This is a genomic window from Myxococcales bacterium (assembly GCA_016712525.1).
In the GTDB taxonomy this organism is placed as follows: domain Bacteria; phylum Myxococcota_A; class Polyangia; order Polyangiales; family Polyangiaceae; genus JAAFHV01.
On the sequence record JADJQX010000008.1, the window covers coordinates 1,371,320 to 1,425,000 of the forward strand.

General features: G+C 69.4%; 50 protein-coding genes and 1 pseudogene (1 of these 51 cut by a window edge). 19 read left to right on the plus strand and 32 right to left on the minus strand.

Features of this window, described 5'->3' with window-relative positions; all coding sequences use genetic code 11:
- From IPK71_35330 to IPK71_35355, 6 genes are all read right to left on the minus strand, one after another.
- Window positions 1-44, minus strand: the start of a protein-coding gene (locus IPK71_35330) for a 3-hydroxyacyl-CoA dehydrogenase family protein (protein ID MBK8219034.1). It extends 832 nt beyond the left edge of the window; 44 of the gene's 876 nt are visible here — the first part of the coding sequence; the start codon lies at window positions 42-44; its stop codon lies off the left edge, out of view.
- 46 nt (window positions 45-90) lie between these two features.
- Entirely contained in the window at window positions 91-471 is a 381-nt protein-coding gene (locus tag IPK71_35335; GenBank protein ID MBK8219035.1) for a hypothetical protein, read from the minus strand.
- A gap of 64 nt (window positions 472-535) precedes the next feature.
- Window positions 536-1,321: a hypothetical protein gene (locus tag IPK71_35340; GenBank protein MBK8219036.1), complete on the minus strand. Its 786-nt coding sequence runs from the start codon at window positions 1,319-1,321 to the stop codon at window positions 536-538.
- A gap of 10 nt (window positions 1,322-1,331) precedes the next feature.
- Window positions 1,332-1,943, minus strand: coding sequence for a Holliday junction branch migration protein RuvA (gene ruvA, locus IPK71_35345; protein MBK8219037.1), 612 nt, complete (start codon window positions 1,941-1,943; stop codon window positions 1,332-1,334).
- Window positions 1,944-2,178: 235 nt separating this feature from the next.
- Complete coding sequence (locus tag IPK71_35350; GenBank protein ID MBK8219038.1) at window positions 2,179-3,597, minus strand: DUF2330 domain-containing protein; 1,419 nt, start codon at window positions 3,595-3,597, stop codon at window positions 2,179-2,181.
- 167 nt (window positions 3,598-3,764) lie between these two features.
- Window positions 3,765-5,144 carry a DUF2330 domain-containing protein gene (locus IPK71_35355; protein ID MBK8219039.1) on the minus strand — a complete coding sequence of 460 codons (1,380 nt, stop codon included), beginning with the start codon at window positions 5,142-5,144 and terminating at the stop codon, window positions 3,765-3,767.
- A 185-nt stretch (window positions 5,145-5,329) separates the two neighbouring features.
- On the opposite strand from IPK71_35355, the gene IPK71_35360 reads away from it, so the two are divergent.
- The 3 genes from IPK71_35360 to IPK71_35370 all read left to right on the plus strand — a co-directional run bounded on the left by IPK71_35360 (window position 5,330) and on the right by IPK71_35370 (window position 9,412).
- The gene (locus IPK71_35360; protein ID MBK8219040.1) at window positions 5,330-5,812 is read left to right on the plus strand and encodes a GNAT family N-acetyltransferase; all 483 of its coding nucleotides are present in this window, start codon (window positions 5,330-5,332) and stop codon (window positions 5,810-5,812) included.
- Window positions 5,813-5,922: 110 nt separating this feature from the next.
- The gene (locus IPK71_35365; protein MBK8219041.1) at window positions 5,923-7,539 is read left to right on the plus strand and encodes a carbohydrate porin; all 1,617 of its coding nucleotides are present in this window, start codon (window positions 5,923-5,925) and stop codon (window positions 7,537-7,539) included.
- A gap of 55 nt (window positions 7,540-7,594) precedes the next feature.
- Window positions 7,595-9,412, plus strand: coding sequence for an alpha-amylase (locus IPK71_35370; GenBank protein MBK8219042.1), 1,818 nt, complete (start codon window positions 7,595-7,597; stop codon window positions 9,410-9,412).
- A 54-nt stretch (window positions 9,413-9,466) separates the two neighbouring features.
- Here the strand turns inward: IPK71_35370 and IPK71_35375 are convergent, their stop codons facing one another.
- The 3 genes from IPK71_35375 to IPK71_35385 all read right to left on the minus strand — a co-directional run bounded on the left by IPK71_35375 (window position 9,467) and on the right by IPK71_35385 (window position 13,854).
- Window positions 9,467-10,930 carry a hypothetical protein gene (locus IPK71_35375; GenBank protein ID MBK8219043.1) on the minus strand — a complete coding sequence of 488 codons (1,464 nt, stop codon included), beginning with the start codon at window positions 10,928-10,930 and terminating at the stop codon, window positions 9,467-9,469.
- 425 nt (window positions 10,931-11,355) lie between these two features.
- Window positions 11,356-12,432 carry a PD40 domain-containing protein gene (locus IPK71_35380; GenBank protein MBK8219044.1) on the minus strand — a complete coding sequence of 359 codons (1,077 nt, stop codon included), beginning with the start codon at window positions 12,430-12,432 and terminating at the stop codon, window positions 11,356-11,358.
- 132 nt (window positions 12,433-12,564) lie between these two features.
- Window positions 12,565-13,854 (minus strand): protein kinase, encoded by a 1,290-nt coding sequence (locus tag IPK71_35385; protein MBK8219045.1) that lies wholly within the window; start codon window positions 13,852-13,854, stop codon window positions 12,565-12,567.
- A 112-nt stretch (window positions 13,855-13,966) separates the two neighbouring features.
- On the opposite strand from IPK71_35385, the gene IPK71_35390 reads away from it, so the two are divergent.
- Window positions 13,967-14,830, plus strand: coding sequence for a hypothetical protein (locus tag IPK71_35390; protein MBK8219046.1), 864 nt, complete (start codon window positions 13,967-13,969; stop codon window positions 14,828-14,830).
- A complete protein-coding gene (locus IPK71_35395; protein ID MBK8219047.1) occupies window positions 14,827-15,765 on the plus strand; it encodes a PEGA domain-containing protein in 939 nt (312 codons plus the stop codon). Before IPK71_35390 ends, IPK71_35395 begins: the two co-directional genes overlap by 4 nt.
- A 73-nt stretch (window positions 15,766-15,838) precedes the next feature.
- Here IPK71_35395 and IPK71_35400 read toward each other — a convergent pair whose 3' ends face one another.
- Entirely contained in the window at window positions 15,839-16,048 is a 210-nt protein-coding gene (locus IPK71_35400; protein ID MBK8219048.1) for a hypothetical protein, read from the minus strand.
- Window positions 16,049-16,378: 330 nt separating this feature from the next.
- Between IPK71_35400 and IPK71_35405 the strand changes: the two genes are divergently transcribed.
- Window positions 16,379-16,786 (plus strand): hypothetical protein, encoded by a 408-nt coding sequence (locus tag IPK71_35405; GenBank protein ID MBK8219049.1) that lies wholly within the window; start codon window positions 16,379-16,381, stop codon window positions 16,784-16,786.
- 19 nt (window positions 16,787-16,805) lie between these two features.
- On the opposite strand, the gene IPK71_35410 is transcribed toward IPK71_35405, so the two are convergent.
- The 5 genes from IPK71_35410 to IPK71_35430 all read right to left on the minus strand — a co-directional run bounded on the left by IPK71_35410 (window position 16,806) and on the right by IPK71_35430 (window position 21,713).
- Entirely contained in the window at window positions 16,806-17,561 is a 756-nt protein-coding gene (locus IPK71_35410) for a 4-hydroxy-tetrahydrodipicolinate reductase (protein ID MBK8219050.1), read from the minus strand.
- Window positions 17,562-17,614: 53 nt separating this feature from the next.
- Window positions 17,615-18,532 (minus strand): 4-hydroxy-tetrahydrodipicolinate synthase, encoded by a 918-nt coding sequence (locus tag IPK71_35415; GenBank protein MBK8219051.1) that lies wholly within the window; start codon window positions 18,530-18,532, stop codon window positions 17,615-17,617.
- A 109-nt stretch (window positions 18,533-18,641) separates the two neighbouring features.
- Window positions 18,642-20,243 carry a DUF1957 domain-containing protein gene (locus tag IPK71_35420; GenBank protein MBK8219052.1) on the minus strand — a complete coding sequence of 534 codons (1,602 nt, stop codon included), beginning with the start codon at window positions 20,241-20,243 and terminating at the stop codon, window positions 18,642-18,644.
- A gap of 41 nt (window positions 20,244-20,284) precedes the next feature.
- On the minus strand, window positions 20,285-20,941 hold the full coding sequence (locus IPK71_35425) for a hypothetical protein (GenBank protein ID MBK8219053.1): 657 nt from the start codon (window positions 20,939-20,941) through the stop codon (window positions 20,285-20,287).
- A gap of 133 nt (window positions 20,942-21,074) precedes the next feature.
- Window positions 21,075-21,713 carry a hypothetical protein gene (locus IPK71_35430; GenBank protein MBK8219054.1) on the minus strand — a complete coding sequence of 213 codons (639 nt, stop codon included), beginning with the start codon at window positions 21,711-21,713 and terminating at the stop codon, window positions 21,075-21,077.
- Between the two features lie 284 nt (window positions 21,714-21,997).
- On the opposite strand from IPK71_35430, the gene rplU reads away from it, so the two are divergent.
- The 3 genes from rplU (at window position 21,998) to IPK71_35445 (ending at window position 23,615) form a co-directional block, all read left to right on the plus strand.
- The gene (gene rplU / locus IPK71_35435; GenBank protein ID MBK8219055.1) at window positions 21,998-22,306 is read left to right on the plus strand and encodes a 50S ribosomal protein L21; all 309 of its coding nucleotides are present in this window, start codon (window positions 21,998-22,000) and stop codon (window positions 22,304-22,306) included.
- Between the two features lie 12 nt (window positions 22,307-22,318).
- Window positions 22,319-22,579, plus strand: a complete 261-nt coding sequence (rpmA, locus tag IPK71_35440) for a 50S ribosomal protein L27 (protein ID MBK8219056.1) — start codon at window positions 22,319-22,321, stop codon at window positions 22,577-22,579.
- Between the two features lie 100 nt (window positions 22,580-22,679).
- Entirely contained in the window at window positions 22,680-23,615 is a 936-nt protein-coding gene (locus IPK71_35445) for an HAD hydrolase family protein (protein ID MBK8219057.1), read from the plus strand.
- Window positions 23,616-23,716: 101 nt separating this feature from the next.
- On the opposite strand, the gene IPK71_35450 is transcribed toward IPK71_35445, so the two are convergent.
- Window positions 23,717-24,295, minus strand: coding sequence for a universal stress protein (locus IPK71_35450; GenBank protein MBK8219058.1), 579 nt, complete (start codon window positions 24,293-24,295; stop codon window positions 23,717-23,719).
- A gap of 229 nt (window positions 24,296-24,524) precedes the next feature.
- On the opposite strand from IPK71_35450, the gene IPK71_35455 reads away from it, so the two are divergent.
- The 4 genes from IPK71_35455 to IPK71_35470 all read left to right on the plus strand — a co-directional run bounded on the left by IPK71_35455 (window position 24,525) and on the right by IPK71_35470 (window position 29,403).
- The gene (locus IPK71_35455; GenBank protein MBK8219059.1) at window positions 24,525-25,451 is read left to right on the plus strand and encodes a universal stress protein; all 927 of its coding nucleotides are present in this window, start codon (window positions 24,525-24,527) and stop codon (window positions 25,449-25,451) included.
- 130 nt (window positions 25,452-25,581) lie between these two features.
- Window positions 25,582-25,848, plus strand: a complete 267-nt coding sequence (locus IPK71_35460; GenBank protein ID MBK8219060.1) for a ferrous iron transport protein A — start codon at window positions 25,582-25,584, stop codon at window positions 25,846-25,848.
- Window positions 25,845-27,761, plus strand: coding sequence for a ferrous iron transporter B (locus IPK71_35465; GenBank protein ID MBK8219061.1), 1,917 nt, complete (start codon window positions 25,845-25,847; stop codon window positions 27,759-27,761). Before IPK71_35460 ends, IPK71_35465 begins: the two co-directional genes overlap by 4 nt.
- 115 nt (window positions 27,762-27,876) lie before the next feature.
- Complete coding sequence (locus IPK71_35470) at window positions 27,877-29,403, plus strand: HAMP domain-containing histidine kinase (protein MBK8219062.1); 1,527 nt, start codon at window positions 27,877-27,879, stop codon at window positions 29,401-29,403.
- Here IPK71_35470 and IPK71_35475 read toward each other — a convergent pair.
- The 8 genes from IPK71_35475 to IPK71_35510 form a co-directional block, all read right to left on the minus strand.
- Window positions 29,384-30,166 carry a polysaccharide deacetylase family protein gene (locus tag IPK71_35475; GenBank protein ID MBK8219063.1) on the minus strand — a complete coding sequence of 261 codons (783 nt, stop codon included), beginning with the start codon at window positions 30,164-30,166 and terminating at the stop codon, window positions 29,384-29,386. The two genes, IPK71_35470 and IPK71_35475, sit on opposite strands and share 20 nt — an antisense overlap.
- Window positions 30,167-30,206: 40 nt before the next feature.
- Window positions 30,207-30,731 (minus strand): hypothetical protein, encoded by a 525-nt coding sequence (locus IPK71_35480; protein ID MBK8219064.1) that lies wholly within the window; start codon window positions 30,729-30,731, stop codon window positions 30,207-30,209.
- Between the two features lie 126 nt (window positions 30,732-30,857).
- Window positions 30,858-33,032 carry an ATP-dependent RecD-like DNA helicase gene (locus IPK71_35485; protein ID MBK8219065.1) on the minus strand — a complete coding sequence of 725 codons (2,175 nt, stop codon included), beginning with the start codon at window positions 33,030-33,032 and terminating at the stop codon, window positions 30,858-30,860.
- A 52-nt stretch (window positions 33,033-33,084) separates the two neighbouring features.
- A complete protein-coding gene (locus tag IPK71_35490) occupies window positions 33,085-33,381 on the minus strand; it encodes a type II toxin-antitoxin system RelE/ParE family toxin (protein ID MBK8219066.1) in 297 nt (98 codons plus the stop codon).
- The gene (locus tag IPK71_35495) at window positions 33,381-33,710 is read right to left on the minus strand and encodes a type II toxin-antitoxin system Phd/YefM family antitoxin (GenBank protein MBK8219067.1); all 330 of its coding nucleotides are present in this window, start codon (window positions 33,708-33,710) and stop codon (window positions 33,381-33,383) included. The genes IPK71_35490 and IPK71_35495 overlap by 1 nt, the downstream gene beginning before the upstream one ends.
- 1,312 nt (window positions 33,711-35,022) lie before the next feature.
- Window positions 35,023-36,588 carry a hypothetical protein gene (locus IPK71_35500; protein MBK8219068.1) on the minus strand — a complete coding sequence of 522 codons (1,566 nt, stop codon included), beginning with the start codon at window positions 36,586-36,588 and terminating at the stop codon, window positions 35,023-35,025.
- A gap of 53 nt (window positions 36,589-36,641) precedes the next feature.
- Complete coding sequence (locus tag IPK71_35505; protein ID MBK8219069.1) at window positions 36,642-37,721, minus strand: hypothetical protein; 1,080 nt, start codon at window positions 37,719-37,721, stop codon at window positions 36,642-36,644.
- Window positions 37,648-38,193, minus strand: coding sequence for a hypothetical protein (locus IPK71_35510; GenBank protein MBK8219070.1), 546 nt, complete (start codon window positions 38,191-38,193; stop codon window positions 37,648-37,650). Before IPK71_35510 ends, IPK71_35505 begins: the two co-directional genes overlap by 74 nt.
- 364 nt (window positions 38,194-38,557) lie before the next feature.
- Between IPK71_35510 and IPK71_35515 the strand changes: the two genes are divergently transcribed.
- The gene (locus tag IPK71_35515; protein ID MBK8219071.1) at window positions 38,558-39,409 is read left to right on the plus strand and encodes a hypothetical protein; all 852 of its coding nucleotides are present in this window, start codon (window positions 38,558-38,560) and stop codon (window positions 39,407-39,409) included.
- 229 nt (window positions 39,410-39,638) lie between these two features.
- On the opposite strand, the pseudogene IPK71_35520 reads toward IPK71_35515, so the two are convergent.
- Window positions 39,639-40,215 (minus strand): annotated as a pseudogene (locus IPK71_35520) (Uma2 family endonuclease).
- A 117-nt stretch (window positions 40,216-40,332) separates the two neighbouring features.
- Between IPK71_35520 and IPK71_35525 the strand changes: the two are divergent.
- The 4 genes from IPK71_35525 to IPK71_35540 all read left to right on the plus strand — a co-directional run bounded on the left by IPK71_35525 (window position 40,333) and on the right by IPK71_35540 (window position 42,818).
- Window positions 40,333-41,082 (plus strand): prepilin peptidase, encoded by a 750-nt coding sequence (locus tag IPK71_35525; protein ID MBK8219072.1) that lies wholly within the window; start codon window positions 40,333-40,335, stop codon window positions 41,080-41,082.
- Window positions 41,063-41,296 (plus strand): hypothetical protein, encoded by a 234-nt coding sequence (locus IPK71_35530; protein ID MBK8219073.1) that lies wholly within the window; start codon window positions 41,063-41,065, stop codon window positions 41,294-41,296. The genes IPK71_35525 and IPK71_35530 overlap by 20 nt, the downstream gene beginning before the upstream one ends.
- A 2-nt stretch (window positions 41,297-41,298) precedes the next feature.
- Window positions 41,299-42,015 carry a DNA alkylation repair protein gene (locus IPK71_35535; GenBank protein MBK8219074.1) on the plus strand — a complete coding sequence of 239 codons (717 nt, stop codon included), beginning with the start codon at window positions 41,299-41,301 and terminating at the stop codon, window positions 42,013-42,015.
- A gap of 185 nt (window positions 42,016-42,200) precedes the next feature.
- On the plus strand, window positions 42,201-42,818 hold the full coding sequence (locus IPK71_35540; GenBank protein ID MBK8219075.1) for a tyrosine-protein phosphatase: 618 nt from the start codon (window positions 42,201-42,203) through the stop codon (window positions 42,816-42,818).
- 178 nt (window positions 42,819-42,996) lie between these two features.
- Here the strand turns inward: IPK71_35540 and trpS are convergent, their stop codons facing one another.
- The 7 genes from trpS to IPK71_35575 form a co-directional block, all read right to left on the minus strand.
- A complete protein-coding gene (gene trpS / locus IPK71_35545; protein ID MBK8219076.1) occupies window positions 42,997-44,079 on the minus strand; it encodes a tryptophan--tRNA ligase in 1,083 nt (360 codons plus the stop codon).
- 53 nt (window positions 44,080-44,132) lie between these two features.
- On the minus strand, window positions 44,133-45,326 hold the full coding sequence (locus IPK71_35550; protein MBK8219077.1) for a hypothetical protein: 1,194 nt from the start codon (window positions 45,324-45,326) through the stop codon (window positions 44,133-44,135).
- A gap of 158 nt (window positions 45,327-45,484) precedes the next feature.
- A complete protein-coding gene (locus tag IPK71_35555) occupies window positions 45,485-46,774 on the minus strand; it encodes a citrate synthase (GenBank protein MBK8219078.1) in 1,290 nt (429 codons plus the stop codon).
- Window positions 46,775-47,110: 336 nt separating this feature from the next.
- On the minus strand, window positions 47,111-47,926 hold the full coding sequence (locus IPK71_35560) for a uracil phosphoribosyltransferase (GenBank protein MBK8219079.1): 816 nt from the start codon (window positions 47,924-47,926) through the stop codon (window positions 47,111-47,113).
- A 39-nt stretch (window positions 47,927-47,965) separates the two neighbouring features.
- A complete protein-coding gene (locus IPK71_35565; GenBank protein ID MBK8219080.1) occupies window positions 47,966-49,129 on the minus strand; it encodes a hypothetical protein in 1,164 nt (387 codons plus the stop codon).
- 175 nt (window positions 49,130-49,304) lie between these two features.
- Window positions 49,305-50,879 (minus strand): DHA2 family efflux MFS transporter permease subunit, encoded by a 1,575-nt coding sequence (locus IPK71_35570; GenBank protein ID MBK8219081.1) that lies wholly within the window; start codon window positions 50,877-50,879, stop codon window positions 49,305-49,307.
- Window positions 50,880-50,886: 7 nt separating this feature from the next.
- The gene (locus IPK71_35575) at window positions 50,887-52,128 is read right to left on the minus strand and encodes an HlyD family secretion protein (protein ID MBK8219082.1); all 1,242 of its coding nucleotides are present in this window, start codon (window positions 52,126-52,128) and stop codon (window positions 50,887-50,889) included.
- A gap of 97 nt (window positions 52,129-52,225) precedes the next feature.
- Between IPK71_35575 and IPK71_35580 the strand changes: the two genes are divergently transcribed.
- Window positions 52,226-52,891, plus strand: a complete 666-nt coding sequence (locus IPK71_35580; GenBank protein MBK8219083.1) for a TetR/AcrR family transcriptional regulator — start codon at window positions 52,226-52,228, stop codon at window positions 52,889-52,891.
- Window positions 52,892-53,681 lie beyond the last annotated feature (790 nt).

A 53,681-nucleotide genomic window follows, 5' to 3' on the forward strand; every position in this document is an offset into this window, starting at 1 on the left:
CCCATGGTTCCGGTCCCGAGCACGGCGACGGTCTTCGTGGTCATGTCTTCTTCTCCACCCTGTTCGAGACTTCGGCCGGACGCGCGCGCGTCAGTCGGCGAAAATGAGCCCGCGGCTCCCGTCGATCGAGAGCACGTGGTGCTTCTTCAGCGTGACCCCGCCGCGCACGGAGAGGGTCTCGTCGGCGTAGCTGACGACGAGCGAGCTGCACCCCGCGATGCACGGCTTTCCTAGGCTGCGCGCCACGATGGCCGCGTCGGACGTGAGCCCACCACGCGTGGTCACGATGCCCGCCGCCACACGAAGGGCCGGCATGTCCTCGGAGTCGGTCTCGATGCGGACGAAGATGACGCTCTCCCCCTCGGCCGCGAGGCGCACGACCTCGTCGGGAGAGAAGACCATCTTGCCCGTCGCCTGTCCGGGGCTCGCTCCCTGACCACGCGCGAGCGGGGCCTTGTCGGTGTCGCTCATGGCCCGCGATAAGACCGGAAATCGGGCGCGAGGAAAAGCCCCGTCGCGCCCACGACGCCCAAGCTCACGAGGCCTCGGCCTCGCCCTCGTCGGAGTCACCCTCGTCTTCGGACGCGGTCACCTTGACGCCGGAAAACTCGTTTCCGCACGCGCACTTACGAGGCACCTTCTCTTTGTGGTAGACGCGCTCGCAGGCCGGGCAGACGACCGCGTCGGGCTCGTAGGCGATGAGCTTCTTGCTGACCGCGCACCTCCGCCCCACCACCGTGAGCGGCTCGAGGAGGATCTTGGTGCCCTCGTCGGAGGGCTCGCCGATCCGCCCGAGGGTGGTCTCGTCGACGTCGAGCTTCTTCGGGACGCGGTCCTTGGCCTCTTTCACGATCCAGGCGACGGCGGCCGGGTGGGCCCGCGCCGGAATGCGGAACGAGAAGTCGGCGTCGGCCTCGTCTTTGCCGGTGACCACGAGAGACTCGGAGCCCCCCTCGAACGTGATGGCCTTCACCTTCCACCAGGGCATCCGGCGGATGTCGCCCTTCTCGTAGGAGATCCCGGGATCGCCCACGCGAATGGCGGCCTCGCTCGACGTGCCGAACCAGATGGCCGCGGCGGTCAGCACGGCGCCGCCCGCCAAGACGAAGAGCGGGATGTTGTAGGTCGTGCCCTGGGCGGCCGCCCCCTCCACCGGCGTGAAATGCCCGTAGAGATAGCCCCACACCCCCGCGCCGATGCCCATGCCGCCGAGGGCGCCGGGGACGCGGACGAGCCAGGGGTTCGAGGCGCTCTGGGGCAGGAAGCGGCGCTCGGAGCGCTGGCGCTTGGTGGAGCTCTTGCGGGACGACTTTTTTGCCATGGTAGGTTCGTTACTTGGCGAGGAGCGCGAGCGCCTCGCGGAGAAGCGTGGGGAGGTCGGCCTCGGTGAGGCGCGAGCCGAGGAGGGCCACCGTGCGGTCGGCCTCGACCTGCTTGTACCCCATTTTCACGAGCGCGCCGGAGAGGAGGTCTCCCTGCGCCGACGAGGGGCGCGCAGGCGACGACGTGGTCGCGGCCGCGGGGCCCGCGCCAGGCCCTTGGGGGAGCTTGTCCTTGAGCTCCAAGAGCAGGCGCTCGGCCGTCTTCTTGCCGACCCCCGACACGGCCGTGAGCGTCGCGAGCTCCTTCCGCGCGATCGCCCGCGCGAGGTCGTGCGCCGGGAGGGCGCTCAAGATACCGACGGCCGTCTTCGGGCCCACGCTGCTCACGCCGATGAGCGTGCGGAACGCGAACCTGTCGACCTCGGTCGCGAACCCGAAGAGCTGGAGGGCGTCCTCGCGCACGTGGGTGTGCACGAACAACGTCGCGCGGCCGTCGCTCTCGGTCTTGGCCCGGCCGCGGGTGCCCAGAGGTGCGACAACCTCGTACCCGACGCCGCCCACGTCGACGAGCAGCGCGCCGTCGTCGTCTTCGGAGAGGAACCCGGTGAGGCGGCCGATCACGGGGCGAACGTTAGTCGGGATGGGCGCGCAGGGGCAACCTTCGTCGGGGCCCCACGGCCCATGCGCGTTGGGGCCCGACCTCCTGGTTCTGGGTCTCGGCCCAAAACGACCGAGGTCTCTCGGTGCGAGAACCGTGACCGTCGACGTCCACGCCGCGATGCCTTCGAAAACGGAACGAGGCACGAGCGCCGCGAAGGACACCCGTGCCTCGTCGGTCGGCACGACGAGACGTCGCTCAGCCGGCCGCGACCTTTCGGCGCCGGAGACGGGCGAGCACCACACCGAAGACGGCGAAGGCACCTCCGAGCAACGTGCCGCCAGCGGCGTTCGCGTTCGACGTGGAGCAGCTCGCTCCCCCACCGAAGCTGCCCGTGCCGTCGCTCTGCGCGGCGGCTTCGCTTCGCGGGGCCTGACCCACCTGCTCGCACCCCTGCCACACCGGGCAGAGCGGCTCGTTGAGCTCGCGGGTCACCTGGCGCGTGGTGCCGAGGAGGCTCTGATCCGCGGGCGCCGTGAGCACGAGGTCCTCGTTCAGCGCCGCGTGCGTGAGGTCGGCGCGCATGCGGGTCACGCGGAGCTCCGCCCCCGGGACGATGCGCCCGAGCAAGATGCCCATGTCCTCGTCGCGCACCTGGTCGGGGGTCTTCGCGGGGTTGCCTTCGCTCGCGTCGATCCCCGCGTAGTCGTTTCCGGCGGGCGCCACCGGGCCGCCGCGGCCACCGAAGCCGCCCACGAAGCCGGTACGGACCGCGTAGTCGATCTGCTGGGTCTGGAGCCCGATGCTCGACTCGAGCTCCCAGCCGCGCCCGTTCGAGGCGGCCGTGCGCTCGGCGCGGATCGTCTTGAAGTTCGACGCGTTCGCCGTCCAGTCCCAGGCGAGGTCTTCTTGTTTGATGGTGAACGTCGGGAAGTTCTGCGGCTCGTAGCGGCCCTGCGCCATGACCCACAGCGAGATGCCGACGACCGGCCCCGTGCCCGCCGCGACCATGCGGAGCGGGAGCGTCACCGAGCTGCCACGCGTCGTCACGCGGACCGGGCGCATCGACTGCACGTTCGCGCCGGGCACGAGCTTCATGGCGAGGAAGTTGAAGTTCTCGCGGACGTACTGCGCGACGACCGGCTTCACGTCCTCGGGGATCGAGAATTTGTTGGCGGTGAGCCACTGGTTCAGCGCCTCGGGGTTCGTGGCCTGGAGCTGCACGGTCTCGTACGGCCCGACGACCTCGCGCTTGGTCACGGTGACCCCGTCGGCGAAGCCGCCGTCGGCGCTGGCCGAGCCCGGAGCGGCCTGAGGGGAGTTGCGCGCGCAGTCGTTCGGAGGGGCCGGGCAGTTTCGCGGCGGCGCGACGACACCCACCTGCGTGAGCGAGTCGAGCACCGAGAACACCACGTCGGCCGAGAGCCCGACCTGCGCCTCGCCCGAGATGGGGAGCACCCACGCGAACGACTCGGGCGCGCCCTGGTAGCGGATCTGATCGTAGAGGGTCGACTGACCCTGACCGACCGAGAGGATCATCCGGTGATCGGTGACCACGGTGTTGTTCTCGGGCGGGACGAAGCAGCCACCGCACGCTTGCGCGGGGCGCGACACGGCCACGAGGGCAGCCGCGGAGAGGAAGGAAGAAAGCAGAATGGCGACCGTGCGGGACTTCATGGCATCAAGCAGAGCACAGGTCGTTCCATCGAAAAACACCCGAGTTTTATCGGGTGACACGCGTTTTGGCACACATGACGACCCGAGACGGCACATGTTGGCATCACAAAATCACGCGGGCCCCGTGCAGGTCGCACGAGGCCCGGTAGGTAGCGAGTGCCGAAGGCTCAGGCGCGGGTCGAGCGACGGCGACGCACGGTGCGACCAATGGCGAGCGCGAGGAACCCGACGCCCGCCGCCGCGAAGCCGTGGGTCGGCATGGCGCCGCCCGTGGAGCAGTGCTCGGAGGAGCGCGCGATGGCCTCGCTCCGGGGCAACGACCCCGTCTCTTTGCAGCCGACGTACACGGGGCAAAGAGGCTCGTTCAGCTCGCGGGTGACCTGGCGCACGTTCGACAGCTCGGTCTGATCCGCGGGCGCTTGGAGCAAGAGGTCCTCGCTGAGCGCGGCCTGCGCGATGTCGGTGCGCATGCGGGTCACGAAGAAGTCCGAGGGCTTCTGCTTGCCGAAGAGCACCGAGAGGTCTTCTTCACGCACCTGCTCCGCGGTCTTGCCGGGCTCGCCGTTCGCGGCCGGGACGGGCGTGTAGTCTCCCGAGGACTGCCCGTTCGCGAAGATGGGCATGCTGAGCGCCTGGGTGATCGTGCGCACCGGCATCCGGAACGCGCTCTCGACCTCCCACGTGCGGTTCTGGCCGGCGGCCTGGCGCGCGGCGCGCACGTCTTTGAAGTTCGACTCGTTCTTGGTCCAGTCCCAGACGAGCTCGTCGGCCTTGATGCTGAACGTCGGGAAGTTCGTGGGCTCGTAGCGGCCTTGCCCCACGACCCAGAGCGTGATGCCCACGATCGGCCCCGTGCCCGCGGCCACCATGCGGAGCGGCAAGACGACCTGCGGGCCCTTCGTGGTCACGCGGACCGGGCGCATCGCCTGCACGTTCGCGCCGGGGCGGAGCTTCAACGCGAGGAAGTTGAACTTCTCGCGGACGTACTGCGCGATGACCGGCTTCACGTTCTCGGGGATCGAGAATTTGTTGTCCGTGAGCCACTTGTTGAGGGCCTCGGCGTCGTTCGACTGGAGCTGCACGGTGGCGTACGGCCCGACGTTCTCCTGTTTGGTGACGGTGACCCCGCCCGCCGCGCCGCTGTCGGCGGAGCTCGCGCGAGGCGCCTCGGCCGCGAGATCCTCGCCCGAGTTGCAGTTGGGCGCCGCGGGGCAGTTCCGCGGCGGCGCCACGACGTTGACCGAGGTGAACCCGCCCATGACGCCGAAGAGCGTGTCGGCCGAGAGCCCGACCGTGGCCTCGCCGGAGATGGGGAGCACCCACGCGAACTCCTGCGGGAGGCCCTGGTAGCGGATCTGATCGTAGAGCGTGCTCTCGCCATTTCCGACCGAGAGGATCATGCGGTGGTCGGTGACGACGGTGTTGTCCTCGGGCGGCACGAAACAGCCACCGCAGGCCGAGGCGGTGCGCTCGAGGGCGACCGTCGTGCCGAGCGACGCGACGAGGCCGAGCGCGATGGCGAGTGAGCGAATGTTCTTTTGGTTCATGCGGAAGGTCTCCCTGTCGTGGCAAAAGCATGCCTCGTGCCACCAAAAACAGGACACATTTCGGCGCAAAACCAGAGTACGACAAACACGTACCCTGGGCCGAGACTCACTCTGGCACACGGAGAGCGCCGGGCTCACCGGCGTGCGGGGTTGAAACGGCGTGCGGCGCGCGGCAAATGGGTCCCATGGTCCACGTCCGCCCGCCCACGCTCGACGAGATCCCGGCCGTGGCGGCCCTCGCGGGAGCGCTCGTCCGCCAGCACGAGGGGTACGACCCGCGGCGGTTCCTCCACCTCGACGATCCCGCGGCCGGATACGCTCGGTATCTGCCGAAGGCGCTCCTCGACCCGAAGACCGTGCTGCTCGCGGCGCTCGCGGACGGCGAGGTCGTGGGCTACGCGTACGGCGAGCTCGTGGGCCGCGACTACTTCGCGCTGCTCGACGCGTGCGGGAAGCTCCACGACATCTACGTCGACGCGCGCGCCCGCGGAAAGGGCGTCGGAGAAGCGCTCGTGCGGGCCATGCAGGACGAGCTCCGGCGGCGAGGCGCACCCCGCATGGTCCTCCTCACGGCGACGCAAAACGAGGGCGCGCAGAGGCTCTTCGCGAAGCTCGGGTTCCGCACGACGATGCTCGAGATGACCGCCGAGCTCGAACCTTCGCCCTGAGCTGCGCGCACGAGGCGCGACGCGTCACGCAGAAGTGAGTGACGGAAAGGGCGCAATGCGTCACGCAGAAGTGAGTGACTTCTAGCCCGCCCGTGCTAAGCCGGTCCGCCGTGGCGCGTACCTCCCTCCGCACGCTCGTCTTCGTCGCGCCTTTCATGGCGACGACGCTCGTCCAACTCTCGTCGTTCGCTCAGCCCGCGTCGCCTCCGGCCGACACGAAGCCGAAGCCGAGCGACGACTCCCGCGTGCTGCCGGTGGATCACCCCCCGGCCGCTCCGCCGCCCGCCGATCGCGCCGCCCCCGCGGACGACTCGCGCGTGATGCCGGTCGGGCAGAAGGCACCGGCCCAAGGTGGGCTCTCGTCCCCCGCCCCGTCGCCGTACCTCCCGCCGCCTGCGAGCGGGCACGAGGGGCACTTCGAGTTCGGCTCGTACGGCCGCGTGTGGGCCGCCACCGACCTCCAAGGCCGCATGGGCCGCGGCTCGAACGTGGTCGCGTTCGGCCCGCGCCTCGTGGACGAGGGAAGCTACGCCGAGCTCGAGCTCCGCCGCGAGGACACGTGGAGCGAGAAGACGAAGGGCCGCGTCGTCGCGACGATGGCGCTCTTCCCGCCCTTCTTCCACTTCTCGGGAAACCCCGCCAACGCGATCGGCGTGCGCAACCTGTACGCCCAAGGCACCTACGACAAGGTGAACCTCTGGGCCGGCTCGCGCATGTACCGCGGCGACGACATCTATCTCCTGAACTGGTGGCCGCTCGACAACCAGAACACGGTCGGCGGCGGCGCCTTCGGCTCGTTCGACTCCAAAGCCGGCAAGACGATCCTCGCCGTGCACATGGGCCAGCAGCGCCTCGACAACACGTACCAAGCGCAGCAGATCCCGGTGGTCGCGCCCTTCGGGTTCGGCACGGTGAACATCACGAAGCTCGATCGCCCCCGCATGGTCGAGACGCTGAAGATCACGCAGCTCTTCAAGAACGGGCCCGAGGCTCGTTTCTTCGCCGACGATAACCAAGGCTTCAAGGTCTCGCTCTACGGCGAGGCGCACCAGCTCTCGTCGGGTGTGTTCCAAGATCCGCTCACGCAGCGCGACCGCGACCTCCCCTCGGACGGCGGGTTCCTCGTGGGCAGCCAGCTCACGTACTTCACGGGCCACCGCGACACGCACGTGCACCTCTTCCTGCGGCACGCGCGCGGCATCGCGGCGTACGATCCGCTCGAGGCGCCGGCCACCTTCACGCTCGACCGCAGCACGCAGGGCGCGAGCGACACGCGCATCGCGTTCTCGGGCAACGTGGAGCAGGGCCCGTTCGCGGTCGCGTGGGGCGCGTACGTGCGCTTCTTCCGCGACGCCTCGACCGACCAGAGCACCACGCAGAAGTACGACGAGGGCGCGATCGTCGCGAGGCCTTCGTTCTTCCTCGGCGAGCACTTCGGGCTCTCGCTCGAGGGCAGCTATCAGATGCGCCGCATCAAGGTGATCGACCCCTCGACCGACGCGCCCCTCACGGCGCAGGTGGGGCGCTTCGGCATCATGCCGTACTTCTCGCCCTCGGGCCGAGGCACCTTCAAACGCCCGCAAATTCGCCTCATTTACGCGCTCACCGGCCGCGACTCGGGGGCGAAGCGCCTCTACGCGGCCGAGGACATCGTAGGCCAGCGCGGGGTCGATCACTTCCTCGGCCTCGGCGCCGAGTGGTGGTTCAACTCGAGCTCGTACCCCTGACCGCGAGCGCCTGCGGACCCCTCGAACGTTTCCCCGTAGCCAAGCCGAGCACGCGATGAAGAAAGCCACCCCCATCTTCGCCCTCATGGTCGCCCTGTCGGCCTTCGTGAACCAAGCGGCGTGTGTGTCGATCCCCGAGGAGGGCATCCAGCCCGTGCTCGGGACGCGCGTCGAAGACTGGCGCGACGAGGTCATCTACCAGGTGCTCGTCGACAGATTCGCGAACGGCAGCGTCAACAACGACTTCCAGGTGCGCCCGGGCGCCCTCGCGCGCTACCAAGGCGGCGACTGGCGCGGCATGATCGAGCACCTCGACTACATCGAGACGCTCGGGGTCACGACGCTCTGGATCTCCCCCGTCGTGAAGAACGTCGAGACCGACGCGGACGTCGACGGGTACCACGGGTACTGGGCCCAGGACGTCACCCAGACGAACCCCCACTTCGGTGACCTCGCCGATCTCCGCGCGCTCGTCGCCGAGGCCCACAAGCGCAAGCTCAAGGTCGTCCTCGACATCGTGACGAACCACATGGGGCAGGCGTTCTTCTACGACATGAACCTGAACGGGAAGGCAGACATCTACATCGGCGGCACCGGCACCACGTCGAAGGTCGAGCGCATCTCCGAGTTCGACCCCGACTGGGACCCGCGCGGCGTTCAGGCCTTCACGTCCCTCGGCAACGCGGGGCGCGCGCCCATCGTGTTCATCCAAGATCCGAGCATCAACCGCGTGACGCCCCAGCCCGGCATCTTGGGCCGGCTCGAGGGCTACCACGGGTTCGGGCGCATCCTGAACTACGACGACGACAAGCAGCGCCTCCTCGGAGACTTCCCCGGGGGCCTCAAGGACGTGAACACGGAGAACCCCGAGGTGCGCGACGCCATGGTCGACGCGTACGCCAAGTGGGTCGAGCTCACCGACCTCGACGGTTTCCGCATCGATACGGTGAAGCACGTCGAGTACGAGTTCTGGGAAGACTTCGCCCCCCGCGTGCGCAAGCGCTTGGCCGAGAAGGGCAAGAAGAACTTCCTCATGTTCGGCGAGGCGTTCGACGGCAACGACAAGCTCCTCGGGAGCTACACGCTGCCGAAACGCCTCGACAGCGTCTTCTACTTTTCGCAACACTTTCAAGTATTTCGCGACGTCTACCAGTACGCGAGCTCGCCCGATCAGAAGGGCACGAAGCAGATCGCCGACCTCTGGGCGGAGCGGCCGAAGAACTACGGCACCGAGCCCCAAGAGGGTGGCATCGGCATCGCCCCGACGAAGGCCCTCGTCAACTTCATCGACAACCACGACGTCGCGCGATTCCTCTTTTTCGCACGCGGCACCGAGGCCGAGAAACGCGAGGCGCTCCGCAACGCGCTCACCCTCGAGATGACCGAGGACGGCATCCCGTGCCTCTACTACGGCACCGAGCAAGACTTCGCGGGCGGCAACGATCCGGCGAACCGCGAGGTGCTCTGGAACACGGGCTTCGCCACGACGGGGGAGACCTTCCTCCACTTTTCCAAGGTGGCCCGCATCCGCAAGTCGTACGTGGCGCTCCGCCGCGGCGACCAAAAGGTGCTCTTCTCGACGACGTCCACGGGCAACGAGCCCGACGCGGGCATGTTCGCGTTCGAGCGCACGGGCGGCGACGCGGGCAACGCCTACGCGCTCGTCGTGGCCAACACGAACGCCAAGAAGGAGAGCGTGACCGAGGCGGGTGGAAAGGCCATGGAGACGAGCCTCGCCGCGGGCATCACGCTCGTCGACGTGCTCGATCCGGCGCAGCCCACGTTCACCGTCGCGGCCGACAAGACGTTGAAGGTGTCGGTCCCGGCGCAGCGCACGCGCATCCTGATCCCGCAGGACCAGCTCGTGCGCTGACGCCGAGGACGCGCCCGCTCCTTCGACCCGCTCCGTCGAGGGGGTGCAGCGCGGTCAGCGATCGAAGCGCGTGGCGTAGTAGACACCGGACGCGGTCGCGTAGGCGATGTGGGGGCGACCGCCGCCGTCGACCGTCATGGCCACGGCTACGTCGTTCGGCTCTTGGCAGTCGAGATCGGCGGCGACGAGGTCCTCGAGCCAACGCACGACGCCGGCCTTCCGGGTCTGCCGTGAGTAGAGGATCGTGCATTTGGTGGCCGACGTGGGCCTCACGTGGACGAGGTGAAGGAGCCCCAAGCCGTCGGCGCCGAGGGCGAGCGCGTACTGCGGGGACGTCGGATCCGGCGAGAGAATGCCCTGATCACGAATGTCGTACGTCGGCGTGTCGGACTCGGACACGAACGTGGCGATGCGGAGCTCGGCGGTCGTGGCCGAGAACTTTCGCGCGTAGTAGGCGACGTGTTTCGTCTGCCCCACCATGACGAAGTCGACCGAGTAGCCGGACATCCCGTCGAGCGTGTTGTTGTCGACCGTCTTCGGCATGCGCCAGAGGCCCCCCGCGAGCTCGATGAAACGAGGCACGGCACTCGAAAAGGTCTGCGACAAGTGGTAGACCCCGCGCGCCGCGCCCGTCGGGTCGAAGCGGATCACGTGCTGGCCGTTCCCGGAAACGCCGTCGCGGGCGAAGCTCCCTTGCATCGTCGCCGGGGTCCCGAACGTCTGCGTCGCGTCGGGGCGGAGGTACGAGTCGATCTTGCCGGGAACCGTGGCCGTGGGCGGGGTGTAGACCGTCGCGAGCACGTCGGAGTTGGCGGGCGACACGGCGAGGCCGAGCCTGGTGTTGTAGCCAACGGACGCGAGCTGCTGCTCGGCGGTGAACGTGTTGTTCGCCGGGAGCCTCCGGTACATCACCGGCCCGCCGGCCATCCCCGAGTCGCGCTGGTAGACGAGATGGAAGGTGTCGTCGTTGCCCGACGCGATGCGCACGCCGGCCCCGACGTTCTCGAAGTTGAGCGGGTCGATCTTGACGAGCTGGCTCGCGAACGTCGCCGTCGTGGGGGTGAACGTACGAATGCGCAGCGTTCCCTCCTCGGGGCCCGTCTCGCCGTTCACGGCGACGCCGACACGGCCGTTCGAGGCACGAGCGATCGAGAGAGCGCGCGCGAAGTACGGGAGCCCTCCGGTCGCCCAGCCCTCGAGCAGGAACACGCGGCGATCGGCGCAGCCCGGGGTGATCTTGGTCGTGCGGCTCCACGCGTCCTGCGCCGCGCCGACACAAGCCACGTCGGCAGGCGAGTCGGTCGACCCCGTGTCGGCAGCGTCGGGGCGGCTCGTGTCGGGCTTCGCGCCGTCGGGCAAGGGGGCCACGGCGCCGTCCTCGAGGATCGCCCCGTCGGGAGGCGCTTCACCGTCGGGTAGCGCGGCGTCAGGCTCGGGATCGGCTTGGCGAAGCCCAGAGCACGCGACGAAGGACACGGCTACGAAGGACGCGAGCGCCCCAAGACCAAGATAACGCATGAGAAAGATCTACCAGACGAGCCGACAGGGCGCCGCCGATCCGCGTGTCACGGCGCGGTCCCACTTGCCCACCATGGCTCACCACGCCTCGAGCGAAAGGCCCCCGTTTTTCACCCGCCGCGCCGGGACGACCACTGCAAAGCGTCGTTTATGCTTCGACTTTTCGCACTTTCGATTTCGGCAACTTTGGGTCTCGTCCTCATGCTCGGGGCCTGCAGCAGCGACCTAGCTGCCCGTTGATTTTCTCCCATCCCCCGTCGGGGACTTCCAAGGGTCGTCGGCCGCACGCCGCCGCATCCCAACCGCCTTCGTTGCGACCCTGCGGTGCGTCCCCCGTCGGGACGGCGACGGGGGGGCTTCGCTCGTTTGGCAGACCGGCAAGTAGACGCCTCTACGGACGTGCTGGAGCCGAGCCGCCGCGCGTCTCACCGGCGGCGGCTCGCGACCCACATGTGGAAGACGGGGGCGCCGCCGTCGGGCCGAGGGCGCCCTGGGAGAGGACGCGACGTGGCGAAATAGAGGCGGCAGTGATCGTCGGACACCCAGCTCGGGTACTCGTCGTCCTCCGACGAGAGCTCGGGGACGCGCACGGACTTGCCGAACCCGTCTTGGGTCGTCGTGCGCCTCGAGAGAAAGATGTCGTTCTGGACGCCGTCGGCGGCGAGGCGGTTGTGGTAGAGGAACCGCTCGTCGAGCGTGACGACGGGCGCATTTTCGTCGGTCGGGCTGTTCACGCCCTCCACGTTCCGAATGTCGGTGACCACACCCGCCGCGTTGATCTCGGCGACCCACACGTCGAGCTGCCCCTTCCCCGGCCGGCTCACCGAGGCGAAGTAGAGAGAGCGCCCGCTCGGGTGCAGGTACGGCGCGGCCTCGGGACCGTCGACGTCGAAGAGCGACTGGAGGCGAGGCTTGTCGAAGTCGGCGGCGACGTTCACGCGGCTCGCGGACCAAATACGCGCGCCCTCTTCGCGGTACACGCCGGCGTCGTCCGGCACGCGGGAGCGCGACGACTCGAAGAACATGAGCTTCCCGTCGGCGCTCAGGGTGGGCCAAAACTCGGACGTGAGGGGCTCGTTCACCACCGCGAGCGGCCCGTTCACGCGAAAGGGGGACGTCGTGTCGGGGCGCGTGACCGTGTAGATGTCGGTGAAGCTCGGCGGCACACCGCGGGAGACGAACATCGTGAGCTCGTCGGGAGAGAGGCGCGCCGAGATGACCGGCTCGCTCTCGAGGCCCGCGACGGGGACGGGCGCGTCCCACGGCAAGGCCTCGCAGGGCGCGGGGGCGTCGGGAGGCGCATCGGCCGTGACATCGGGGGTCGCGTCGGGAGCCGCGTCGGGAGAGGCCGCGTCGGCGCGAGGTACGCACAGGTGGGCGCGGGGTTCGCACACGCGGTCCGAGGGGCAGTCTCCGTCCGACGTGCAGTTCTCGAGCGACGAGAAGGCGTTGCACATGGGCAGCGCCGCGATGACCGAGGCCAGCGCGAGCGTGGAGAGCACATGTTTCGCCGAACGAACCACCACGATGAACGGGCCCCCGAGCGCTGGGATCTCTCACGCCTACAGGCAAGGGCCTGCGCCTCCGAGAGAATAGGGCATCCTCACCGAGCCACGCGACCTCGTTCGTGAGGGCTACTTGCCGAAGAGCAGCTCAGGGGCGGCGGAGGGAGCGGCCGTCGACGTGGCCTTGGGGGCGACCTCGACGATCGACGGGGTAGGACGGGAGACGTGCGCGGCCGGGTGGGCCGAGCCGCGCGGAGCGATCGACGCGGCGGAGGGCTGCGGGGAGGCCGACCCGACCGGGCTCGACGCGACGGGCGCGGACGAGACAGCGGAGCCCGGCACGGACGAAACGTCGGGACCTGCGGACGGCTCGCTCGTGGCGAGCCCCGGAGGCGAGGGCGCGCGCGCGTGACGAAGACCGAGCCCCACGGCCGCGAGCAGGACGAGCGCGCCGAGCCCGAGCCCGAGCGGCAGTCCACGCGGGGCCGAGCCCCCCTCGAGCAGACGGAGCGCTTCACCTGCACTCTGCACACGTTCGTGCGGGGCGAGCGCGAGCGCCCGGGAGAGGAGGCGCCGGTACGAAGGGGAGAGCTTACGAAAGGGCTCGGTGGCGCTCAGCTTGAAGCTCACCCCGGTGAGGACGCGGTAGGCCACGACACCGAACGAGTACACGTCCGAGGCGAAGGTGGCGGGCTCTCCCCTCGCCTGCTCGGGCGACCACGTGGCCGGGGTGCCGATGAGGCGCGCGCGGCTCTCCTCTTCGCTCGCGAGGCGGGCGAGCCCGAAATCGGTCAGCACCACCCTCCCGCTCGGGTCGACCAGGACGTTCTGCGGCTTCAGATCGCGGTGCACGATGCCCGCCTCGTGCGCCGCCGCGAGGCCCTTCAAGATCTCGCGCACGATGCGATCGCCCTCGGGCAGAGGCTCGCCCTCGTGCGCGGCGAGGAGGTCTCCGAGGGTGCGCCCGTCGACCAGCTCCATGGTGAGGTAGGCGGCGCCGTCGGCCACGCCGGCGTCGAACACCCGGCATACGTTGGGGTGGCTGATTCGGCGGGCGAGCAAGAGCTCCTGAGCGACCTTCTCGCCGAGGCCCCGAAAGACCTTGAGGGCGACGCGCTCCCCGAGGCGCCGGTCGAGCGCGACGTACACCGTAGCGCTCGCGCCACGCCCGAGCACCCGCTCGGGGGCGTATCGACCATCGATAAGCGCTGGAATCTCTTCGCTTTTCAGGTCCGCATCGGCGGGCTCTGCGTCGGCGTTCGAGGCCCCGAGGGAAGCCGCTCCCGCGCGGCAGACCGAGCACACGACGAGGTGCGCCCGGATGGCCTCGGCGCGCGACGAGGCGACCTTGCCTTCGAGGTACCGATGCAGGGACTCTTCGTCGGGGCACTCGAGGGTCGACTCGCGTTCCGCGCGCACCTCCTCAGGGTAGCAAACAATGGGCGTGGCGCGCGAAACGCGAAACGCCGAGGCGGGCTGCGCGATAGGACGCCGAGGAGCCGAGGGGGGTGGTAGCCTCGGGGATCGAGCGATGGGACTTCGCGAGGCATTTCTCTCCGCCGTGCCCGAGGGGGCGAGACGCGAGCTCGACACGCCCGAGCTCGCGGCGACCCTGTCTCGCTTGTGGAAGGAAGGCCAAGCGGCCCACCCGACCTTCACCGTCGATGCCGAGCGTTTTGCCCGCGAGCTGGGCGCCCGTCGAGCCGAACGTGAGCTCGATCTCGGGGAGATCGTCGCGGGAGACTTCACCCTCGCCCTCGCCGCTCTGGCTGGCGACCGAGGCGCGATACGCACCTTCGAGGCGACGGTCATGGCGCCGCTCACCCGCAAGCTCGGGAGCCTCACACGTGACGCCGATGTGGTCGACCTCACGGTGCGGACGGTGCGCGAGTCGATGTTCGTGGGCACGGAGCGGCGGCGGCCCAAGCTCGCCATGTACACGGGGCAGGTGCCGCTCGGCGCCTTCGTGCTGCTCGTGGGCAAACGCGAGCTCGCGAGCCTCGCCCGAAAGCGCCCGCGCGAGGTCCCCGTCGGCGACGCCGAGGCGCTCGACGGGAAAGACCCTCATCACGATCCCGAGCTCGAGACGCTGCTCCACGCGCATCGCGGCGCCTTCGAGCAGGTGGTGCTCCGCGTGATGGCGCGGCTCCCACAAGAAGAGCGGGATCTTCTCCGGTGGAACGTCAAGGAGGGCGCCTCGATCGACACCATCGCGCCGCGCCTCGGCGTGAACCGAGCCACCGTGGCTCGGAGGCTCGCCCGCGTCCGCGAGAAGCTCTCGGAAGAGGTGCGCGAGGAGCTGCGCTCGCGTCTCCGGCTTGGCACGCAGACCTTCGACAGCCTCTGCCACAAGATGATGCCCGAGCTCGACGTGTCGCTGTCCAAGGTCCTATGAAGCCGATAGCCCGCCTCGTCTCGCCGTGTGTGCTGGCGTTCGTGCTCGCGGCGCTCCCGCTCGCCGCACCCTCGCGCGCACACGCCGACGAGCCCGCTCGACGCGCGCAGCCCTCCGAGGAGGCCGAGGCGCGCGAGGCCATGCAGCGAGGAATCCTTCTCTTCGGCAAGGGAGACGCCGAGGGTGCGCTCCGCGAGTACGAGCGGGCGATGCGGCTCGTGCCGGCAGCCAACCTCCCCTACCGGTACGCGGCCGAGGCCAAGCTCTCGCTCGGGCGCGTGAGAGAGGCCATCGCCGACCTCAAAACGTACCTCGAGAAGAACCCGCAGGTGTCCGACGCGGCCGCGGTGTCGGCGCGCATCGCCGAGCTCGAGGCGCGTGCGTCTCGAGGGGACCTCGCGATCTCCGCCACCGTCGAAGGAGCAACGGCCGCCGTCGATCACGAGCCGAAGGTCCGTCTTCCACACACGATGGCGCTCACGGCCGGGGACCACGTGGTCGTCGTCGAGAAGACCGGGTACGTCACGGTGGAGCAGAAGGTGCGCGTCACGGCGGGCACCCGCGACACGCTGGTGGTGTCGCTCGTCCCCGTGGCCGAGCGCCCCGCGCCAAGCCCCGAGGCCCCCGTGCGCACGGCGTGGCCCGTCGTGGGCATCACCGCGCTCGCTGTGGGAGGCGCGACGCTCCTCGCGGGTGGGCTCGTCGACGTCACGGCCCTCGGCGCGAAACGCGACGAGCTCACGCGCGCCGCCGACGCGGGAGATCCGAGGCTCGTCGAGATCCAAGACGAGGCCCGCTCGCTGCGGACGGGCGTGCAGATCACCTACGCGGTGGGCCTCGTCACCGTCGCGGCCGGCGCGGCGATTTGGCTCTTCGCCCCGCGCACCCGCACGCGCGCGGAGGCCCTCGCGCGCCCATTCACGGTGGTCTTCTGACGGCATCGGAGGCCGACGACGAACCGTGGGTCAGCCTCTTCCTATCCAAGGCGCTCGCGGCACGCGCTCGCGCTCAGAGGTATCCGCGTACGCCGCCAAACGCGAGACGTGACGTCAAGACGACGGTCACGGTCATGCCGACGTAGAAGAAGTCTTTCGAGAGGATGCCGCGGCTCTCCAAAAAGAAGCAAAGTCCTCCACCAACGACGAGCACCGCAGCCGCCGCGCCGAACAGCACCTTTCGGGCCGTGTCGCTGGGTTCGGGGGAGTAGCTACCGTTCATCTTCTTGGCTCCCCACGGTACCGTGAAGAAGGCCCAGTGTCGCCGAGGAAGACCTCGCGAGCCGCACGGCGGGGGCCCGCCTTTCGCCCCACGCCACGGCCTCACGCTCGCCGCCCCACGCCCTCGCGTCTCCCGCTCGCGTGGGTCCTCGAGCCAACTCCAGGCGCCTGGAGTTGGCGCTAGTTGGCGCTCCAGGCGCCTGGAGTTGGGCCTCGCGCACGGTTCACGCAGCCAAAAACAAGCCACTTCGTGGAGGAGCCCTCCGGCGATTTGCAGCGGCACCCGCCGCGTTTTGTTCTCGCGTGCGCGGTTTCGGGGTATGCGGCCCTGGTGATTGGAAAGCCGCTGAGCGCACGCCTCTCCTTCGGTCCCCTCTCGTCCGACGACGCCACACGGCTCGCCCGTGAGGTTCTGGCGAGCCACGCGGCGCCCATCGTCGAGGTGAGGCGACGAGGCCAAGGCATGGTGGTCGTGTGCGTGCTTCGCGCGGACGGGCTCACGCTGCGGGTGTGCAAGAACCTGGGCTTCGATCTGCGAAGAGGCAGCTCGGCGGTGTTCGGCGTGCTCGGAGAAGAAGCCGCGCGTGCGTTCCCCGAGCTGGGCGAAGCGCGCCTCGGGTGGCTCGCCGAGCCCTGCGGCCCGAAACAGACGAAGCTGCTCGTGCTCTCGGGAGGATTCGCGTTGGTGTCGGTGGAGGCCGAGGGCTCCGCCGTGAGCGTCACCCACGTCGAGCCCTGAGCCGGCCCCGCGCGACGGATCAGCCGAGCACGTCGGCGAGGGTGTAGCGCCCGGGCGCCTTGCCCAGGATCCACGCGGCCGAGCGGAGCGCCCCCTTCGCGAAGAGGTCGCGGCTCGACGCCTTGTGCGTGAGCTCGAGGCGCTCACCACCCCCGAGCAGATGCACGGTGTGATCGCCGATGACGTCCCCGCCGCGCATGGCGTGCATACCGACCTCGTCCGCCGCGCGCGTGGCCTTTTTTCCCTCGCGCCCGTGCACGAGGCGCGACTCGGCCCCGAGCCCTTTGCGCGCCGCGACGGCCACCTCGGCGAGGCGGAGCGCCGTACCGCTCGGAGCGTCGGCCTTGTGATGGTGATGGGCCTCGACCACCTCGACGTCGAAGTCGAGGCCGAGCATGGTGACCGCCTGCTTCACGACGGCCGAGAGCACGAAGATGCCGACGCTCATGTTCGGCTCCCAGAGCACCGGGATCTCCCGCGACGCCTCGTCGAGGAGCGCGCGGCCCTCGTCGTCGATGCCCGTGGTCCCGCTCACGAGCGCCACCTTCGCGGCGCGGCACGCCGAGACGATGCCGGGGAGCGCTGTCGGGTGGGAGAAGTCGATGGCGACCTTGGCCCCCGACTCGACGAGCAGGCCGACGTCCTCGGTGACGACGATGCCGGTTTTTCCGTGCCCTGCGAGCTCTCCGGCGTCGCGGCCGGCGTCGTCCTTGGCGAGGGCGAAGACGACGTCGAGGCCGTAGTGCGAGGCGAGCCGGAGGACGGCGCGCCCCATGCGGCCGCTCGCGCCGAACACGGCGAGCTTGCCGAGGTGATGCGGGTGCGCGCTCACGAGACGCGCGGGTCCGGGCCCGCCTTGGACAGGAACGACTTCACCACGGAGAGCACCTTCTCGCGCGACGCTTCGCTCACCTTCGCGAGCGGGCCCCGCACGTTCTCCGAGCCGAGGCCCGCGGCGGCCATGGCCGCCTTGACGGGGCCGGGGTTCGCCTCGACGAACATGATCTCGTGGACCGGGAGCAGCGCGAAATGCGCCGCGCGAGCGGCCTCCCACGAGCCCTCGAGGGCGAGCTTCGTGGTGCGCGAGACGTGGCCCGGGAAGAGGTTCGACGTCACGCTGATGACGCCCTGGGCGCCCACGGAGATCATGGGGAGCGTGAGGCCGTCGTCGCCCGAGAGGACGGTGAGCTTGCCGTCCGTGCGGCGCACGAGCTCCTGGGCGCGGAGCACGTTGCCGGTCGCTTCTTTGGTGGCCGTCACGTTGGGCGCCGCCTCGCAGATGCGGAGAAGCGTATCGGCGGCGAGGTCGATGCCGGTGCGACCGGGGATGTTGTAGACGACCACGTCGCACGAGACGGCCTTGGCCACGGCGACGAAGTGGGCGAAGAGCCCCTCTTGCGTGGGCTTGTTGTAATAAGGGACGACGACCATGACCGCGTCGGCGCCGGCTTTTTCGGCGGCGACCGAGGCCTCGATCGTCTTCTTGGTCGAGAACGAGCCGGTCCCGGCGACGACCTTCACGCCTTTGCCTTTGGCGGCGGCCACGCAACGCCGGACGAGGTCGAGCTGCTCGTCGGCCTCGAGCGTCGGGCTCTCTCCGGTGGTGCCGCAAGGAACGAGCCCCGAGATGCCGCCGGCGATCTGGGCGTCGACGATCTTCTCGAAGGAGGCGACGTCGACCTTTCCGTCGTCGAGGAAGGGAGTGACGAGCGCCGTGTGCGTGCCGCGGAGTGCGTGGGTGGCCATGGGCTCTCTTTTTCTACGCTTGCGTGCGAGGCGCAAGGGGGAACGGCGCTTTGCGCTTCGTGCTCGTCGCGGCCCGTCGTCGCCGAGGGGTCAGGGCGCGCACGCTCTCCTACCCGAACGCCCCGCGCAGCTCCCGCGCCGGAAGCCGCGCAAGAAAAGCATCCCGCGACGACACGTCGTCCACGAAGGCCACGTCCTCCGGCTCCCACACGGCCTTCTCCACGAGATATCCGAGATGCCGAAGCCTGCGCGTGTGCGCCCGAATGCGGGCCTCGGCGTAGCCCGTGGCCGTGCCCGTCTTCAAGATGAACGCCCAGTCGCTCGACTGGAGCAGCAAGAGCTCCCGCACCATCTGATCGAGCGCGAGGCCGCGATACCCGTTCACGCCGCGGTGGTCACGCACGAGCTTCGCGGCCCACCGCGTCGCGTGGTGCACGTGACGCCACGTCCACGCCGACTCGGGGCCGACCCACACCTCCCCGTACCCACCAGCTCCCCACGACGACGCCGCCGGCGTGCTCACCACCGCGAACGGCTGGCGCGCCAGATATCCCCCCAAGGTCACGGCCTCCACGACCCCCGCGCCCTCGGCGGCGAGCCTCCGGAACACGCCCTCGAGGAACCACGGCCCCTCGAACCACCAATGACCGAAGAGCTCGGCGTCGTACGGAGCGAGCACCACGGGCTCGTGCGGCATGTGCGCCGCGAGGTGCGCGACCTGCGCCTTGCGACCGGCCACGAAGTGCCCCGCGTGCTCCCACGCGCGCGACTTGGCCTCCCCGGGCATGTACGGCTCCTTGTGCGCCGTCTCGCCGGTGATCCGGTAGTACTTGAGGCCCGTCATGAGCCGCGCGCCGTACGGTCCCACCTCTCCGTACAGCTCCGATTCGGGCAAATCGAAGCCGATGTCGCGGTAGAAGTCGCGGTAGTACACGTCCCCCGGGTACCCCTCGTGGCGCGACCACACGACCCGGCTCGACTCGGGATCGCGCCCGAAGAACGCCACTCCCGAGGGTGACACCACGGGCGCGTGCACCCCGTACGGCGGGCGCGGCTCGGCGTTCGTGAGGCCGTGCGTGTCGAGGACCGTGTACTTTACACCTGCCTCCGCGAGCTCGCGGTCGAACGCGGGGTGGTACGCGCACTCGGCGAGCCACGCCCCACGCGCCTTTCGCCCCACGAGCGACTCGAACGCGCGCATGCCGAGCGTGAGCTGCGGGCCGAGCCCCTCTCGCGCGGGGAGCATCCCGGGCCCGTAGACGTGGGTCGCCGAGCACGCGAGCAGCTCGATGCGCCCTGCGTCCCAGTGGCGCACGAGCGCGTCGACCACACGCCCGCCGTGCCGCTTCCACGTCCCGAGCACCATGGTCAGGTGGTCGCGGTAGAAGTCGATCACGGGCCCGATCCGCGGATCGAGACCCGCACGCTCCCCCTCCCGCTCGACGAGCTCACGAAGGCGCCCCAGATGGTCTTCGAAGCGACGGCAGAGGAGGTCGTCCGTGAGCATCGCCGCGAGCGGCGGCGTGAGGCTCATCGTGAGCGCGAAGGGGATCTCCTCGGCGGCGAGCCGGTCGAACATGTCGACGAGCGGCAGGTAACACTCGATGAGGGCCTCGTAGAACCAGCGCTCTTCGAGGTGGCGCGCGTGCTCGGGGTGCCGCACGTACGGAAGGTGCGCGTGGAGCACGACGGCGAGGCAGCCCGTGGACATGCGCGCCCTTATGGCAGATTTTGCCCCGTTTCGGGGGGAGATCAGGGCTTGAAGATGACGCCCTGCCCGCCGCCGTGGCAGGCGCCCTGGTTGCAGCCCCCGGACGTGATGGGCGTGTTCATGATCTTGCCGCGCGTGGCGTTGCGGACGGCCGTGCGCGCGTTGGCGACGTTGTCGCCGGCCATGAGGTCGATCGTGAAGATCGGGTCCATCGAGCCGCTCTTGGTCGTGCGGAGGGTGCCGTTCGCGAGCTTCACGCCCACCTCGGCGTTCGTCTCGGAGACGATGCCCGCGGCGAGGAACTTGTTCGTCGCCGTGCCCGCGGGCCCGTGGCAGCCCATGCAGTCGGATGTCTGCGCGAGGGCGGTCGTGGTGGGGCCGCCGTTGCCGTTGTGCACCGTCATGAGGCGATCCGTGCCGCCGTTTCCGGCCGCGAACGGCGTCGTCCCGAAGACGGGTGCCGTGGGATCGTTGCCGCCACCACCGTCACCGACCGGGGTTCCGCCGTCTCCGACGGGTGTGCCGCCATCTCCCACGGGGGGGTTGCCCGTGGGAATGACGGGCGGACCCGTGATCGTCTTCCGAGGCACGATGTCGAACGCGCCGGGGTCGGGCGCCGAGCACGAGAGCGACGGCGCGATGCCCAGCACCGACACGACGAGGAGCCACGACGAAGAGGGGACGTTTCGCAGGTTCATGGTGCTCGCGGGAGAGCGCGACCGCGACGACGGCGCAGCTCTCACGGGCGAGTATGACCGACCCGAAGGCCGATTTCACCCTCTCGCGAGCACTTCGTGCTGGTGGATCGAGAGCCCATGCGGGCCTCGCCCCTCACTTGAACGGGAGGCCTCGGTTCATGAGGTCGCCGTGGCACGCGCCCTGGTTGCACCCGCCCGAGGTGATGGGCGTGTTCATCGGAGATTCGCGTGTCCCGTCGCGGGCCGAGGTCTTCGCGTTGGCGATGTTGTCCCCCGATCCTACGGGAATGTAAAAGTGACCGTCGGCCGCGGTTCGAGCCACACGCACCGTGCCCGACATGAGCTTCACGCCGACCTCGATGTTGGGTTTGGCGGCGACGCCCGCGATGAGGAACGCAGGCGCCGAGCCACCGGCCCTGTGGCACGCCATCGTGCAATCGAGCATGCGAGCTTCTTCGATGGTCTTGGGGCCGGCACCACCGTGGCGGGCGCCGATCGCCGTCGTCTCGCCGTTCGCTTGCGTGTAGGGCTTGTCGAAGACGAGGCTCGTGGTGCCTCCCCCTCCGCCCTCGGGGGTCCCTCCGTCCACCCCTCCGCCGCCACCGCCACCGCCCGTGGGGGAGCCCGTCGGCAGCCCGGGGGCGCCCGCGAGGCCTTTCCGAGGCACGATGTCGAACGCGCCGGGATCCGGAGCGGAGCAGGCGGAGAGGCCCGCCGAGGCGATGACCGATACCAGAAGGAAGACGCCCGAGAGGGCCTGTCGCGCGCGCATGGTTTTCGTTCCTCGAGCCCGCAGTATGGCCGACCCTGCGCGCTCACGCACCCCGTTTCGGGCCCAACGTCGACCGACGTTGGCCGTAACACATTGAAATCGTTGAGCTCTCACAAACCGGTCGGCTCCCCCGCTTTCGGCTTTACAAGAAGGGGCGCGCCCGTATACTCCCGCGTCCCGTGACGGGAGTCGTTCCCGTTCGGAAACCCCGCCGCCGCGGTCGGAGCCACCTCCGCATCGGTCGGCCTACGCGCTCGGGAACGAGAGCATAAAGAGGGATCTTCATGTACGCGGTCATCAAAACAGGCGGAAAGCAGTACCGGGTCTCCCAGGGCGACACGCTCCGGGTCGAGAAGCTCGCGGGCAACGTGGGCGACACCGTGAAGCTGAGCGAGGTCCTCCTCCTCGGCGGAGACACCATCAAGATCGGCGCGCCCGTCGTGGCAGGCGCCGAGGTCGAGGCGAAGATCACCGCCCAGGGCCGCGGAGAGAAGATCATCGTCTTCAAGTTCCGTCGCCGGAAGAACTACCGCCGCAAGACGGGTCACCGTCAGCCGGTCACGACCCTCCAAATCACCGGCATCAAAGGCTGAGAGGAGACCACCATGGCTCACAAAAAAGGCGCAGGAAGCACCCGCAACGGCCGCGATTCGAACGCGCAGCGCCGCGGCGTCAAGGTCTACGGCGGCGAGACGGTCACGGCGGGGAGCATCCTCGTCCGTCAGGTCGGCTCGACGTTCGCCGCCGGCAAGAACGTCGGTCTCGGCAAAGACTTCACCATCTTCGCCATGATCGACGGCGTCGTGAAGTACGAGTGGCGCACGAAAGACCAGAAGAAGGTCTCCGTGTACCCCGTCACGGCCTGAGCAAAACGTTGAAGTCGTCCTCGTGGGGCGGTGTGCGGAGCAGTCGGCCGCATACGGCCCCACGTCGCGTGTGTGGGTCTCGAACGTCGGGGAGAGCGTGATGTCGGGGGCGAGAGCGAAGAAGGTTCGAAAGTCCGAGGATGCGCGCCCCAAGTCGGGCAAGCGCCCCGCGGCGAAGTCGAAACGCGCGCCGAAGAGCACCTACAAGCTGCTCGCGGTCGACCTCGACGGGACGCTGCTCGACCACGATGGAAAGCCGCACGAAGAAGACGTGCGCGCCATCCAGGCCCTGATGGAGTCGGGGATCCCCGTCGCCATCATCACCGGCCGCCTCTACTCGGGCACGCGCCCCACGGCCGAAATCGTGGGCATTCGTGGGCCCGTGGCCTGCGCCGACGGCAGCCACGTGGTGCGCGTCGAGACCGACGAGACCTTGGTGCATCACGGCATCCGCGGACAGAGCGCGAAAAAGCTCCGCGACGCGGTCGTGCGCAACGAGCTCGCCACGTTCCTCTTCGCCGAGGACGCGATCGTCTACGACGGCGCGGGCGAGGCGTATCTCCCCTACCTTCGCACGTGGTCGAGCGACATGCGGCGCGCCGCGAGCATCGTCGACGACCCGATGTGGAAGGCCGCGACGGGCCTCACCGCGGTCGTCGCGCTCGGGCCGGAGGCCGCCATTTGCGCCGCGGTCGACGACATCCACAAGGGCTGCCGCGACAAGGCGCAGGTCTCGGCGTTCCCCGTGAAGCGCGTGCCCGGGAACTGGGGCCTCATCGCGCGCGCCTCGGCCGGCACGAAGGGCACGGCGCTCGAGTGGCTCGCCGAGCACCACGGTTGCACCCTCGCCGAGACGGTCACCGTCGGTGACTGGCTGAACGACGTGCCCATGTTCGCCGTGAGCGGCCGCGCGTTCGCGATGGGCCAAGCTCCCGACGTCGTGAAGCAGGTCGCGACCGACGTGCTCGAAGAGACGAGCGACGGAGGTGGCGGCATCGCCAGGGTCGTCGCCGAGTGCTTCGGCGTGTCCTGGTAGGCGACGCGTAAAGCCTTAATAAGGCTTCTTTTTCTGGCAGAAACGAAACCGCGGGGCCACCTCGGGCCCCGCGCGCTTCGTGTCTTCGGTAGCCGCGTCCGTCAGCCGCGGAACGTGAGGGCGCCCATGCCGTAGCCCGACGAGGCCGCGTTGGGCGACTCGTGGTGCGTGCGGGCGCGAGCGTGGTGCTCGTGCACGTCTTGGCCGGGGCGCGCGGGCTGAATGAGCTCCTCGGGGGAGAGCTCCCGCTCGCGGACGACGAGCACCGAGCACGGCGCCTCGCGCATGACGGTCTCGGCGACGCTGCCCATGACGAGGCGAGCGAGGCCTTTGCGCCCGTGGGTTCCGACCACGATGAGATCGGCGTGCACGGTGCGGGCGACCTCGGGCAGCACGGCGGAGGCCGCACCGACGACGGCGCGAGCCTGCACGATGTCGGCGTACCCACGCTCCTTCAAGTACTCCTGGAGACGCTCGAGCCCCTCTTTCGCCACTTCGTTGCGGAGCGCAGGAATGGGGCTGTCGATCTCGAGCTGCGGGACCACGTGGACCGCGTGAATGACGGCCGGAGACCAGCGATCGGCGAAGTTCTTGGCGACCTTGAGCGCTTGGTCGGAGAGCTCCGAGAAGTCGATTCCGACGACGACAGTGAGCGGGCGCGGCGGCGCTTGCGATACCATTGAGTAACCTCCGATGCGGGGCGAATGCGAGACACGTGCCGAACGCAGAACCGCGGAGAAGCGCGGCCCCGAGGTCGATTCGGCCGCAAGAATTGCACCGTACGGCACGAGATGCACGAACTGTCGCTTCGAGCGTAAGATTGGCGGCCCCGCGCGGCGCGCACACGACTTGCAACTGCATCCCTCGCCGCGCGACGCGGCCGTTTCCCAACCACGACCGGAGCCATCGATGACCGACACGAACGCCACGAGCCAACCGACGCGCATCCTCGTCGCCACCGACTTCTCGAGTGTGTCGGACGCCGCGTTGGTGTCGGCCTCGGGCATGGCGAAACACTACGGAGCGCGTCTCGGCGTGAGCCACGTCGCGCCCGGCGTGGGCGCCATTCACCCGGCCTTCCCCTCGCTCGCCAAACGCGAGATCGTCGAGCTCGGCGAGATCGAGCGGCGCGCCACCGAGGCCGTCCTCTCGCACACGAAGCAGGTCATCGGCCTCGGCGAAAAAGACCTCGACGTGCTCGTCGCGGCCACCACCGGCCGCAACGAGGCCGAGACGATCTCGGAGCAAGCCAAAGACTACAAGGCCGACCTCGTGGTCGTCGGCAGCCACGGCCGCACCGGCCTCTCGCGCGCGTGGCTCGGGAGCGTGGCCGAGAAGGTCGTGCGCACCGCCCCGTGCGACGTGCTCGTCGCGCGCCCCGTGAAAGACAAGAGCGGCCCCGTGCTCGCCTCGGTCGACCTCGGAGAGTCGTCGGGAGCCGTGCTGCGAGCAGCCGCGCGTGAGGCCGCGCACCGCAAGGTCGACCTCATCGCCCTCTTCGCGCTCGACGCTCCGAACGACGTCTTGCCCTACGGCATGCTCGGCCCGTTCGGGATCTACGTGGCCCCGCCCGACCCGCAGGGCCACGACGAGCTCCGCGAGGCCGCCGAGAAGACCCTCCGCGCCGCCATGGAAGCCGCCGACGTGCGCGCCCAGGTGACCATCGTCGACGGCCGCGCCACCCAGGAGATCGTCACCCTCGCCGAGAACAAAGGCGCGTCGCTCATCGTCTGCGCGACGCACGGCCGCAAGGGCATCTCTCGCCTCGCCCTCGGCAGCGTGGCCGAGGCCGTCGTGCGGCACTCGCCGTGCTCGGTCCTGGTCGTCCGTAGCTGAGCCAGAGGTCCCCCTCGAGGGGCCGCGCGCGTGGGCCGTCTCGTGTGGAGGCGGCCCTCCGCGCTTTGTGGCCGCAGCCAGAAAAGCCTGGTTTCCGTAGGACACGAGCGCTGCTAGACGTGACGCTCCGATGGCAAGCCCGGAGAACGCGTCGTCCGCCGAGCCCAAGGCCCTCTCGCGGGTCGCGCTCGGCGTGCCCGTGCTCGTGGTCGACGTGCGCATGGACCCGGTCGACGCCGCGTGGCTCTCGGCCGTCGGCCTCACCACGGGGGTCACGCTCACGGTGCTCCGGCGGGCCCCGTTCGGGGGTCCGCTCCACGTGGCCACCTCCCTCGGGGGAGAGCTCGCCCTCGGTCCGCAGCTCTGCGACGGCATCTTCGTCGAGGCCACGTCGTGAGCGCCACGCCCGAGGCCAACTGCCACGGCAGCGAGAGCGCCCCTCGCGCCGACGTCGCGCCCGGCACGCGAGAGATCGCGCTCGTCGGCCGGCCCAACTCGGGCAAGAGCTCGCTCTACAACACCCTCACGGAGGGCCACGCGCACGTCGGGAATTTCCCCGGGATCACCGTCGACGTGATCGAGGCCGAGGCCACGCTGCCCGGTGGCCTGAAGGCCCTCGTCTTCGATCTCCCCGGCACGTACACCGTACGCGCCTCGGTCGACCCCGAGACCGACGAGGGCGTCGCGCGCACCTTCGTCGAGGGACGCCTCGAGCGCCCGGGCTTCGCGGTGGCCCAGGTCATCGACGGCACGCAGCTCGGGCTCGGCCTCCGGCTCACGCGCGAGATCGCCGAAGCGGGCTGGCCGCTCTACGTGCTCGTCACCCAGTCCGACGTGCTCGCGAGCGACGGGAAGCGCGTGGACGAAAAGCGCCTCGAGGACGAGCTCGGCGTGCCCGTGGCGCTCGTAAGCGCACGCGAAAAACCGAGCAAAGACAAGATCTTGTCGCTCTTCGCCACGCGCGAGCCGCGCCCCTGCCGGGCCGACTTCGATCCGGCGCGTTTGGCCGCCGAGGTCGAGTCACGCCTCGACACGAAGGCCGACGAGGGCACGCAGGGCCCGTCGTTCACGCGCCGCCTCGACGCGACGTTGCTCCATCCCGTCGTGGGGCCGTTCGCGTTCGTGGGCATCATGGCGGTGCTCTTCGCGGCCGTGTTCCTCGTCGCCGATCCTGCCACGAGCGCCATGGACGCGGTCATCGGGTTCTTGCGAGCGAAGCTCGTCGCGGCCCTGGGCGAAGGGCTGCTCTCGTCGTTCCTGTCGGACGGGCTCCTCGGCGGCGCGGGCACCGTGCTCGCGTTCATGCCGCAGATCGTGCTGCTGTCGATCGCGCTCGATCTGCTCGAGGCGAGCGGCTACCTCGCGCGCGGCGCGTTCATCGTCGACCGGGTGCTCCGGTTCCTCGGGCTCTCGGGGCGCTCGTTCTTGCCGCTCCTCATGGGCCACGCGTGCGCGGTGCCGGCCATCGCGTCGACGCGCATCGTGCGTGATCCGAAGGAGCGCCTGACCACGATCCTCGTCCTGCCGCTCATGACGTGCTCGGCGAGGCTGCCGACGTACGCGCTGCTCCTGTCGACGTTCTTCGCCGGCAAGGGGGCGTTCTTCCGCGCGGCCACGTTCCTCGGGCTCTACGCGCTCGGGGTCGGGCTCGGGCTCGTCGCCTCGCGTGTCCTTCGGCGAACGGCCACGAAGGGGCGCTCTCTCCCGCTCGTGCTCGAGATGCCGCGTTATCGCATGCCCGAGGCGCGCGTCGTGCTCGGCAAGGCGAGCCGCACGGCCAAGCGCTTCGTGCGCGACGTGGGCACCACGATCGTGATCGCGACCACCATCCTCTGGGCGCTCCTGAAGGTGCCCGCGCCCGAGGCGCTGCGCTCGCCCGAGGCCACGACGGCCATCGAGCGCTCGGTGGGCGCCACGATCGGCCACGCGCTCGAGCCCGTCACGCGCCCCGCGGGCTTCGACTGGCGCATCGACGTGGGCCTCATCGGCTCGTTCGGCGCGCGCGAGCTCATGGTGGGCACGCTGGGCGTCATCTTCGGCCTCGAGGACGTGGACGACGACACGGCTCCCCTCTCCGAGAAGCTCCGCGACGCCAAGAAGCCCGACGGCACGCCGCTCTACGGCGTCCCCAACGCCCTCGCGCTCCTCGTCTTCTTCGTCGTGGCGTGCCAGTGCACGAGCACCGTCGCCGCCATTCGCCGCGAGACAAAGAGCCTCAAATGGCCCGCTTTCGTGCTCGTGTACACCTACGGCGCGGCCTACGTGCTCGCGGTGATCGTGTACCAGGTGGCGCGCGCCTTGGGCGCGTAGGGGCGAGCCGCGAGCGATCTCAAGATCGCCGAGCCTTCGCGGTTCGTCGCGCTTGCGATTTCGCTCGTGAAGTAGCGCTGCCGGGGCGTCGCCGTTTCCCGTACCATCCTGGGCTGTGCTCGGCTCGCGTGGCCCAGGGTTGCGGCTCCAGATCGTGCTCTCGCTCGCGGGGGTGCTCCTGCTCTCGTACGTGCCGCTCTTCTTCGCGATCGCGGGCGTGACGCAGGCCACGTTGCTCGCGTCGCGCGAGCGGGCGGCGCGCTCTTTGGGGCGCACGGTGGCGGCGCACGTGGTCCACGCCGCCGATCTCTCGCACGGGAGCGATCTCGCGGACGTGGTCGCGGCCGACGTGGGCGATGGCGGCGCGCGGGCGGTCGCCGTGTTCGATCTCTCGGGCGCGCGTGTGGCCGCGGCGGGCGAGCCCGAAGAGCTCGGGCGCATCACGCCGCCCAGGCCGCCTTTTCTCGAGTCGGCGAGGGCCGCGCACGGTGCGAAGGGCCGCGTCTTCGAGGTGGTGCTGCCCGCCGATGCGCGCGTGGTCGTGGTGCGTGTGCCCACGGACGAAGAGTCGGTCAACGCCGGGCCGCTCGTGCGGGTCGTTGCACTTTACATGCTCGTGTTCGCGGCGTTCTTGCTCACGTTCGCGTACTTCGTGCTCACGCGCGTGCTCGTGAGGCCCATCGAGGAGCTCTCGGGCGCGGCCGACAAGGTGGCGCGGGGCGCGCGCGAGCTCGAGGTGCCGAAGCGAGGCGCGCGCGAGATCGTCGAGCTCGGGCAGTCGGTCGACGCGATGACCACGCGCCTCCTCGAGGACGAGCGCACCCTCCGCGCCAAGGTCGACGAGCTCGTGCGCACGACGAAGCACCTCACCGAGGCGCGTGAGCAGCTCGCCCGGAGCGAACGGCTCGCCAGCGTGGGTCGGCTCTCGGCCGGGCTCGCGCACGAGATCGGAAACCCCCTCGCCGCCGTGCTCGCCATGCTCGACCTCGTCGACGACCCCGACGTGCCCGAGGACGAGCGCCGCGATTTCGTCCGGAGGATGAAGAAGGAGACCGAGCGCATCCACGGCATCTTGCGAGATTTGCTCGACTTTTCGCGCCCCGAAGCCCCCCTCTCGGAGGACGGCCCCAAGGCCTCCGACGTGCGCTCCGTGCTCGGGGACGTGACGGCGCTCGGCGCGCCGCAGAAGGAGTTCCGCGACGTCTCGCTCGAGACCGACGTGCCCGACGAGCTCCCCTTCGTGGCGATGCCCGGCCCCCGCCTCACGCAGGTGCTCTTGAACCTGGTGCTCAACGCGGGCCAGGCCATGAGCACGAAGGCCGGCGGAGCGCGGCGCGTCGTCGTGCGCGCGAGGGCCTCCGAGGGCAACGTGCGCATCGACGTGGAGGACACGGGCCCCGGCGTGCCCGAGGGCATGCGCGACACTGTGTTCGAGCCCTTCGTCACCACGAAAGACGTGGGCGAGGGCACGGGGCTCGGGCTCGCCGTGTGCCGCGGGCTCGTCGAGTCGGCCGGCGGGACCATCTCGCTCGACACGAGCTACACGGCCGGCGCGAGGTTCACCGTGACGCTCCCCGAGGGCAAACCCGAGGACGCGCTCTCGGGCCGCGAGAGCCGCGCGATCAAGCTACGAAGCTCGTGAGCGGCACCACCGGGATGCGCTCGGCGTGGAGCTTGTCGAGGAGCTCCGGGAGCGCGGCGACACCCGCGGGCTCGTGCGAGCCGACCTCTGGCGCGTCGTGAAGGAGCAAGATCGCGCCGTCTTTCGCGGCGGGCACGAGGCGGGCGAGCACGTCTTCTTTCGTGGTGCCGGCGAGGCCGTCCCGTGCGCCTGCCGACCAGCCGATGACGTCGAGCTCGAGCTCGTCGACGACCCTCGCGATGATGGGGTTCGTGTGCCCGATGGGCGGCCGAAAGAGCGTGGGGCGCTCGCCCAAGATCTCCTCGAGCACACCGAGCGCGCGCGTCAGATCGGCGCGCACGTACGCGGGCGATTTCAGGGAAAAGAGCCTATGGTGCGCGTACGAGTGCATGCCGACCGTGTGCCCGCGCCGCACGATCTCCCGCACGAGCTCGGGGTGCGCCTCGGCCTTCTTGCCGATGACGAAGAAGGTGGCCTTGGCGTCGTGCGCGTCGAGCGCGTCGAGCACCTTGGGCGTGGTCACGGGGTCGGGGCCGTCGTCGAAGGTGAGCGCCACGCCGCGCGCGCCTCGCGGGAGCCGCACGAGGGCGTCGGTGTACATGCGGAGACCGAGGAAGAACACGCCGACGAGCGAGAGCGCCACGTACACCGACGTGATGCCGAGCACGACCTCGAGCGGCAACGGGCCGCGGAGCACGCTCCACGCGGGCACCACGAGCACGGCCGCCGTCGAGGCGAGGTAGAGGGCACGCGCGGGAGACACGCTCGAGGAACCTACGGAAGCGCTGGAGACATCCCGAGAATCAGCCGCGGCGCTTCTTCGCGGGCTCTTCTTCGTCGAGCTCCTCGTCGGCGAGCTCTTCGCTCTCGGCCTTTTTGTCGGCCACGCGCACCTTCGCGCCCTTGTCTTTGCCCTCTTCTTTTTCGCTCTCGCCGGTGTTGTCGAGCTCGAAGAAGCCGCCGAGCACGCCGGCGATGAGCGGGAGGTACGCGGCCGGGAGGGCGCCGAGCTCACCCGCGCCGGCCTTGAGGGCGGTCAGGTCGAGGGGGACGTGCACCCACGAGCGAAGAGCGAAGAGCGCGCCGAGCGAGAGGAGCATGCCGAAGAAGGCCTTGAGGCCGGCTTCGATGCGGCCCTCGGCGGACCACACGGGCTTGCCCGTGACGAGCCCGGTGACGAGGCCCGTCGCGCCCGCGGCCAGGTACGCGACGAACGCCGTCGCCCCGGTGGTGACCGAGAGGCCGAGCCCCTGCACCAAGATGGCCGCGACCACGGCCCCGAGGATCATGCCGAGGACGAGACCGACGAAGAGTCGCTTGAGGAACATGGGCGATGGGCTCGTGGGGGAAGGCCTTGCGGCCACCCGGGAGCATAGCGAAACCGGAGAAAAGGTCTCTCCCTTCGCGCGAGGCCCGGCAAATCGGCCGCGCGGGCCCCGGTCTCGAGCGGCGTGTCAGCTCCCGGCTTCGCGCGTGAGCCGGTGCGCGAGGCCCGTGCGGCGATCGTCGCGGTGGCGCTCGGGCGACAGCGCGAGGGCGAGGGCGCGAGGCTCGCACACGAGCACGACGAGCTTTCGCCCGCGCGTGACGGCCGTGTAGACGAGGTTCTTCGCCAGCATCACGAAGTGCGACGACGAGAGCGGCACCACCACCGCCGGGTACTCGCTGCCCTGCGACTTGTGTATGGTGCATGCATACGCCAACACGAGATCGTCGAGGGCGGCCGATTCGTAGGTGACCTCACGATCGCCGAACGACACGACGAGCCCCGCGTCGTCGTCGAGGAGGCGCGCGACGAGCCCCACGTCGCCGTTGTAGACCTGGGCGTCGTAGTTGTTCTTGACCTGCATCACCTTGTCGCCGACGCGGTAGGTGCGCGAGCGGCGGACGAGGCCGCCTTGGCCGGGGTTCAAGAGGCGCTGGAGCTCGGTGTTCAGGGCGAGGGCGCCGAGCGGGCCCTTGTTCATGGGCGTGAGCACCTGCACGTCCCGCACCGGATCGAGGCCGAATTTCCTGGGGATGCGCTCGGTGACGAGCTTCTCGACGATGCGCGCCGTGCTCGCGGCGTCCTTCGAGGGGACGACGAAGAAGTCGCTCTCTTCGCCGGCCGCGAGCTCCTCGGGGGCCTCGCCGCGGTTGATGGCGTGGGCGGCGAGCACGATGCGGCTCGTGCGCGCCTGGCGGAACACGGTGGTGAGGCGCGCGACGGGCACGACGCCGGAGCGGATCACGTCGAAGAGCACGTTGCCGGGGCCCACGCTCGGGAGCTGATCGACGTCGCCCACGAGCACGAGGCGCTTGCCGTCGGGGATGGCGCGGAGGAGCGCGTCGGCGAGGCGCACGTCGACCATGCTGGTCTCGTCGACGACGAAGGCGTCACCGTCGAGGGGGAAGGTCTCGTTGCGCTTGAAGGTGAGCGTCTTCGGATCGACCTCGAGCAGCCTGTGCAGCGTGACGGCCTCGGAGCCGGACGACTCGCTCATGCGCTTGGCCGCGCGCCCCGTCGGGGCCGAGAGCCGCACGATCAGGCGACCTCTGCGAAAGAGGGCCAAAATGGTCGAGAGCAGCGTGGTCTTGCCGACGCCGGGGCCACCGGTCACGACGAGCACGGGGGACCTTCGCACGGCCTCGAGGGCGAGGCGCTGCTCGTCCGAGAGGGCCACGCCCGAGGCGCCGACGATGGCGGCGAGGTCGTCGTCGGACACGTCGAGCCTGCGATCGGGCTCGCTCTTCGCGAGGGCCACGAAGCGCTTCGCGAGGCGCGCCTCGGCCTCGAGCACGTCGGCCAGGTAGACGTTCCGCGAGCCGGGCGTTTCGCCCACGTCGACGTACGCGTGGCCGCCCAAGACGAGCGCGTGGAGGCCGCGCGCGAGATCTTCCGTGGGCACGTCGTCTTGGAGGAGCGCGCGCGTGGCGACGAAGAGGTCGGCCTCGGGGGTGAAGGTGTGCCCCTTCTCGGTCTCTTCGCGCGCGGCCTGGAGGAGCGCGGCTTGGTGGCGGAGCGGCGAGTCGCGCGCCACACCGACCGACTCGGCGATGCGATCGGCGGTGCGGAAGCCGATGCCGGCGACCTCGAGCGCGAGGCGGTAGGGCTCGTCGGCCACGATCTGCGCGGCGCGCGGCCCGTAGCGTTTCACGATGCGCGCGGCGAGCCCGGGGAGCACGCCGTTCGCCTGGAGGAAGACCATGACGTCGTGCAGGGCGCGGTTCTCGCGCCACGCCTCGACGATGCCCACGATGCGCTTCTTTCCGAGCCCCGGCACCTCGGAGAGGCGCTCGGGGGCTTCGTCGAGCACGCGCAGGGTGTCTCTCCCGAAGACCTCGACGATGCGCTTCGCGTACGTCGGCCCGATGCCCGGCATGACGCCCGAGCCCAGGTATTTCTCGAGGCCTGCGGCGGTCTTCGGCTCGAGCACGGACAGGCCCGACACGCGGAGCTGCGCCCCGTGCTGCGGATCGGTCTCCCACGTCCCCGTGGCCCGCACGGTCGCGCCCGTGTACACGCGCGGGAACACGCCCACGAGGGTGACCGCCTCGTCGCGATCCCGCAGCGCGACGCGCACGACACGGAACCCTGTCGTGTCGCTCTCGTACGTCGTGCGCAGGACCTCGCCTTCGAGGGTCACCATCGGGGGGGAGAGTAGAGGCACCCGCACGATTCCGAAACGGGGGACGCGCCGCTCAGCCTCGATCGAGATCGAGCGGCTTCAGCCGTCGGTGGCCCTCGAACACCGTGAGGACGACGACGCCGCCGTCGACGATGCGGTAAATGATGCGGTACGTGCGAAGAAAGACCTCGCGTACGTCATCACGCGCGAGCTCGGGGACGACGCGGCCCATCCGCGGCGACTTCGAGGCCTTCGTTGCGCGTTGCCTGAGCTTCTCGACCCACTTTCGGGCGGCAACGGGGTTCTCCACCGCGATGTACTCGCCAATCGCCAAGAGGTCGTTGGCGGCTCGCTCGGTCCAGCGGAGCATCACCTCTTCTTCGTGGTGTCGTTCATCGTGCCGAGCCGAGCGTCGAGGCGGCGACCGACGTCTTCGTCGGTGAGCACTCGACCGGCGTCGAGGTCTGCGAGCCCTTCGTGGATGGCCGCAACGAGACGCGCCTCGGTCGTGAGCCGGTCGAACTCCTCGGGGGAGCGCATCACCGCCGCCGCCTTGCCGTTCTGAGTCACGACGAGCGGACGCTGCCTGCTCCTGAGCCCGCGGATCTTCTCGGAGAGGTGGGCCTTCAGCTCGCCGATCGGAACGATGTCCTCCGCGACCTGAAGAACCGGCAGGAGACGACCAGCTGACCTGCTCATGGGTCAGAATTTAGACCTCTATGCCGGCCGGGGCAAGCGTACGTCCTCCGCCCGGGCCCCCCGAAGAACACATGCCTCGGCGATTCGGAGAGGCGCTCGGGGCTTCATCGAGGACCCGAGCGTGTCCCTCCCGAGGACCTCGGCGACGCGCTTCGCGTACATCGGCCCGACGCCCCACGGCGACACGCGGACGGAGAGGGGCTCGCGAGGCAGCGAGACCCGCGCGGAGCACGGCGCGTGCTTCGCGGGGGTGCGGGGCAGGTGCCGCGAGCACGGCCGGTGCCGGAGGTGGGGTCTCGGGCACCCATTTTGGGCACGGCCGGTGCTCCGGATGGGGTGTCGGGCACCCATTTTGGGCACGGCGGGTGTGAGCCGGCGGGTGGGGGGCAGCCGCGCGAGGCACCGGCGGCGCTTCGGACGGGTGCGGGGCGACCGACGTTGACGCCAAGTAGCTGAAACGACTTAGGAAGGGTGCTTCGAGGTGTGGAGAGCGGGTCGCGTCGTGGGCCGTGAGGGGCCCTGTGGAGACCGCCGCGGCTCGCCACCGAGGTCCGGCCCAGGGCCCACCGACGTTGGCCGTAAGCACTCGAAATCAGGTCAGAGACCCCACCGACGTCAGGTCAGAGATCCCACCGACATTGACGCCAAGTCCCTGAAATCACGTCGGCAGCCGTCCCCACCGACGTTGGCCTCAAGCCCAAGAGCTCGCCGGGCCGCCCCCATCGGTCCGCCCTCGGCGCCACGTGATTTCGGGCAGTTGGCGCCAACGTCGGTCGGATCTCCTCGCCCCAGGCGCCACGTGATTTCGGGCACTTGGCGCCAACGTCGGTCGGATCTCCTCTTCCTACCTCGTTGACCTGGCGCACGCGCTGGGCGGCCTTCGTTGCGGAGAAACAGCGCTCGATACTCTTCGCGTAGGTTTCGCACTCGGGGATTACCTTGGCCCCTTCCGGCGCGGATTGCCGCCCCCTACATCCCGCGCTTCCGAGGAGGGTCATTGCGAGGATGGCAAGTAAGCGACGATGCATGGCCCCGAGGCTACGAACGGCGGTTCCGTCGGAGCGTACGACTTTCTTTGCCTGGTTCAGCACGCGACTGAACTACCACGGTGTGTGTGGCGGTCACGCGGGTTTTGGTTGGTCCGCCTGCGGGCGCTATCCGGCCCCGAGTCGCGCATCCATTTTTTTGTGCGCAGCGACGCGAGCATCCCCTGCCGCCCTTCCGCGTTCGGAGCTCTCCGGCACAACCACGCGCACCAATAGAAAACGGCCACGCGGAATCCCGCGTGGCCGTTCGTCCTGCTCGACTTCGGTCAGTTCTTGGTGACGACTTCGAGAAGCGTCGGGGCAGTGCCAGACGTGAAGTAGTGCGCCACGTAGACCATGATCGACGAGTTCGCCGGGATGCTCACACCCGTGAGGCAGGAGTCCGCCTCGTTCTTGGGGTCGCTCGCGCTGGGGCAGGTGTCGTTCACCGAGCCAACACACGCAAGCCGCGAGGGCTCATCGGCCGGTGCCGTGTTTCCGGCATAGACACCCATCACGGTGTCTTGGCCGTCGGTCGTGAAGAGGTCGACGGTGCGCGCCGTGGCACCGGGGTTTTGCACCTCGATGTACGCGTAGGTCGTGTTCGACGACGTCGTCGTCGTCGGGCAAGCGCTCGCCGAGAGGCGGGCGAGAGTCATCCCGGCGGTCGGCACGACGGCGGCGCTCACCTTCGCGCCCGCGCCAGCCGGCAGCACGAGGGGTTGCGGCCCAGCACCTACGTAGTTCGTGTGCACCTCGAGCTTGATCTTGGTCGCCGACCCCGCGTCTTGCATGCTGTGAAAGACGACGGCGCCGCCGGCCGGAATGTCGAAGTTGAGGGCTTCGGGCGAGTCCTGAACGACGCTGGTGCAGGCCGTGCGATCAGCCGGCTTGTTGGTGCCACCGTAGGTGGTGACCAACATGTCCGGGATGCTGGTCAGCCCCGTCGGGGCCTTGTGGAGGACCGTGACGTTGATCGCCTGCGCGCCGTTGTTCTTGATTCGGGCGTAGTGGACGTTGGCGTCCACCGTCCCCACGGTGGCGGGGCAGTTGCCGACGACCAGCTTCTTCTCCTTGGTGCCGAAGAAGCCGAACTCACCCGTGACGACGGTCCCGGGGGTAGGCGAAGCCACGAGCTCGTCGAGGGGGCGTGGCGCGCAAGGCTCGGGCGTGCCCTTCTGGCAGGTCTGCGAGCAGGTCTGCTTGCGCACGTCCGTCGGCGCCGACGGCGGGACGGTCGCCGGTCCGCAGAGGCCCTCGATGTAGGTGACCTCACCCTTGGTGCAGCCACCGGCGACCTGGTTGAGGCACGCGCCCTCGGTGTACGCGCAGGTGTTGTCGCAGCGCTTCACCTGGTAGCCGCAGAAGCCACATTCGCTGACGATCACCTCGCCGGGGAGGCACGCGTCGGCGTTGGTCTTCTCGTTCGAGCAAGCGCCGTACGCCCCAACGACGCGACCGGTGTCGCAGAGCGCACTCTGCGTACCACACTTGCCACAACGGCGGGTGATGACGTCGTTCACCTGCACGCCGGCCGGGCACATGTCACCGGGCTTCGGCGCGAGCGGGTCGAAGGGATCCCCCGGCCGCGTCGTGGGGGCCGCGTCGGCCGAGTCGGGGGTCGACGAGTCGGGGGTCGACGAGTCGGGGCGCGCGCTGTCCGGCGTGGACGTGTCGGGGCGGCCCGTGTCCGGCTTCGACGAGTCGACCTTGCCCGTATCGGGGGTCGACGAGTCGAGCACGACACCATCGTCCGGCGGGTCGACCACCACGGCCTCGGTCGCGCAGCCGACGACCGTTCCAACGAAGAGGCTCAAGGCCGAGAAGGCGATCACACCGTTACGAATTTTCATGTCATTCTCCACACTTAGTAGTCATCATCGCCAGGCTGGCGAGAATGGCAGGCTCAGTTCGTCGTCGTTACTTCAAGGGTGTTCGTGTCGTAGACGCCGTCGGCCGTGTCTTGGCCGACGTACACCACGACGCTTCCGTTGGCGGGCACCGTGACGCCGTTCAAACAGGCGTTGTAGTCCGCCGCCGTGCAGTCGTCGTTGTAGGTTCCGACACACGCGCGCCGCGTGGCGAGCGTGGGCACGGCCGTGTAGACGGCCATGTACGAGTCGTCCCCCATGCTGGTCGTGACCAGGTTCACGGTACGATCCGTAGCACCACTGTTCGTGAGGCGCACGTACCTTGCTTCGACCTCGGAGCCCATCTTGACGACCGGGCACGGGTGCTCGCCTGTGTAGCTCGCCGTGGCGTTGAGGCCCACCGTGGCCGGCGCGAACTTCGTCGTGCTGAACGTGAGGGCCTGCGAGACCATGCTGCCCATGGTCTGCGAGATCGCGAGGGTGTGGTCGGGCGCGCCCGCCACCTCGGCGCCGAGGAAGTTCGTCACCACCTCGAGCGGGAACGGACCTGCCGCCGCGGCGCTGATGCCGCCCACGTACACGAGCTGGCTGCCACCCGCCGGGATCGTCACGGTAAAGCGGTTGATGCCGACGTGGTCTTGGCAGGCCAAGCGGTCGGCCGGAAGCGAGGTGCCCGCGTAGGCCGCGAAGACCGCGTCCTCGGTCGCGCTCTTGTTGACCACGGTCACGTTCGCGGGCTGCGCGCCGGCGTTCGTGAGCATCACGTACCCGAACACCGACATGATGCTCGCGTGGAGCTGCGTCGGGCAGAAGGGCACGTTGAGCGCGAGCGCCTTGCGCGTGGCCTCGACCGTAAGCGTCTGGGTGACCTTGCCGCCCGCGGTCTGGGCGACCGCGATCGACACGTCGGCGCCGCGCGGCGCGCACGGCCCAGGGGTGCCGAGCTGACAGGTCGCCGAGCACTCCTGGCGCTTCACCTCGTTCGGGTCGGCGCACGTCGCGACGTAGCGCACCGAGCCGGCCACGCAGCCCCCGGCGACCTCACCCGTGCACGCGCCCGTCACGTAGGCGCACGTGGTGTCGCACTGACCGACTGGCGCCCGCAGGTGCCACACGCCTGCGATTTGCGCTCTCCGGGGAGGCACGCGGTGGCTCGGTGCGCTCGTTCGAGCACGCGCCGTACGCCCCGACGACGCGCCCCACGTCGCAAAGGGCGCGCTGGGTGCCGCACTTGCCGCAGCGGCGGTCGATCGTGCCGTTCACCTGCACGCCGGTGGGGCACGGGTCGCCGGGCTTCGGCGCGAGCGGATCGAACGGGTCGCCGGGGCGATCGCCCGAGGCCGCGTCCCCACCCGCGTCGACGGGCACCGCGCTGTCGGGGCGGCTCGCGTCGGCCGGAGTGGCCGAGTCACGGCCCGCGTCTTTCGTGGGGGGCACGTTGCGATCGGTGCTCGCGTCGACGGACGTGATCGTGCCGCCGTCGCTCTCTTCTTCGACGACGACGACGGCCTCGGAGCACGCCTGGAGCGAGCCCACGATCCCAGTCAACACCGCGAAAACACCGAAGAATTTGCTACGTGAAACCATACTTTTGCCTCCCGCCCCACAGGCCGTGTGCGAGCGCGTGGTATAGCCGCAACCCTCCTCCATTCAAGGGAGAAAGCGCCGATCCATCCCGACGGAGGACCACTTTCGTCCTCGGTCGTCTTCGGCACGTGCGGGCCTCTTCCCGCACCGGCGAGGGCCCTTCCCCGAGGTGGCGTGAGCGCTGGGCCATCGGGGATCCACACACGAAGCGCCGATCCTTCGGAGCTCGCGCCCCGAGGGCACGTCGCGCCCCGACCGAGACGCCCGAAAGACGTAGCCAGCGCGTGCGCTCCCCGTATTCTGAGAGCTTCCTCGGAGGCTCGACATGCGGCTTGGTTCTCGTCTCGTCCGTTCTGTGCTTGGCGTGTCGCTCTTCGGGGCCCTCGCCGTCTCTCCCCTGCTCGGGGGCTGCTCTGCGGAGACGGGCGAGCCCGACGACGGCGGCGGCCAGGTCAGCGAGGAAGAGCTCCGCAGCGAAGAAGAGAGCTTCACGCCCCTCGAGGCGACCGACGCCGAGCTCACCCGCGCCAAGGAGCCCGAGCGCACCTTCGACCACGAGCTCACCCTCTTCGCGATCCCGGCGCCCAAGCTCGTGAGCCTGAGCTGGAAGAGCCCCGGAGGCCTCGCGCGGCGCACTCTCATCAACGAGGGCTTCGGCTTCTCGCGCGCCATCGGCCACGTGTTCGTGCGCGTCGACTGCGGCGCCATCGCCGGCAAGCCCGCCACCTCGCGCCAGGTCGGGCAGACGTCCACGGGCGACGAGTTCCGCACCATGGTGCTCAAAGAGAAGGCCGGCCTCGGCGTGCTCTTCCGCACCGTGCCCGGCGCCCTCGAGACCGAAGCGGAGCTCGACGCCACGCTGAAGGATCGCTACGCGTCGGGCCGCATCGGCACGATTCGCTACGGCATCTCGGGCGAGGCCTGCCACGCGCTGCTCGACTACGTGAAGGAGTACGACAAACGCGACGTGGAGGACGAGTACGGCTTCGTGCGCCCGCTCTACCAGGAGGGCTCGGGCTGCTCGGCGTTCGGCATGTCGTTCCTGCGGCTCGCGGGCCTCATGGAGCCGTACATGGGCCAAGAGTGGAAGTTCGACGTGCGCATCCCCATGACGCTCATCGGCGGCACCACGAACCCGGGCAACGAGGTCTCGGTCGCGCGGCTCTTCACGCTCGGTCGCGGCTGGGCCTCCCCACCGAGCCGCACCTCCGCCTGAACGGCTGGGACCCGACGCTCATGTACAAGTCGATCGAGCTCCGCGCGAAGCAGGGCCTGAAAGACGGCAGCGTGAAGGTCGAGAAGCGCGGCCGCGCCTCGGCCTCGTGGTCGACAAACGAACCGCGACGCCCTCGCCGCGCCTCACGAGCCGCGAGTTCTTCAGCGGCCCCCCCGCCCCGAACGACGCGAAGCGCTTCCTCACCGCCGACGAGTGATCGCGGGCGCGCTCACCTCTCCCAAAGGCCCGCGAGCCGGAGCGCGAACGACGCGACCGGCTCTGCGTGGACGATGTCGTCCCCTCCATGGACAGCCGCGAGCACGTACCGCGGCCCGAGGCTCGTCCGCGCCTCGAGCGTGAAGATCTCGAGCGTCTTCGACTCCGGGTCGACGAGCCACACGACAGGCACGCCCTCGCGCGCGTAGGCCTCGAGCTTCTTTCCGCGATCGAGGCGCGCGGTGGCCGCCGAGAGGACCTCGCAGATCCAGTCGGGCGCCACCGTGAAGTACGCGACCTCAGGCAGCTCGGGCATGGTCGTCCGACGCCACCCCGCGAGATCGGGGACGAGCACGTCGCCCCCGGAGGTGGAGCTCCGGCTCGAAGAGGAGAATCCATCCCCCCTCACCTCCCCCGCTGCCCATGTCGAACGGCCCGCCGAGCGTCATCCCGAGCCGCGAGCTCACGCGCGCATGCGAAGCGCTCGGGCGAGGCTGCGCATGGAGAACCCCCGCCACGAGCTGCCCCCGTACGTGCTCCGGGAGGCCGAGGATGTCCTCGTACGTGGCGCGCCTCTCCGCCGCGGTCATAGCGCACAGCATAGCAGCCCGAGGCTGCTGGCGTCGAACCGGCCACCTCCGTCGCGAGGGCCGAGTCGCGCGCGGGCACCTAGCCTCGCCCACGCTTCTGGTATCGTCTCGGGTCGTATGCCCATCGCCACCCTGCCCCCGTGGTTCTTCCGCCTCTTCGGCGCGCTCTTCGGGCTCGTGTGGGGCAGCTTCCTCAACGTGGTCATCTACCGCGTGCCGCGCGAGCTGTCGGTCGTGTCGCCCCCGTCGCGCTGCCGCGCGTGCAAGAGGCCCATTCGCCCGTGGAACAACCTGCCGCTCGTCTCGTGGTTCCTCATGGGCGGCAAGGCCGGCTGCTGCGGCGCGAAGGTGAGCCCGCGCTACCCGCTCGTCGAGGCGCTCGGCCTCGGCATCGGCCTGGCCCTCACCGAAACATGCATCTTGCAGCATTCGGGCGAGTGGGAGCTCCCGCGCGCGCTCGCGGTCTACGGCGCCACGTTCGCGGTGGCGATGGCGCTCGTCGCGGCCACCTTCATCGACCTCGACTTCATGTACATCCCCGACTCGATCTCCATCGGCGGGGCCATCATCGGGGCGGCCACGTCCACGCTGCGCGGCATGTCCCTCGTCGACTCGCTCGCGAGCGGGATAGGCTCGTTCGTGGTGCTCGCGGGCTTCGATCGCCTCTACAAGGCCATTCGCGGTCGGAGCGGCCTCGGCATGGGCGACTGGAAGCTCCTCATGCTCGCCGGCGCGTGGTTCGGCTACCGGGGCGCGTGCTTCGTGCTGCTCGCGGGGTCGATCCAGGGCTCGGTCGCGGCGCTCGGCATGCGCCTCTTCGGCATCAAGCTGGCCCCTGCCCGAGGGCGTGCTCGAGGAGCGGCGTGAGCTGAAGAAGCTCGCCGACGAGGGCGACGAAGAGGCCAAGAAGCTCCTCGAAGAAGACCTCCTGAACGACGTCGACGAGAAGGGCGAGGGCGACGTGCTCCAGTCGGCGCTCGCGTTCGGCCCGTTCCTCGTGCTCGGCTGGTTCGAGTACCTCTTCTTCGGGGAGCACATCTTGCTCCACTACGACGACTGGCTCAGGCTCATCCTCGGGTGACCATGACGAAGGTGCACCCATGGCTCGCCGAGGTGCGGCGAGGGCTCGAAGAGCGCGCGGATCCCGAGCGCGCCGCGCAGATGCGCGCCTACATGAAGTCGTCCATGCCGTACGCGGGCGTAGGCATGCCCGAGGCGAAGCGCCTCTTCAAAGAGGTCTTCGCGAGGTACCCCGAGGGCACGCCTTCGCGTCGCCCGTTCGACGACGAGGCCCGCTTCTTCGCCGACGTGCGCGCCATCTGGGACGGCGCCCGCGTGCGCGAAGAGAGGTACGCCGCGCTCGAGCTGCTCACCTGCACGCGCGCCAAGAAGGTGCGCACCCCGAGCGTCGTGCCGCTCCTCCGGCACGTGGTGGTGACCGGCGCGTGGTGGGATCTCGTCGACTGGGCCGCCCCGAAGACCCTCGGCCCGCTGCTCGTGACGCACCCGCGCGAGGCCGCCAAGGTCGTGCGCGCGTGGGCCCGTGAGGACGACATCTGGCTACGGCGGAGCGCTGTCTTGGCGCAGCTCCACGCGAAGGCCCGGACCGACACGAAGCTCCTCGAGGACGCGCTCGCCCCCTCTCTCGGAGACCGCGAATTTTTCCTCGCCAAGGCGATCGGGTGGGCGCTCCGCGAGTACGCGAAGACCGACGAGGCCTGGGTCCGTCGTTACCTCGAGGCGCACCGCGATCGCATGGCCAAGCTCTCCGTCCGCGAGGCGGAGAAGCACCTCGTCTGAGCCTCCCCGAGCGCAGGACACGTTCCGTCCTCTCCCCGGGGAGAGGCCCTCCCACGCTGCTTGGCGGACGGATCCGGTCCGGCTCAGGTGGATCCTGCGTTTCGGCATCTTTCCGGAACTGCTGCGAAAAACCCCGAGGTTCGAGGCAGCTCGAGCGTGGCACGGCCGATGCTTAAGGGCTCGGCATGACTGCTCGATGGCTCTCGCCCCTCCTCGTTGCTCTCCCCCTCCTCGCGGCCGGCTGCGCCGCCGACACGACCGAGCCTTCGGAAGAAGACGCCGCGGTCACCGCCGAGGACGACTCCGCCCTCAAGGCTCAGGAGCCGCTCCCGAACTTCCGCGAAGTCTCGCCGGGCCTGCTCCGCGGCGGTCACCCGAACACGGCGGGCATCCAGGAGCTCAAGCGCCGCGGCGTGAAGGTCATCGTCGACCTCGAGATCGCCGACTACATCGAGGCGACGCCCGGCGTCATCGCCCAAGAGCTGCGCGACGCGAAGGCCGCGGGCATCCCCGTGGTGCGCTTCCCCATGAGCGCGTTCGAGCCGGCGGTGAGCCAGCGCTTCGACGACCAGATGACGGCCGCGATGACCCAGCTCGCGAAGGCCTCGCCCTCGAACCTCACGTACGTGCACTGCCGCCACGGGCGGGATCGCACCGGGCTCGTCGTCGGACTCCACCGCGTCGAGAACCAGAAGGTGGCGCCGAAGGCGGCCTACGAAGAGATGAAGGCCCTCGGCTTCCGCACCTACTTCATCGGCCTCCGCGAGTACTTCGAGCGCCGCACCAAGACCGACGTCGACTGACCCGAAAAATCGAGCCGCGCGGACCTCCGCCGAAAACGAAAAAAGCCTCGTCTCACGGCGAGGCTTTTTTCATAGGGTTTCGGGCCCCTCGCCCTCGTCATTCCAGGCGCCTGGAAATTTTTTCCAGGCGCCTGGAATGGAAAAGACCCTCGCCCCGAGGGGCATCGGGCGCGTGCCGTCAGGGGCGCATGCGGAGGTCGCGCAGGCCGTAGTCGAGGCGCATGGCCTGCTTCGCCAAGTAGAGCGTCTCTTCGGCCACGCGGTTCGCGCGGTCGGTGTGCGCGCGCAGGATCTCGAGCACGCGCGCGTCGCCCTTCTCGCCCTCGAGCGCGGCCCTCCGCTCACGCATGGGGGCGAGCGTCTCCTCGAGGGCGGCGGCGATGTCGGCTTTGACGTGGCCGTCGCCGATGTTGTCGCCGCGCGAGTAGCGGTCCTCGAGCTCCTTCACCTTGGCTTCGTCCTTGATGAACGCGCGCACGTAGGTGAAGAGGGCGTTCGTGATGTCGCCCGGCTCGGTCATCGACTGGCGGCCCGTGTAGAGCTGCCCGAGCTTCTTTTTGACCTCTTTGGTGGAGTCGGTCAGGTAGATGACGTTGCCGAGGCTCTTCGACATTTTGTTCTTCCCGTCGGTGCCGGGGAGGCGGCCGATGCGCCCCACGAGCGCCTGCGGGATGCCGAAGACGCCGCCGTTCGGGAGGTGCTCCTCGTCGGGCATCTCGGGCGCGACCTTCGTGTACGTCCAGTTGAACCTGCGCGCGACCTCGCGGCACATCTCGATGTGCGCGACCTGATCCTCGCCGACCGGGATGAGCTCGGGGCGGAACGCGAGGATGTCGGCGCACTGACCGACCGCGTAGAGCGGGAAGCCGAAGCTGTACCGATCGCCGAGATCCTTGAGCTCGATCTCGGTCTTGAGCGTGGGGTTTCGCATGACCCGGTTGAACGGGAGCAGCATCGCGAAGTACCACGAGAGCTCGGCGATCGCGGGGATCTCGGTCTGCAAGACGAGCGTCGAGCGCTCTGGATCGATGCCCGCGGCGAGCCAGTCCTTCGCGATCTCGAGCGTGTCCCTGCGGATGTCGTCGGGGCGATCGGCGCGCGTCGTGAAGGCGTGCATGTTCGCGAGCAAGAAGAAACACTCGTAGTCGTCTTGCAGGCGAACGCGGTTCTCGAGCGACCCGACCCAGTGGCCGATGTGGAGGCGGCCCGTGGGCGTGTCACCGGTGAGGATGCGAGGGCGAGGCGTAGAAGGAGCGGTCACGCGCCCACCCTACCGCGAGTGGGCGCGTTTTTCCCGGGATATGTCGCCGCGGCTCAGAGGTCTTGGGCGACCGCGCAGCCCGCGCCGTCGACGTGGAGCTTGCGGCCGTCGATGGTGACCTTGGGGCCCTTGCCGTCGTCGGTGTAGCCCACCGTGGCCACGATGCGCTTCTTGGCCGCGTCGAACACCACGTACGTGACGCTGGGATCGTCCGTGCTGCAGGCCGACGACACCGGCGTGTCGTTCTCGCCGCACTCGGTGAGCTCGCCGCCGTCCGCCTCGCACACGGGGACGCGCATGCCCGCGGCGTGCACGACCTTGACGAGCCTGAGCCCGGACGACTCGCTCGTCGTCACCGAGATGTCCCCGCCGCACGGGAAGTCGTAATACGTAGACACCGTGTCGACGCCGAAGAGGAGCCCGTCCGGCGTCTTCAGGTAGGGGTGAATCTCCCACGCGCCGCCGCCGTCCTCGCCGCCCGCTTGGTACGCCACGACGAAGTCTTGGGCCTCCTTGGGGATGCGCGCGAAGAGCCCGGTCTTCGCCTCGTCGTTCGAGCCGACCTTGGTCTGGTCCTTCGCCTCGGTCTTCAGCGCGTCGAACATCGCCTGGAAGTCTTTCGCGAGCTTCGCGCGGGTGTTCTGGGTCTCGACGTCGGCCACGCAGGTCGACGTGCCCGCCTTGGTGGCCGCGGCCTTGGTGGGCGCGAGCACGTTCGACTTGGCGAACGACGCCTTGGCCTCCTCGGCGTGCCCGAGCTTCTCGGCGACGAGCCCGTGGTTGTAGTGGATCTGCCCGAGCAGCTTCGGGTCCTTGGTCGACGCCTCGGCCTCACGCAGATCCTTGCGCGCGTCTTCGAGCTTTCCGGCGAGGAGCTTCGCGTACCCTCGCTCCGAGAGGGCGCGCGCGTCGCCGGGGAGGGCCTTGAGCGCCGCGTCGAAGGCCGCGATGGCCTCGTCGTATTTCTTCGCGAGCGTCGCCGCGCGCCCTTTCTTGAGGGCCTCGGTGTAGGCCTTCGCGGTCTCCTTCGAGATGGCCGTCTTCCCCTTTGGAGCGGCGGAGGAGCTCGCCTGGGGCGCGGCGGAGGCCTGTGCCTTCGCGCTCGCAGACGCTTGCGGTGCCGACGCCGTGGACGCCTGTGGTGCGGCGCTCGCGGCGGGCTTCTGCCCCTCCGGTTCGGATTTGGTGCACGCGGCGACCGTGAGAGACGAGGCGAGGAGCACGAACGACAGGCGAGAGAGCTTCATCGTGCCCCCAGGCTTTCACGAAACGGGCGCGCCTGGAACGTGGTGCGTCCCCACGGCGAGAATGAATAATGGTGTCGAGCGCTTGCGTGGCGCCACAAAGGCCGAAAGGCCACCCTGGGTGGGGCGGCCTTCCGACATACACGAGCGCGAGGCGTCGCTCAGGGGCGCTTCTCGAGCGGCACGAAGTCGCGCGCCGTGGCGCCCGTGTAGATCTGGCGCGGGCGGCCGATCTTGGTGCTCGTGTCTTCCATCATCTCTTTCCAGTGCGACACCCAGCCCGGCAGGCGGCCGAGGGCGAAGAGCACGGTGAACATGTTCGTGGGGAAGCCGAGCGCGCGGTAGATGATGCCCGAGTAGAAGTCGACGTTCGGGTAGAGCTTCCGCTCGACGAAGTACGGGTCCTTGAGGGCCGCCTCTTCGAGCTGCTTCGCGATGTCGAGCAGCGGGTCGTGCACGCCGAGCGACGAGAGCACCTTGTCGGCCGCGGCCTTGATGATCTTCGCGCGCGGGTCGAAGTTCTTGTAGACGCGGTGGCCGAAGCCCATGAGGCGGAAGGACGAGTTCTTGTCCTTCGCGAGGGCGACGTACTTGGTGACGTCGCCGCCGTCCTTCTGGATGGCCTCGAGCATCTCGATGACCTCTTGGTTGGCGCCGCCGTGGAGCGGGCCCCAGAGGGCGAGGATGCCGGCGGCCATGCTCGCGAAGATGTTCGCGCGCGAGCTGCCGACGAGGCGCACCGTGGACGTCGAGCAGTTCTGCTCGTGGTCGGCGTGCAGGATGAGGAGGAGGTTCATGACCTTCTCGATCTCCGGGTCGACCGTGTAGGGCTCGGCCGGCACGCTGAACATCATGTTGAGGAAGTTCGCGCAGTACTTGAGATCGTTGCGCGGGTAGACGAACGGCTGGCCGATCGACTTTTTGTACGCGAACGCCGCGATCGTGCGGATCTTCGAGATGAGGCGCGCGTACGTGATCTCGAGCTGCTCCTTGTTCGCGAAGTCGACCTCTTCGGGGTAGTACGTCGAGAGCGAGCAGACCATCGAGGAGAGCACCGCCATCGGGTGGGCCGTCGACGGGAAGCCGTCGAAGAAGTGCTTCATGTCCTCGTGGATGAGCGAGTGGCGCGTGAGGAGCGTGCGCCAGCGCGAGAGCTCCTTCTCGTTCGGCAGGTCGCCGAAGATGAGCAGGTACGCCACCTCGATGAACTCGCAGTGCTCGGCGAGCTGCTCGATCGGGTAGCCGCGGTAGCGCAAGATGCCCTGCTCGCCGTCGAGGAAGGTGATGGCGCTCTTCGTCGACGCGGTGTTCATGAACGCCGGGTCGATGGTGACGAGGCCCGTCTTGGCGCGCAGGTTCCCGATGTCGATCGCGCGCTCGTTCTCGCTCCCGGTGACGACCGGGGCCTCGAACGTCGCATCCTTGATCTTGATCTCTACCTTCTCGGTCACGGTGGCCTCCACGGGGGGCTAACGGTGCTTTTCGGGGACGGGGCTTACAGAGTCGTCAATCGAGCCGCGGCCGCAGCTCTGGGCCCGCGTTTATACCTAGGTTTTGCCGCAACGCGAACACCAAACCTGGTGCACTGCGCAATGGTTTTTGCGGGCACCTCGGCCGTTCGTCAAGCCCTTGGAATTGAAGGACTTTTTGTAGCCGAGAGGCTCACGATGGGCCGCACGCCCGTTCAGGAGCGTGACGAACCTCGAGCTTACGATGCCGCACGCGCTCGGCACGTCGCGGCGATCGCGAGCCCGGCGCCGTCGAGCGGGCGCCGGTCCACATGCAGACTACACCCAAGCGTTGTTGAGGATCTCTCCGACGCCGCCTGCCCCGGGCACGATGTACTGGTGCTCGTCGAGGCCGCGCTCTTCGCTCCAGCGTTTGCCGGGCGTGGTAGCGAGCACGTCGGCCGGGGAGAGGCCGCGGTCGAGGCGGAGCGCGTAGATCACCGTGTCGGGGTGCTTGTCGAGCACGTTGCGAATGTACTCGGGCGTGACGATGAGGTGCATCGTGATGCACTTCTTGGGCTTGCCCTCGAGCCGCGTTTTGTAGTGCGTGAGCGCGCTGTTGAGCGAAGAGCCCGTGGCCCCCATCGGGTCGGGGAACACCAAGATGCGGTCCTCGACGTCGCGGCCGATCTTCGCGTCGTGCCAGGTGGCGCCGACCACCTTCCCGTCGGCGTCGGTCGCGCGGGACATGAAGAGGTGGTCTTGCCGGACCCCCGCGGGATCGAGGACCTCGTTCAAGAGCTCGTAGACGACCTGCGAGGGCATGGTGCCCGCGCGCGCGATGCCGATCGTGACCACCTGCGTGTTGGGATCGATCGCGAGCCCGCGGTAGACGGCCTCGGGCGCTTTGATCACCATGCGCGTGGGCACGGCCACACGCTCGCGCGGGAACTCGGCCGCGACCATCACCTCGGAGAGCTTCTCGTAGAGCGTGCGCACGAGCCGCCCGACCTCGGGCTGGACGGTGTCGCGCGCGCAGAGGCGGGCGAGCTGCGTCCACGCGAGCGGATCGTCGAGCAGGTGCACGTTGGGCCCGTACTCGTGGGCGATCTCGAGGGGACGGTAGCGGCTCGTGGCGTACGCACTTTCGACCATGCGCGCATCATGGCCCGGCACGAGGCTACGCGTCTACCGTCACGCCGCTCGTCGACGCCGCCCTCGGAGCCACGAGAGCACGACGGCCGACACGGCGAGTGGCCATCCGCCCGCCGACAGGCCGCGACCCGAAATCGAGCAGCCGGCGAGCTCGTGCCCGGCAGAGCGGCTCGGCGCAGGCTCGGCCGCCGTGCGGAGGGAGACCTCGGCGCGCGCGGGGCTGCCCTTCACGGTCGCGACGAGGGGCCGGAGCCCACCGCTCCGGGTGTGAGCGTACGTGAGCAGCTCTCCGCCCGGCCCGATCGGTTTGCCGCCGAGAACGAGGTCGAACGGAGCGCCATGGAGGATGGCGCCCTCTCCGTCCTTGGCCTGCACGTACACGTAGAAGCGCTGCTCCTTGTCCGCGGTCTTCGACGGCGGGTTCGGCTCGTCGGCCTGGGAGAAGATCTCGATTCCGGCGACGGCATCCGGCCCGACCACCTGCATCGGGAGGACCAGGGAGGCTTGGCCGGCGCGCGCCTCGAGCTCTCCCGCCACCTTGGCCGAAGCCGAGAGCTCGACGAGCTCGAGATCGGTCGTCTCGGCGACGGGCTCGGCCGTGACTCCGGCCGGGATCGTATAGGTGACCCCGGCGCGGCCACGGAGCTCTCGCCCGTCCGCGGCGAAGAGCTTCGTTTGCCACGTCGCCCGGCCCCCTTCGACCTGGCGAAGGACGGTCGTCTTCCCAGGGGCCTCCGGCTTCCGGTCGCCTTCGGTCGGGAGGTCCACCTGGGAGGCGAGCGCAGCGAGGTAGGGAGAGACCTCGAGGCGTCGTGGCGGGAGGACCTCGACGGGGAGGTCCACCGTGGTGCCGTCCGCGCCGACGAACCGGACCGTGGCCTTCCCTTCCGCGAGCGCGCGAACCCGGACCGTGGCCCGGCGGCATTCGTCCGAGAGAGCGGTCGTCTCCACGACGCGCAGGATTTCGGGCTTGTCCACGGTGATCGCGACGCGGACGTCTTTCGTCGTCGCGACGGACGACGCGACGATCGTCGCCACTCCGTCGACCGCGATGGGCCCGTTCGCGACGCCTCCACACACGGCCTCCGAGACGAGCGAGCTCGGCTCCACGTCGCAACCTCGACCCACGTTCTCTTCGTTCGAGGTGCATCCGAGCAACAAAGCCAACGTGCCGAGCGCGATGGTCAAGCGAAGGTCCTTCATGCTGGGCGGCGGAGCAAGGCGTATGCCGCGCCGATATTCAGCGATTCCGTTCGTCTCCGGCTGGCCCCGTGACGGGACGACGACGTCCGCGCGACACGGTGATCAGGGGGCGCGCTCGCCGCACGGCGCATGCCCGTGACCGCCGGGGCGCGTCCATCGTTGCTTCCCCGGGCGCTCAGTGCCCCGCGTCGACCTGGGCGCCCTTCGCGGGCTTGCCGAGCAAGAGCACGAGAGGGAGGCACACGAGCACGATGAGCGCGGCCACGTAGAAGCAGTCGTTGAAGCTGAGGACCGCCGACTGGAGGCGCACCTGCCCCTCGACCATGGCGAGCGCCGCGGCCTTGGCCTTGTCGGCCGCCATGCCCTTGGCCGTGAGCATCTGCGCGATCCCCTCGAGGCGGCCCGTCGCGAGCGGATTCCCGGAAGACACGGCCTCGGACAGGCGCGCCGTGTGGTGCACCTGGCGAGTCGAGAGCACGGAGGTCATGAGCGCGATGCCGATGCTGCCACCGAGCTGCCGCGTGAGGTTGAAGATACCGGTGGCCGCGGGCATGTCCGCCTTGGGGAGCGGGCCGATCGTCGCGAGGCTGAGCGGGAGGAACATGAAGACGGTGGCGGCGCCACGGAGCACGAGGGCGACCTGGAGGTCGTCGGCCGACGAGAGCGGGCTCAGGTTTCCGAGCATGAGGATGGCACCGACGAGGCCGAGCGCGCCCGCCGCGATGAGCATGCGAGGATCGAGCTTCTGCGCGAGCTTGGCCGCGACCGGCATCATGAAGGCGCTCGCGAGGGCGCCCGGGAGCAGCATGAGGCCCGTCTGCTGCGCCGTGTATTTCAGCACGCTCTGGGCGAAGATCGGCACGGCGAAGAGCGCGCCGTAGAGGCTCATCCCGAGCACCATCGAGAACGCGGCGCCCCCCGCGAGCGATCTGTGGCGGAGGACCCGAAGATCGACCACGGGGTACGCGATGGTGAGCTGCCGCCACACGAAGGTCGCGAGGCCGCCGACGGCCACCACGGCGAGCAGGATCATCTCGTCGGAGTCGAACCAGCCGTGGCTGTGCCCTTCTTCGAGGAGGAACTGGAGGGCGCCGAGGCCCACGACGAGGAGCGCGAGGCCGAGCCAGTCGACGCGGGTCTCTCTCTTCGCGAGGGGCGCGCCGTCCTCCGGGAGGAACGTGAGCGCCATGAACACGGCGAAGATGCCGATGGGCAGGTTGATGTAGAAGATCCAGCGCCAGTCGAGGTTCGTGACGATGTAGCCGCCGAGCACGGGGCCGATGGCGGGGCCTGCGATGGCCACGACGCCGAACAGCGCCTGCGCCTTGCCCTGCTCGGATTTGGGGAACGTCTCGAAGAGGATCGACTGGGCCTTCGCGAGGAGGCCGCCCCCCGTGAGCCCTTGCAGCACACGCGCGAGCACGAGCATCGGCAACGTGGTCGACAGGCCGCACATCACCGACGAGAGCGTGAAGCCCACCAGCGAAAAGACGAAATACCGTTTCTTTCCGAAGGTATCGCCGAGCCAAGCGGCGAGCGGCAGCACGATCACGTTGGCGATCGCGTAGCTCGTGATGACCCAGCCCACCTCGGAGAGCGTGGCGCCGAGCGAGCTCTGCATGTCGGTCAGGGCGACGTTCACGATGCTCGAGTCGACGATCTCGAGCAGGGCCGCGAGCGCCGCGGTGATGGCGATGAGCCACCGACGCGAGCTCGGATCGGAGGCTCCTGCGAGTGCGACCGCGCTCATGAGGGCCTCACTTGCGGACGTCGACCACGACCTCGACGCTCATGCCGGGCCTGAGCGACACGCCATCGGGGACCTCGAACGTCTTGATGCGCACCGGGATGCGCTGCACGACCTTCGTGTAGTTGCCGCTCGCGTTGTCGGGCGGGAGGAGCGAAAAACGCGAGCCGGTCGCGGCGCTCATGCTCTCGATTTCGCCGCGGAGCTCTCGCCCCGGGTAGGCGTCGACCGTGAAGGTCACGGGCTGCCCCACGTGCATCGCGCCGAGCTGCGTCTCTTTGAAGTTCGCTACGACCCAAGGGGCCGCGTCAGGGACGAGCATGCCGACGCTCGTGCCAGGGCCGATCATCTGGCCTTCGGAGATCGACTTCTTCGAGACGATGCCGTCGTGAGGAGCGACGATCGAGGTCCACGAGAGCTCGAGTGCGGCGATGTCGCGCGCGGCTCGAGCCGTCTGCACCGAGGCTCTCGCCGTCTCTGCGCGGGCGTGGGCCTGGGCGATGAATGCGTCGACGTCGCTCGCCTGTTCGAGGCGGGCCGAGGCCTCTGCGACGCGGCTTTGCGCGGATCCGACGCTCGCGCGGGTGCCCTCGGCGGTGCTCTTGGCTTGTTCGTAGCCGGCCTTGGCGTTCTCGTGGGCGGACTTGGCGCGATCGAGCTGAGAGGCCGGGAGCGCGCCTTTGTCGAAGAGCGACTGGATGCGATCGAGCTCGAGCTTCGCCTCGTCGAACGAGGCCTTCGCCGCGAGGACGCGCGCGTCGGCGGCCGCGATCTGCTCGCGGGTCTGCGTGGCGGTGTACGCCGCACCCGAGAGCGAAGCGGAGGCGATCGACTTCTGCCCGCGCGCGTTTCGTTCGGCGATTTTCGCGTCTTCGTCGGCGGCGCGGGCCGCAGCCTCGGCTTGGGCTACGGCGGCCTCGGCCTGGGCGAGGCGGGCTTTTTGTGGGGCCGCGTCGAGCTCGGCGAGCACGTCGCCCTTCTTGACGCGCTGGTTTTCGGTGAAGCGCACCTTGGCGACGACGCCGCCGGCGCGCGAGGGGACGGCGACCACCTCGGCGTCGACCTGAGCGTCGTCCGTGCGCTCACGCCCATGACGTGTGACGTACGTGTATCCGATCGCGGCCACGGCCAGCGAGACGACGAGCGCCGCGATCGGGCGCCCACGCGCGGCGGGCTTGCCTGGCGAGACAGGACGTTCGACTTCGGGGGAGGTGGTGTGCTCGGGAGCTTCGGCGGATGTGACGGCGGCCACGGGACCTCACTAAGGCTACGACACGTAGCGTTATGGGTGTAGCGCCGGGAGACCCTTAAAGCAACTCCCCGTTGCGTTTTTGATCGTTCATGCCCAAATGGATCGTGTGTCGGACGAAACGAAGACCAGCGCCTCGCCCGTTGCCCAGGCCGACCGGCCGTCGGTGCCCCGAAAGCGCGAGGGAGGGAGGAGCGCGAGGGTCGTCGAGGCGGTCATGGAGGCGACGCTCGAGGAGGTGGCGAGCCGTGGGTACGGGGCGCTGTCGATCGAAGCGGTGGCGGCGCGAGCCGGGGTCGCGAAGACCACGATCTATCGCCGGTGGCCGACGCGAGCGGAGCTGACGCGGCATGCGCTGAGCGCCGAGCTTGCGGCGAGACCTCCGGTGGCCGACACGGGAGATCTGCTCGACGACCTTACGGCGAGCACGCTGGAGAACGTCAAACGACTGGCGACGCCGAGGGGGCTCGCGCTCGTGCGGGTGGTGTACGCCGAGGGAGGGGACCCGGAGCTCGCCGAGCTCATTCGGGCGTTTCGGGTCGAGGCTCGACGAGGAGCCAAGACGCGGATCGGAGCGGCCATCGAGCGGGGTGAGGTTCCGCGCGAGATCGATGTGGCCTACCTGCTCGACACGCTGGCCGCGGTCGTCCACCACCGGGTGGTGTTGATCGGAGCAGTCCCGTCGAGGGCCGAGGTGCGGCGCCTGGTGGCGCGATCGCTCGCAGGGGCGTGCATCGAGACGGACAAGAGCGGCGCCCCTGTGTGAGGCGCGGAGAGGTCCCTCGGCGGTTCGGCTCCTCCCCCACACGAAGCCCCACCCCCTCCCCCCGCTTTTTGATCACGGGGAAAGTCCGACACTTGGCTCCAACGTCGGTCGGTTCGGTACCAACGTCGGTCGGCTCTCGTGGCTCTCGGCACGATCGGAGCTCGGCAAACGTCGGGCGGCGCGACAGGGGGAAGGGCCACGTCACCCTCGCGAGGGGCTCTCGGCACGATCGGAGCTCGGCAAACGTCGGGCGGCGCGACAGGGGGAAGGGCCACGTCACCCTCGCGAGGGAGGGGGTGGGCCTTCGCGCGCGGGTGGGCCCCTCGGCGTCGTTCCGCGCGATGACAGGGCCCGAGCTCCTTCCGTGCCTCGAGCGGCCGCGCGGGAACGACGTCCCTCGGCAGAGCGGCTCCTCCCACCCGCACACGAAGCCCCACCCCTCCCCCGCTTTTGAATCACGAGGAAAGTCAGGCACTTGGCGCCAACGTCGGTCGGAGCTCGGATGCGGCGCGACAGGGGGACGTCCACGTCACCCTCGCGAGGGAGGGGGTGGGCCTTCGCGCGCGGGCGGGCCCCTCCGTAACTCGGCGTCGTTCCGCGCGATGACAGCGGCCGAGCTCCTTCCGTGCCTCGAGCCGCCGCGCGGGAACGACGTCCCTCGGCAGAGCGGCTCCTCCCACCCGCACACGAAGCCCCACCCCTCCCCCGCTTCTCAATCACGAGGAAAGTCCGATACTTGGCGCCAACGTCGGTCGCCTCTCGAGCTCGGAGCTAGCTCAGCTAAGAGCTC

What these genes read in the sequence shown, in the direction of transcription:
- IPK71_35425 (MBK8219053.1), bottom strand. Translation starts at nt 20,941, where the DNA reads ATGAACCTGCGAAACGTCCCCTCTTCGTCGTGGCTCCTCGTCGTGTCG.
- IPK71_35495 (MBK8219067.1), bottom strand. Translation starts at nt 33,710, where the DNA reads ATGAGCAGGTCAGCTGGTCGTCTCCTGCCGGTTCTTCAGGTCGCGGAG.
- IPK71_35500 (MBK8219068.1), bottom strand. Translation starts at nt 36,588, where the DNA reads ATGAAAATTCGTAACGGTGTGATCGCCTTCTCGGCCTTGAGCCTCTTC.
- rplU (MBK8219055.1), top strand. Translation starts at nt 21,998, where the DNA reads ATGTACGCGGTCATCAAAACAGGCGGAAAGCAGTACCGGGTCTCCCAG.
- IPK71_35540 (MBK8219075.1), top strand. Translation starts at nt 42,201, where the DNA reads ATGACTGCTCGATGGCTCTCGCCCCTCCTCGTTGCTCTCCCCCTCCTC.
- IPK71_35340 (MBK8219036.1), bottom strand. Translation starts at nt 1,321, where the DNA reads ATGGCAAAAAAGTCGTCCCGCAAGAGCTCCACCAAGCGCCAGCGCTCC.
- IPK71_35410 (MBK8219050.1), bottom strand. Translation starts at nt 17,561, where the DNA reads ATGGGGCGCGCCGTCCTCCGGCTCGCCTCGCACTACGGCCTCGACGTC.
- IPK71_35525 (MBK8219072.1), top strand. Translation starts at nt 40,333, where the DNA reads ATGCCCATCGCCACCCTGCCCCCGTGGTTCTTCCGCCTCTTCGGCGCG.
- IPK71_35430 (MBK8219054.1), bottom strand. Translation starts at nt 21,713, where the DNA reads ATGCGCGCGCGACAGGCCCTCTCGGGCGTCTTCCTTCTGGTATCGGTC.
- IPK71_35560 (MBK8219079.1), bottom strand. Translation starts at nt 47,926, where the DNA reads ATGGTCGAAAGTGCGTACGCCACGAGCCGCTACCGTCCCCTCGAGATC.
- IPK71_35565 (MBK8219080.1), bottom strand. Translation starts at nt 49,129, where the DNA reads ATGAAGGACCTTCGCTTGACCATCGCGCTCGGCACGTTGGCTTTGTTG.
- IPK71_35360 (MBK8219040.1), top strand. Translation starts at nt 5,330, where the DNA reads ATGGTCCACGTCCGCCCGCCCACGCTCGACGAGATCCCGGCCGTGGCG.
- IPK71_35550 (MBK8219077.1), bottom strand. Translation starts at nt 45,326, where the DNA reads ATGAAGCTCTCTCGCCTGTCGTTCGTGCTCCTCGCCTCGTCTCTCACG.
- IPK71_35580 (MBK8219083.1), top strand. Translation starts at nt 52,226, where the DNA reads ATGGATCGTGTGTCGGACGAAACGAAGACCAGCGCCTCGCCCGTTGCC.
- IPK71_35350 (MBK8219038.1), bottom strand. Translation starts at nt 3,597, where the DNA reads ATGAAGTCCCGCACGGTCGCCATTCTGCTTTCTTCCTTCCTCTCCGCG.
- IPK71_35460 (MBK8219060.1), top strand. Translation starts at nt 25,582, where the DNA reads ATGGCAAGCCCGGAGAACGCGTCGTCCGCCGAGCCCAAGGCCCTCTCG.
- IPK71_35535 (MBK8219074.1), top strand. Translation starts at nt 41,299, where the DNA reads ATGACGAAGGTGCACCCATGGCTCGCCGAGGTGCGGCGAGGGCTCGAA.
- IPK71_35445 (MBK8219057.1), top strand. Translation starts at nt 22,680, where the DNA reads ATGTCGGGGGCGAGAGCGAAGAAGGTTCGAAAGTCCGAGGATGCGCGC.
- IPK71_35390 (MBK8219046.1), top strand. Translation starts at nt 13,967, where the DNA reads ATGGGACTTCGCGAGGCATTTCTCTCCGCCGTGCCCGAGGGGGCGAGA.
- IPK71_35420 (MBK8219052.1), bottom strand. Translation starts at nt 20,243, where the DNA reads ATGTCCACGGGCTGCCTCGCCGTCGTGCTCCACGCGCACCTTCCGTAC.
- rpmA (MBK8219056.1), top strand. Translation starts at nt 22,319, where the DNA reads ATGGCTCACAAAAAAGGCGCAGGAAGCACCCGCAACGGCCGCGATTCG.
- IPK71_35355 (MBK8219039.1), bottom strand. Translation starts at nt 5,144, where the DNA reads ATGAACCAAAAGAACATTCGCTCACTCGCCATCGCGCTCGGCCTCGTC.
- IPK71_35335 (MBK8219035.1), bottom strand. Translation starts at nt 471, where the DNA reads ATGAGCGACACCGACAAGGCCCCGCTCGCGCGTGGTCAGGGAGCGAGC.
- IPK71_35480 (MBK8219064.1), bottom strand. Translation starts at nt 30,731, where the DNA reads ATGTTCCTCAAGCGACTCTTCGTCGGTCTCGTCCTCGGCATGATCCTC.
- IPK71_35570 (MBK8219081.1), bottom strand. Translation starts at nt 50,879, where the DNA reads ATGAGCGCGGTCGCACTCGCAGGAGCCTCCGATCCGAGCTCGCGTCGG.
- IPK71_35510 (MBK8219070.1), bottom strand. Translation starts at nt 38,193, where the DNA reads ATGGTTTCACGTAGCAAATTCTTCGGTGTTTTCGCGGTGTTGACTGGG.
- IPK71_35415 (MBK8219051.1), bottom strand. Translation starts at nt 18,532, where the DNA reads ATGGCCACCCACGCACTCCGCGGCACGCACACGGCGCTCGTCACTCCC.
- IPK71_35395 (MBK8219047.1), top strand. Translation starts at nt 14,827, where the DNA reads ATGAAGCCGATAGCCCGCCTCGTCTCGCCGTGTGTGCTGGCGTTCGTG.
- IPK71_35450 (MBK8219058.1), bottom strand. Translation starts at nt 24,295, where the DNA reads ATGGTATCGCAAGCGCCGCCGCGCCCGCTCACTGTCGTCGTCGGAATC.
- IPK71_35485 (MBK8219065.1), bottom strand. Translation starts at nt 33,032, where the DNA reads ATGGTGACCCTCGAAGGCGAGGTCCTGCGCACGACGTACGAGAGCGAC.
- IPK71_35455 (MBK8219059.1), top strand. Translation starts at nt 24,525, where the DNA reads ATGACCGACACGAACGCCACGAGCCAACCGACGCGCATCCTCGTCGCC.
- IPK71_35370 (MBK8219042.1), top strand. Translation starts at nt 7,595, where the DNA reads ATGAAGAAAGCCACCCCCATCTTCGCCCTCATGGTCGCCCTGTCGGCC.
- IPK71_35490 (MBK8219066.1), bottom strand. Translation starts at nt 33,381, where the DNA reads ATGCTCCGCTGGACCGAGCGAGCCGCCAACGACCTCTTGGCGATTGGC.
- IPK71_35400 (MBK8219048.1), bottom strand. Translation starts at nt 16,048, where the DNA reads ATGAACGGTAGCTACTCCCCCGAACCCAGCGACACGGCCCGAAAGGTG.
- IPK71_35375 (MBK8219043.1), bottom strand. Translation starts at nt 10,930, where the DNA reads ATGCGTTATCTTGGTCTTGGGGCGCTCGCGTCCTTCGTAGCCGTGTCC.